The organism is Pseudomonas gingeri (genome assembly GCF_013385425.1).
GTDB lineage: Bacteria > Pseudomonadota > Gammaproteobacteria > Pseudomonadales > Pseudomonadaceae > Aquipseudomonas > Aquipseudomonas gingeri_D.
The window spans coordinates 228,934-286,604 of the sequence record NZ_JACAQA010000018.1; the positions used below are offsets into that span (position 1 = coordinate 228,934).

The window sequence follows — 57,671 nt, forward strand, 5'->3', positions numbered from 1 at the left end:
TACGCCTCGCGGCGCTGGAACCTAAATCCAGTGTGTCTACCAATTCCACCACATCCGCGCATGAAGCCTTTAAAGCAAAAACGCCAGACTGTTAATCTAGCGCTTTTCGAAATATGGGGTGGACGATGGGGATCGAACCCACGACAACAGGAGTCACAATCCTGTGCTCTACCAACTGAGCTACGCCCACCATATTGCGTTACTTGTGCCAAAGCTGCCTAATGGCGCACCCGGCAGGACTCGAACCTGCGACCATCCGCTTAGAAGGCGGATGCTCTATCCAGCTGAGCTACGGGCGCCTTATTAATCTGTACTCGGTGACGACTACAAACCAAGTGCTTCAATCTTGCTGAGCCAGACATCAACTCTGCTCGACCTTCTCAACCAGTGCTAGGCTATGCCCGACAAGCGCGACAAATGTTATAGACGAGCCGAAAGGTCGTCAACTCTTTTCTGAAAAAAATTCAGATATATAAAGGGCTTAGGGGAATATCCGGACCAAGCGCCTTTGCCCTCGCGCCACGACATGCGAGAATGCGCACTCTTTTTCAACCCCTCTCGATGGTTAATCACGCGTCATGACTGCACAACTAATCGACGGCAAAGCGATCGCCGCCCGTCTGCGCCAGCAGATCGCCCAACGTGTCGCCGAGCGTCGCCAGCAGGGCCTGCGTACGCCAGGCCTCGCGGTGATTCTGGTCGGCAGCGATCCTGCCTCTCAGGTTTATGTTTCGCACAAGCGTAAAGACTGCGAAGAGGTCGGCTTCATTTCACAAGCCTACGACTTGCCTAGCGACACCACCCAACAGGCGCTCACCGACCTGATCGATCGCCTCAATGACGATCCGCAGATCGACGGCGTGCTGCTGCAATTGCCGCTGCCCGAACATCTGGACGCCTCCAAGCTGCTGGAACGCATTCGCCCGGACAAGGACGTCGACGGCTTCCACCCTTATAATGTCGGTCGCCTGGCCCAGCGCATTCCGTTGCTGCGTCCGTGCACCCCGAAAGGCATCATGACCCTGCTGGAAAGCACCGGGGTCGATCTGTACGGGATGGATGCGGTGATTGTCGGCGCCTCCAATATCGTCGGTCGACCGATGGCCATGGAGCTGCTGCTGGCCGGCTGCACCGTGACCGTCACCCACCGCTTCACCCGGGACCTGGCCGGCCATGTCGGCCGCGCCGATCTGGTGGTGGTGGCCGCCGGCAAGCCGGGCCTGGTCAAGGGCGAGTGGATCAAGGAAGGCGCCATCGTCATCGACGTCGGCATCAACCGCCAGGAAGACGGCAAGCTGGTGGGTGACGTGGTCTACGAGACCGCCCTGCCCCGTGCCGGCTGGATCACTCCGGTTCCGGGTGGCGTCGGCCCGATGACCCGCGCCTGCCTGCTGGAAAACACCTTGTATGCCGCCGAAACGCTGCATGCCTGAGGCGATGGAGCCCTCAGCGTTGCCACAACGCTGAAGGCCTTCACCCAACAAAAAACCGCCAATCGGCGGTTTTCTGTTGCCAAAGGAACCCGACTCAGTCAGCCAGACGCCAGGTGGTCCCGCCCTTGCCGTCTTCCAGCACCACGCCCATGGCGGTGATCTGGTCGCGGATACGGTCGGATTCCGCCCAGTCCTTGTTGGCCCGTGCTGCCAGACGTGCCTGGATCAGCGCGTCGACTTCAGCCCCATCGACCCGCCCTTCGGCACCCGCCTGCAGGAACTCATCGGCCTCCAACTGCAGGACACCGAGCACGCTGGCCAGTTCTTTCAGACGCGCCGCCAGACCGGCCGCCGCCACCAGATCGCTCTCGCGCAGACGGTTGATCTCACGCACCATCTCGAACAGCACCGCACAGGCCTCCGGCGTGCCGAAGTCATCGTTCATCACCCGGGTGAAACGCTCGACGAACGCCTCGCCACCGGCTGCCGGCACATTCGGCAGGCCTTTGAGCGCATGGTAGAAACGCTCCAGGGCGCCCTTGGCATCCTTGAGGTTGTCTTCCGAGTAGTTGATGGCGCTGCGGTAGTGGCTCGACACCAGCAGGTAACGCACGACTTCCGGGTGGTACTTGTCCAGCACATCGCGAATGGTGAAGAAGTTGTTCAAGGACTTGGACATCTTCTCGCCATTGATGCGGATCATGCCGCAGTGCATCCAGGCATTGGCGTAGGTCTTGCCGGTGGCCGCCTCGCTCTGGGCGATTTCGTTTTCATGGTGCGGGAACTCGAGGTCGCTGCCGCCGCCATGAATATCGAAGGTCTCGCCCAGGCAGCAGGTGGACATCACCGAGCACTCGATATGCCAGCCCGGACGCCCGGCGCCCCATGGCGACTGCCAGCTCGGCTCGCCGGGCTTGGTGCCTTTCCACAGGACGAAGTCCAGCGGATCCTGCTTGGCTTCGTCGACTTCGATCCGCGCCCCGATGCGCAGATCTTCGATTTTCTTGCGCGACAACTTGCCGTAGCCCATGAACTTGGCGACGCGGTAATACACGTCGCCATTGCCCGGGGCGTAGGCGTACCCCTTGTCGATCAGGGTCTGGATCATGGTCAGCATGCCGGGGATATGATCCGTGGCGCGCGGCTCCATGTCCGGCTTGAGAATGTTGAGGCGCGCCTCGTCCTCGTGCATCGCGGTGATCATGCGCTCGGTCAGCGCGTCGAACGATTCGCCGTTTTCGTTGGCCCGATTGATGATCTTGTCGTCGATATCGGTGATGTTGCGCACATACGTCAGGTCATACCCGCTGAAACGCAACCAGCGAGTGACCAGATCGAAGGCCACCATGCTGCGGCCATGGCCCAGGTGGCAGTAGTCATACACGGTCATCCCGCAGACATACATGCGCACCTTGTTGCCATCCAGGGGCTTGAAGACTTCTTTGCTCTTGGTGAGCGTGTTGTAGATCGTTAGCACAACGGCGTCCTTAAAGAATCACTGGCCCCACGAATCACGCAAGGTCACGGTACGGTTGAATACCGGAGCACCGGGTTTCGAGTCCTTGATATCCGCGCAGAAGTAACCTTCGCGCTCGAACTGGAAACGGTCTTCCGGCTGTGCATTGCCCAGCGAGGGTTCAGCACGACAACCCGTGAGAACTTGCAGTGAGTCAGGGTTGATGTTGTCCAGGAAACTGGCGCTGTCTTCGGCTTTCTCGGGGTTGGCCGAACGGAACAGGCGATCGTACAGGCGCACTTCGCACTCGACGCTGGCCGCCGCCGGCACCCAGTGGATCACACCCTTGACCTTGCGCCCTTCGGGGTTCTTGCCCAGGGTTTCAGGATCGTAGGAGCAGCGCAGCTCGACGATATTGCCGTCGGCATCCTTGATGGCTTCGTCGGCACGGATCACGTAGCTGCCGCGCAGGCGCACTTCACCGGTCGGCTCCAGGCGCTTGTAGCCCTTGGGCGGCTCTTCCATGAAGTCGTCGCGATCAATGTAGATCTCACGGGCGAACGGCAATGCGCGCACGCCCATGTCTTCTTTCGGGTGGCGCGGCAGTTCGAGATTCTCGACCTGGCCTTCCGGGTAGTTGGTGATCACGACTTTCAGCGGACGCAGCACGCACATGGCCCGTGGCGCGCTGTGGTCGAGGTCGTCGCGGATGCTGAATTCCAGCATGCCGAAGTCCACCACGCCGTCGGAACGGTTGGTGCCGACCATTTCGCAGAAGTTGCGGATGGATTTAGGCGTGTAGCCACGGCGACGGAAGCCCGAGAGCGTCGACATGCGCGGGTCGTCCCAGCCGTTGACGTGCTTCTCGTCCACCAACTGCTTGAGCTTGCGCTTGCTGGTGATGGTGTAGTTCAGGTTCAGGCGGCTGAACTCATACTGCCGCGGGTGCGCCGGCACGGGCAGGTTTTCCAGAAACCACTCGTACAACGGACGGTGGCTTTCGAACTCCAGGGTGCAGATCGAGTGGGTAATGCCTTCGATGGCATCCGATTGACCGTGGGTGAAGTCGTAGTTCGGGTAGATGCACCACTTGTCGCCGGTCTGGTGGTGATGAGCGTGGCGGATGCGATACATGATCGGATCGCGCAGGTTCATGTTCGGCGAAGCCATGTCGATCTTGGCCCGCAGCACGCGGGCGCCGTCCGGGAATTCTCCGGCTCGCATGCGCGCGAACCAGTCGAGGTTCTCTTCCACCGAACGCTCGCGGAACGGGCTGTTCTTGCCCGGCTCGGTCAGGCTGCCACGGTATTCCTTGGCCTGCTCGGGGGTCAGGTCGTCGACGTAGGCCTTGCCGGCCTTGATCAGCTCCACCGCCCAGTCGTGCAACTGATCGAAATACTGCGAGGCATAGCGCACTTCACCGGACCATTCGAAGCCCAGCCACTTGACGTCGCTTTCGATGGCGTCGATGTATTCCTGGTCTTCCTTGGCCGGGTTGGTGTCGTCGAAACGCAGGTGCGTGACGCCGCCGAACTCCTGGGCCAGGCCGAAGTTCACGCAGATCGACTTGGCGTGGCCGATGTGCAGGTAGCCGTTGGGCTCAGGCGGGAAACGCGTCACGATCTGAGTGTGCTTGCCCGAGTCCAGGTCGGCCTGAATGATCGGGCGCAGGAAGTTGACCGGGACAGCCGGTCCGGTCTTGACGTTCGAGGTAGGGTCGACAGTGGGCTTGCTCATAGGATCCTTGGGCTTGCGGTTGCGCGGCCGGGGGCGGCCTGATCAATCAAAACGGCTATCATAGCCGATGCGATCAGGCAGCTGACAGTGGCGCGCCGAAAACGGCGGCTATTAATAGTGCAGGGATGAAAAAACCGCCTCGAAATTCCCGCGCCTCACGCTAAACTGCGCAACCTGGTCGTTTTATGCCAGATCGGTTCGGCCCCGCGAGCGGTACCCGCATGCCGAAACCCACGAATTCCTTCAAAGAGTAGCCAAGATGACCCAAGTCAAACTGACCACCAACCACGGCGAAATCGTCCTGGAACTGAACGCCGAGAAAGCCCCGATCACCGTGGCCAACTTCATCGAGTACGTTAACGCCGGCCACTACGAAAACACCGTTTTCCACCGTGTGATCGGCAACTTCATGATCCAGGGCGGCGGTTTCGAGCCTGGCATGAAAGAAAAGAAAGACAAGCGCCCAAGCATCCAGAACGAAGCCGACAACGGCCTGCCGAACGAGAAGTACAGCGTTGCCATGGCCCGTACCATGGAGCCGCATTCGGCCTCCGCGCAGTTCTTCATCAACGTCACCGACAACAGCTTCCTGAACCACAGCGCCAAGACCGTCCAGGGCTGGGGCTACGCGGTATTCGCCAAAGTGGTTTCCGGCACTGAAGTGGTCGACAAGATCAAAGGCGTGGCCACCACCATGAAGGCCGGCCACCAGGACGTTCCAGCAGAAGACGTGATCATCGAGAAAGCCGAGATCGTTGAGTGATACTGCTGATTTCAGATTTGCATCTGGAAGAGGAGCGCCCGGACATCACCCGGGCGTTTCTGGATTTCCTCGCCGGACGCGCCCGTTCGGCACAAGCGCTGTACATCCTGGGCGATTTTTTCGAAGTCTGGATCGGCGACGATGCCATGACCCCCTTTCAAGACTCGATCTGCGCAGCCTTGCGCGCATTGAGCGACAGTGGCACGCAGGTTTTCCTGATGCACGGCAATCGTGACTTCCTGCTGGGCAAGGCCTTTTGCAAAGCGGCCGGCGCGACCCTGCTCAAGGACCCGAGCGTGGTGCGGATGAATGACGAGCCGGTGCTGTTGATGCACGGCGACAGCCTGTGTACGCGGGACGAGGCCTATATGCGCCTGCGTCGTTATCTGCGCAACCCCATCACCTTGTTCATCCTCCGGCATCTGCCGCTGCGCACCCGCCACAAGCTGGCGCGCAAATTGCGCAGCGAGAGTCGTGCGCAGACGCGGATGAAAGCCAATGACATTGTTGATGTGACGCCGGATGAGGTGGTGCAGGTCATGCAGCAGCATGGTGTGCAGACCCTGATCCACGGCCACACCCATCGACCGGCCATTCACAAGCTGCAACTCGGCGCGCAGGCGGCAAAACGGATTGTGCTGGGGGATTGGGATCGCCAGGGCTGGGCCTTGCAGGTGGACGAGCAGGGTTTCCAACTGGCGGCGTTTGATTTCGTGCCGCCAGCCTGAGCACAGAATCCCTTGTGGCGAGGGGGGGGGCTGGTCCCAATGCCGCTCATTGAAAACGCCACGCCACTGTGGGAGCGGTGCTTGCCCGCGAAGAGGCCCTTGAGGCCGCTAAAAGCTTCGCGGGCAAGCTCCGCTCCCACAGGGATCGTGTTCGACCTTAACTGAAAGACATTGGGGCTTACTCCTCGCCAGATCAGTGCCCAGCCGTCAGTGTCCGGCCGCCGCCGGCCCGGCCTTCGCCGCGAACGGTGGCTTGGCCAGCCACACCAGCAACATCAAGCCCATGAAGCCCCAGCCCAGCAACGTAAAGTAATCCACGGTCGAGAGCATGTACGCCTGGCTGGTGAGCAGTTGATCCAACTGGGCATAAGCCCGGCTGCCCGCCCCACCGAGATTGCTCAGGGTGTCGCGCGTCGCCGGATCGAAGGGGGTGATGCTTTCACTGAGATAAGCATGGTGCTGGTCCGCCCGGCGAATCCAGATCCAGGTGGTCAGCGATGCGGCAAAGCTGCCCCCCAACGTACGCAGGAAAGTCGCCAGGCCGGCACCGTCGGCAATCTGGCTGGGCGGCAGGTCCGACATCAGGATGCTCAGGGTCGGCATGAAGAACAACGCCACACCGATCCCCATGAACAGTTGCACCATGGCGATATGCCCAAAGTCCACCTCGTTGGTAAAACCGGCGCGCATGAAGCAGCTCAGACCGATCGCCAGGAACGCCAGACCGGCGAGCAGGCGCAGGTCGACCTTGTTCGCATATTTACCGACGAAAGGCGACATCAGTACCGGCAGGATCCCGATCGGCGCCACCGCGAGGCCGGCCCAGGTCGCGGTGTAGCCCATCTGGGTCTGCAACCATTGCGGCAGGATCAGGTTGATGCCGAAGAACCCGGCGTAGCCGAGGATCAGCACAATGGTCCCGATGCGGAAGTTGCGATAGGCGAACAGCCGCAGATTGACCACCGGATGCTTGTCCGTCATCTCCCAGATCACGAACACCGACAGGGCAATCGCCGAGATGACCGCACCGATCACGATGAAGTTCGACTCGAACCAGTCCAGATCATTGCCCTTGTCGAGGATCACCTGCAAGGCCCCGACACCAATGATCAAGGTCAGCAAACCGACATAGTCCATCGGCTGGCGACTGATCTCCACCGGCCGGGCCTTGAGTTGCTGGCGGACCACCATCGCGGCGAATACGCCGATGGGCACGTTGATAAAGAAGATCCACGGCCAGCTGTAGCTGTCGGTAATCCAGCCGCCGAGAATCGGCCCGGCAATCGGCGCGACCACCGTGACCATTGCCAATAGCGCCAGAGCCATGCCGCGCCTGGCCGGCGGATAGACCGCAATCAGCAGCGTCTGGGTCATCGGGTACAGCGGCCCGGCGACCAGCCCTTGCAGTACGCGAAAGCCCACCAGTTCAGGCATCGAGGTGGAAATACCGCAGAGGAACGACGCCATGACAAAAAGGATCGTCGCCCAGATAAACAGTTTCACCTCGCCAAAGCGCCGGCTCAGCCAGCCGGTCAGCGGCAAGGCGATAGCGTTGCTCACGGCAAAGGAGGTGATGACCCAGGTGCCCTGCTCCGAACTCACCCCCAGGTTGCCGGAAATGGTCGGCAAGGCCACGTTGGCGATGGTGGTGTCGAGCACCTGCATGAAGGTCGCCAGCGACAGGCCGATGGTACTGAGCAACAGGCTGGGGGGAGTGAAAGATGCGTTCGAGCTCATCGCGAATCCTTGGAAACGAGGCAGGTGCCGCGACGCTCGGGTCGCGGCTGGATTGGCGACTCAGCGTTGCGCGGTTTTCGTCGCGGTGGCGCTGTTTTCATGGATCAGACGGGTAATTTCCGCATCGGCATCGGCCAGTTGCTGCCCATACACATCGGTGCTGAACGAAGCCTTCTGCGGCGGCTGCTGGGCCAGCACCGGGCCGCTCTGGTCATGCAGGTTGACCTCGACCTGGGTCGACAGGCCGACCCGCAGCGGGTGCTTGGCCAGCTCTTCGGCGTTGATGTGAATGCGCACCGGCACCCGCTGGACAATCTTGATCCAGTTACCGGTGGCGTTCTGCGCCGGCAGCAGGGCAAAGGCGCTACCGGTGCCGGCGCCGAGGCTGTCGATGGTGCCGCTGAACTTCACCGAACTGCCATACAGGTCGGCCTCGATGTCCACGGGCTGACCGATGCGCATATCACGCAGCTGGGTTTCCTTGAAGTTGGCGTCGATCCACAGCTGATCCAGGGGAATCACCGCCATCAGCGCGGTACCCGGCTGAACCCGCTGGCCCAATTGCACGGTGCGCTTGGCGACATAGCCGGTGACCGGGGCAATCAGGGTGGTCCGCGCATTGGCCAGATAAGCCTGGCGCAGTTGCGCGGCGGCGGCTTTGACATCCGGGTGATTGGATACCACGGTGTCATCCACCAGGGCGTTGCTGCTGTTGAGTTGATGTTGGACGTTGTTCAGCGCGCTCTGGGCGGAGGTCAGGTCGTCACGGGCGTGGGACAGCTCTTCCTGGGAAATCGCGCCACCGGCCGCCAGGTTCTTGCGACGGGTAAAGTTTTCCTGGGCCTTCTGCACCGCTGTCTTCTGCTCGGCGACCTGGGCGCGTATGCCGTCGACATTGCTGTACAAGCCGCGAACCTGGCGCACGGCCTTGGCCAGGTTGGCCTCGGCGCTTTGCAGACCGATCTTGGCGTCACTCGGATCGAAGTTCACCAGCACCTGCCCGGCATGCACCAGATCGCCGTCATCGGCACCGATGCTGACCACGGTGCCGGTCGCCAGCGGGGTGACTTCCACCACGTTGCCGTTGACATAAGCGTCGTCGGTGCTTTCGTTCCAGCGTCCGTAGACTTCATGCCAACCCCAGACACCGAGGCCGCCAAGGATCACCAGCAGGGTGAGACCGGTCAGCATGACCTTGCGCTTGCGGGAATTGCCAGCATCCTGGGTTGTTTCAGTAGTGTTCGTTGCAATGGCCATGGCAGGTACCTTGAATTAATAAGTCTGAGCCGAGGGGCGGGTGGCGTTCGAGGCGATGTTGTCAGCCTGGAAACCACCACCCAGGGCCTGCATCAGTTCAATGGAGAGGTCGATCTGCTGGGCATTCAGGTCCGCCAGCTGACGCTGGGCCTGCAACAGGGTCTGCTCGATGGTGAGTACGTCCAGGTAGTTGCCGATGCCCGCGCCATAGCGCTGCAACACCGTGTTATAGGAGTCCTGGGCGATATCCGCCGCATGTTGCTGGGCCACGATCTGCTGGCCAAGGGCGCGCAGTTGCTGGAGGGTGTCGCTGACATCACCCAGGGCCTGGACCAGGCTCTTGTTGTATTGCGCCACCGCCAGGTCGTAGTCGGCGTCCTTGGCGTCGAGGCCGGCGCGCAGGCGACCGCCATCGAAGATCGGCAACGAGACGGTCGGCGCGATGCTGAAGAAGCGACTGGGGGAACCGAACATCGCATCTCCCAGCAACGACTCGCCACCGGCGGCGGCACTCAGGTTGAGGTTGGGATAGAAGCGCGTCTTGCCGGCAGCGATATCCTTGCTCGCGGCCTCGACACGCCAGCGCGCGGCCACCAGGTCCGGACGCCGTCCCAGCAGTTCCGCCGGCAGCACCGAAGGCAAGGCCACGGCGCTCGGCTGGAGGATTTTCGGCCGGGCGATCTCATTGCCGCGATCCGGGCCCTTGCCCAGCAACACGGCCAGGGCGACCTTGGCGCTTTGCAGCTTTTTCCCGGCGTCGATCACCTGCTCTTCAGCCGTGGCGGCCAGGCTTTCGGTCTGCTGGTACTGGTAGTGGCTGTCGATGCCGGAACTCAGCCGACGCTTGCCCAGGTCCAGCAGCTTGTGGGTGCGCTGCAGGTCATCGTTGGCCAGGTCATAGACGATATGCGCCTGCCCCAGGTTGCTGTAGGCCCGTGCCACGTCGGCGGCCAGGGTCAGTTGCGCGGCCTGGCGGTCGACTTCGGCGGCACGTGCCTGACCCAACGCGGCTTCCCAGGCGTCACGCTGGCCGCCCCAGAGATCGAAGCTGTAGTTGAAGGTGACACCCGCCTTGCGCACGGTCTCGTAGAGGCCGCCGCGACCGGTGGGGTCCTGGTCCCGCGGCAGGCGCGAACGGGTGATACCGCCACTGGCATCGAGGGTCGGCGTCCGCGCCGCATCGGCGGCATCGGCCGCTGCGCTGGCCTGATGCGCACGCGCGCTGGCGACCTGCATATCGGGGCTGTCGCGCAGGGCTTCGCGGATCAGGCCATCGAGTTGCGGATCGCCGAGGCTTTTCCACCAGTCGCTTTTCGGCCAGGCCGCCGGCGACAGGGTCACGCCCTTGAGGGATTGAGCGGCCTTGAGGTCTTTCGCCTCGAGGCTGACGCCTTCGGTGTTCAGGCCGCTGTAGCTGGCGCAACCGGCCAGGACCATCGACACGAACACCAGGCTGAAGCCGGTACGCAGGGTTTTACTGCTCATTTTTTTCACCCACCCGCAGCAGGGTGATCGAGTCCCCGGCCGCCAGCAAAATTTTCTTCAGGATCTCTTCCAGGCTCCGCAGCTCTTGCGGGGTGACAGCCCCTGCCAGTTCGTTCATCGCATCGGCACCGATTTCCGGCAAACGGTCGGCAAGGACCTGCCCCTGCGCCGTCAGCACCAGTTGCACCTGGCGCCGATCGCCTTCGGAACGCCGACGGGCGAGCAGATCTTTCTGCTCCAGGCGATCAAGCATGCGGGTCATCGAACCGCTGTCCAGGGACAGGTGGCGGCACAGCTCGGCCGGAGTATCAACCCCGAACTGGGCCATGATGATCAACACCTTGAACTGCGCGGCGGTGATGCCGTACGGCACCATATGGGCGTCGATGATCCGGTCCTTGAGCAACGCGGCACGGCCCAGGAGCAGGCCGAGATGGCAGTTGTGAAAGTCGTCCGGGGTGAAATGTTTCATTAGGCCACCAAAAGCTGCTTAGGCAGAGAGTTGGTGAGATATTACTGCTTAGGCAGCTAATATCAAAGCATTAGTTAGCAAGCTTTTTATTTAGTCGATGAAAGGCGACCCGCCGGATAGATAACTCTAGACACACCTTTGAATTCGATGTTTGATAGCGATACGGCTAGGCTTCCCTGACATACCTGACAAGGAGTCACAGGTGAAAAGCAGGGATTTGATCGCCGAACTGGAGGCCGCTGGCTGGATACTGAAACGAATCAGGGGCAGTCATCATGTGTTTGTCCACCCCAGCAGCCCCCACTCGATCCCCGTGCCACATCCGAAGAAGGATCTGCCGCTCGGGACCATCAGAAGCATCAGAAAACGGGCGGGCTTGCTATGAACCCGTTCAGTCAGGAGACCATCATGCAATATCCCATCGCGATTGAATGGGGTGATGAACACACCGCCATCGGCATCCAGATTCCGGATATTCCGGGGGCCGTGACCGCCGGCGATACGTTCGAAGAGGCTTATAACGCCGCCCTGGAAATCGCCCACATCATGCTCGAGGAGATCGTTTCGAACGGCCAGCCCGTGCCGACACCCTCGCCCTCCTTCACCCATCGGAAAAATCCCGAGTTCGCGGACATGGGCTGGGGCATGCTGGAAATCGATATCTCGCCCTACCTGGGCAAGACCGAGAAGGTCAACGTGACCCTTCCCGGCTTTGTGATCCAGCGTATCGATCGTTACGTGCGCGACCACCGGATCAAGAGCCGCTCATCGTTCCTGGCGGACGCGGCGCTGGAAAAGCTGGTGCGCACTTAAACGCTGGCAACGGCCGGGACACCGCTGTGGAAGCGGAATTCGCTGTCGGGTGACTCGATCAGGTCCTGCTCGACCGCCCGCACCCGCTCGATGACTCGGCCGATGTCCTCGGCGTCGCCGTATTGGTAGGCCAGTTTCAGGTAACCCTGGAAATGCCGGGCCTCGCTCTTGAGCAGGCCGAAGTAGAATTTGCCCAGTTCTTCGTCCAGATGCGGCACCAGGGCCTCGAAGCGCTCGCAACTGCGGGCTTCGATAAAGGCGCCGACCACCAGGGTGTCCACCAGTTTGACCGGTTCGTGGCTACGGACCGCCTTGCGCAACCCCGAGGCATAACGACCGGCGGACAACTGCCGCAACTCGATCTTGCGCCGCTTCATCAGCCGCATGACCTGTTCGTGGTGCACCAACTCTTCCCGGGCCAGACGCGACATCAGGTTGATCAGATCGACATGGGAGTGGTACTTGGCGATCAGGCTCAAGGCGGTGCTGGCCGCCTTGAACTCACTATAATCAGCAATAACACCATGAAAACCAATTACATCAAATTGGCAACAAAAAAAATATCGATTCTGTTTAGATACACGAAAAGCCGTGGTATAAATTTTACATCCAAACGAGAATCTACTGCGCTCGACGTCCCCAAGCGCTTCGTATGAACTTGCCCAAAAATATTTTTACCTAGGACTTAGAGTATATATGCCCTATGCAGTCGGCTACGCGCGTTTCTCCAGCGCAAAACAAGGTTCAGGCACAAGCCTAGAACGGCAGCAAGAAATGATAGCCAAGTGGATTGGTGAAAACCCCGAGTATAAAATCTACCCAAAGACATTTGAAGATCTAGGACGCTCTGCATCTAAAGGTGATCATTTAAAGCATGGATTTGGAAAACTCCAAGAAGCTATTGAGCTTAAAGAGATTGGCGAAGGCGACGTTATTTTGGTTGAAGCAATTGACCGAATTGGGCGCCTACCAGAACTAAAGATGTTCTCACTAATAAATCAAATTATCGAGGCTGGCGTACGAATCATAACACTGCAAGATGAAACAGTTTATGGCCCAATCATTACTGCGGGTCAAATCTGGTTGCTTCTAGGAAAAGTACAACAAGCCTTCACATATAGCCAAGAACTTGGAGGTCGGATCAAAAAAAGCTATACAATCCGTGAACAAATGGCCAGAAAAGGACTAATCCCAAAAAGAAGAACACCCATTTGGCTAAACACCGATGGAACGTTAAAGGATGATATCGCAGCGGCAATGAAAACAGCTTTTGAAGATGCTCTGTCTGGCCTTGGGGAGCGTAGAATCCTCAAAAGATTGAAAGCAATGCATTCAGCGTTTGAAAAAAGCCATCCAGCCAGCGTCAGGAAATGGCTAACAAACAAAACCGCAATCGGCTTTTGGCGCGAACACTTAATCTATCCACCAATTGTCAGCCAAGAACTGTTTTATCAAGTCCAAAGGTGCTTTGAAGAAGCTTACGTACCAGCTTCATCACCAACCAAACACTTTCTGTCCGGGCTTGTGAAATGCGGAAACTGTGGTTCGTCTTTTCAAGTGAAGGTCAACAAGTCTAGCCCCAATAGCATGCACTGCTCGGCACGAGCAATACATGGTATTGATCGATGCGAAAACGGCACATCTTTTCCTGTACCGGTATTATTGCATATTTGCCATGACACTGCGACACTCGCAGTGGAAAACGCCTTACAGAACATCGAACTTTCAAAAACCAAGAAGCAAAGCATAATTCTCGAAGGCCGGTTAAATGACATTGCAAAAAAAATTACAAACCTGATGGATTCCCTAGAACAGTATGGACCTGTACCAGAGCTTGACATTCAAATAAAACTACTCCTTTCCGAGAGAACAAAACTGGAAAACGAAAAACTTTATTTGGCTGAAGACGATACAGTCAATACAAGCAACTATGAAAATGCGTGGGACTATCAACATGAATTGATTGAAGATGACCCAATGCGTCTAAACGCACTGCTTCAATCTGTGGGTTATCAAATCAAATGTTATGCCAATCGTAGCATACTAGCAAACACCATTGGTAACGAACTGAGCAAATCCACATACATAAACTACAATAGAAAAATTCAAGCGTACCGTCTTCTCGTAAACGGTAATATTTACAACATAGCAAACAGAGAAGGTACTTTTACCAAAGAACGACTCAGGACTTTCGAAGAAATGCTGCGAGCACAAAGGGAAGGAACTGCACTTTATAAAGAGGTGCAATTACCCCCAGAGCAACAGGAGATGTATGACTTTCTCGAATCACTTGAAGGCTAATCGACACCTCCGCCCCTCGTCTTCGCATATAACCACGTAAAGCTATCGTCCATCGTGGGAAACTATCTTTCCGTTGGGGTGGTCGCGCTCCCTGCAAATAATTGTATAGAAGTCAAAAGCACGATTTTTTTCGTACCCAGACTACGGTCAGGGAAGATTTGACTTGCAAACACCCCAATATCCCCCCAAACCCATGCACTGCTGGGTGCTGGTTATGTTTCGTGGGCGGGATCTTTATTTCTCTGTCCACTCTGGACATGGCATCTAGTGTGACAGAGTTAAATGCAGGGAGCGGCTTGGTGGTTACTAAAATTAAAGGTGCTCTTTCATGCATCCAACTAGGAAATAGGTCTGAATAAAAATCTACCATGTCAGAAAATAAAAAATATTACTCCCAGGCTCGTTTTATGGGAGTTCCAATCAAGTGCGGGGTTTTATACCCGTCGATCACCAAGATTCTAGAAGAATTGTATGTGATGATTTACGAGGGTACAAAAGCCTACCCTAGGCCACGCGGTTACCATGTCCGGCTTAGGTTTACGAAAAAAATGACTAGCCGCACATTCAGTGCCCGTCTTTCTACTTTTTTCCAAAGAAAGTCTGGTTACGTGCCACTACGTTTGACGGTTGTGGAATGCGATGAAGACGATGAAGGATTACATCATCACTTCGCTATAATATTGAATGATAGGTTAGATCGGAGATCAAGTTTACAACATTTTATGGCACGACTCTTGGCTGGAGGTTTTCTGGCCAACTATCAAGTAGTCTGCCCTGATATTGACGCTTATGGGCATCACCTTCGAACCATAGAAGAAAAAGATAGCTACTTTGAATGGATGAGCTATCTGGCGAAGGTCTATACAAAGCCTGAGCATGGCCAAATTTTGAGCCCCTGCCGCGCTGTCAGTCGTGCATTGAAGGAATGGAAACTCGCCGGCAAGCCTGACTTGCGAAAACAGCTACTCGATCAGGCTATGAAAGATAGCGTGACGACTGTTGATATTCTTGAATTTATGCAGCCGCTTGATATATCGCTAACAACTATCATGCCCCATGCAGCCCCTGTCGCGCTGCCTGAGGCGATTTAAGCGACTACCCTATGGACTGCATTGTTTTTATCTTTCAGCCTTCCAGTTGTGATTATAGGCGGCTCTGGAGGCCCTGTATTTCTTGATTCTGTACCATATTGATGTGGCCTACAGTAAAAACTGCCAACCGACTCAAGTGTAAATCTAATTCGATATTAGGTTCCTCACACCAACCCAAGGAAAACCAGAGTAATGCAACCAATCATACAAGTAATTAAGAATGAAATCACATACGAAGAAGGATTGCTAATACACCCGGATATTAGCGAAAGCCGCAAGTGCTCTTCACAGCCTAGACTGAAACGAAGAAACAAGGCACAACCGCCATCTAGTGACCGGCAATCGATTTCACTGGAGTCTTTTATGGAGGATTGACAAGGCGGATGTATTTGATTTTTCTATAAAGGGCAAGCGAATACGTGATGAACAACTGATTAGCCGTTGAAACGTTTTCTTTGACGTTAGAGGCGTTATGGCCTAATAACAAAAACCCGAACATTTTTCTGTGTCACATGGATGATGTCATACGATTAACCCAAGGGAACTGGTTTTCCTCATCGTTGTGTTTAAAGCCATAGCTAATGGGAAAACACCTGTTCTATGCAAGCCAGCAGTTACGCAATCATGCACCGGGGACAGACAAAACTCCCATCTATCAAGACGAAAACCGAATTCCATTGGTGAATGTTCATGATGCCGCCTCTTATGTAACTTTAATTTAGAGCGGTCCATTATTCGGAAGATTCAAGACTGGCCAATTAACAGTCTTGTCCATGCATTTGGATTTACCATTCTAAACTTTTAACCAGTAGGCACCAGCTTACATAAAAATTTTAATATATATCGAGCCATAATGACAAATAAACGAAATACAGACCGCACATTCTCAGTGCGAAGCTATAGTCCAATGATCACAAGATTTCAGAGGCTATTCCAATATAACAAAGTTCATTTCCTTTTGGCTGAAATGCTTAACCCTACAGAAATGAATTTCATTTATAACCTTCTTGCATCGGCTGAAGCGGAAAAAAACTTTATTCCCAGCAACGCGCAAGGCCGATGGGCTTCGGAAATCTTAATTAAGATAGATACGGCCAGAATAAAAAACTGTGCACGAAAGTAAAGTCGTGGCGCTCAAAGAATAGTATCTCAACTATTGAAGCTTTGGACATCAAGTAATTACATGATGTCTCAGCCATTAAGATAATGCCGCCTACGGACGTCTAGTTTGCGACGTGAGGCGTTTTGTATGGGTAGGCAGTGGGCTGTACTGGTTAGGCCTCCCGAATGCCGCCGTGGCGATTGTAGGTGGGTGCGGTTTGCGGGATTGGTTTGTAAGTAAGGGGGCGTCATCTGCATTGAAAAGCAATTGACGTTACCGCCTAGCCTAAATCCGATATTTACCTACCAGCAAGGATCAATGCAAGAGCTTTACCGTTTGAGAATTCGATTAGCATAAATGAGTGCATAGAGCCCTGTACAATCATCGGGCCATCACTGTAAGATGATGGCATCATCCCTCCAATACATAGGAAACGACATGTTGATTAAAACAATGTTTGCTGGATGCATCGTTGGTATGGCGATGATGACAAATGCATTTGCTGAAATTACCAATAAATCTGGTGACTTTGATGCAGGCCCATTTCGGGATATGGTAAATGCCGGCCTTATGTGCAAGAGTGCAGATACTCTGTTTGAGTTTTATGAAAAAGTCCCACCCGAGGAACAAGGACGTGAAAAATTCGTCGATTCGTTTTTAAAGCAGCATTTAAGTAAAGGAGATTGTTGGGAGGTCCGACCATCCAGCGCATTTCTCACTGGTTTTCGCTACGCCGATGTAAAACGAGCGGATAAAAAACTCCCATCGGTGGTGATAATCCCCCGCATCGTTGTTAGTGGTCGGGTTGGTTTTATCTTGCCGATTACACTGCGCATGAATCTCCCTGATGTTGCACAAGCGATAAAACAAAAAAATGAAGAACGTGGCTGGCCTGCAATTCAAATAGGTGACGATCCTACACCGGATTCAAATTCCGATGAGACAGCCGATAACTTTTTTGATCTAATCAGGGCGCGAGCTTCTGAAGGTTGGGCTCGCCCACCGTCATCACGCAATGGTATGACCGTTGTGCTACAGATCGAGATGTTGCAGGATGGCACGGTGAAGTCAGTCAGTGTCGCCAAGTCCAGTGGTGATGCCCCATACGATGCCTCGGCGGTGGCTGCGATCAAAAACATTGGCCGCCTGACAGAAATGCAGAATCTGAAGCCGAGTGATTTCCAACCCTACCGCTCATTCAAGATGACCTTCACACCTGAGGATCTAGCGCTTTGATATAATGGGCTCTTGTGATCAACTGCACTCGAAATACGTGCGGGAACATCGAGGGTTGGTCGTCCACACGTTTTCTTTGATGTTAGAAATCCCTATAATCAAATAACCAGAGCCCCAGCATCTTTCCATTGGGGCTTTGACTATCAGTCCCTTCTGCTTCTACCTAAACATAGAAAGAATAAGAACCGACGCCGCCGTCACAATCGCCGATGCAGCGGACCATTTGACCGACCGAAGGAATGTGGATTTGCTTGCGATGCCGAACCTAAACCCAAGCACCCAAAGTCGCCAAACGTTACAGGTGTAAAGCACTGTTGGAAGCACGATAGCAGCAAGTATCCAAAACAAAATGTCTGGATCCTGATGGGCCTTAGTTCCGGCGAATGCAAACGGCACATACCCAACGACAACAAGCAATATTGCAAATGCTTTTTTCATAATCAATTCTCACAAATAAAAGGGTCGAAAACAAAACATGGTATAAAAACTGTCAGATTGATCCGCAAGACACCGTAACATCAGTGGATCTGTCATCGGGTTGCCAAACTACTTTGCCCGTCAAATCGACGGGAATTCTGTAGATAAGCTTGGTGCGATAGCTAATCAATGGATTCAACGCTTCAGATAGAACGCCAAATCCGTCTCCAGCGACCATTTCAAACTTATCAAACTTATAAGTCTTCCCACCTTTATGAATCATTACACTGCCAGGCGACATATACCTGGCAGTAGTCGAAATGTTTTTGAAACTTGCGCTGAGAACCAGGAATTTTGAACCCGCCCAGGATTTCGGCTCTAAGAACTGATTCTGCATTACGATCTTCCGACGTGCTACACAACCATTCGCAGCCACCCGAAGTCCGCCTACACTCACGGAATTGCTTTTAGGATTTAAAAGCTGCTTTTGATAGGCCGCATCATCATGAACCGTTTTGTCAAAATTCTCTTTGTCGACATCGGCCCATGCATTGATCACAACAAAGGCCAGTCCGCAGAACGCCAATTGGCTGGTCACCTTTTTCCTGACACCCGTCAGATGGGCCAGCGGCATGCTGAGAATTGCGGTGTAGAGCTTCATTAAGCACCTCAGTAGCTGTGATTTTAACGTCAGAATTCACAGTATACTGTGAGGACGTATCGACAGCCATCCCCGACAGTGACCCGTCTTTGAGATGGGGCTGCGAATGTGGATATCGGCTTAGCTTTCGGAAAGGTATTGCGCCAAAAACGTAAGGAAGCGGGACTGACTCAAGAGCAGCTTGCACATGACGCTGATGTACAGCGTAACTATGTCAGCCTGATAGAACGCGGCATTCACTACCCTACGATTGCGGTACTGTTCAAGCTCGCGAACGCCTTGAAATGCCCACCGTCCGAATTGATATCCGATTTGGAAAGGATGCTGGATCAGCAACCGTGACCCTCTTTGCTGATCCGATGACTTCGCTTGCCCTTCAACCGCTCACCCTGTGCAGACAGTCCGCTGCTTTCGCTGGGTGTCAGTATCCCGTATTGATGAAGATCCTTTCGTCCAAGATCAGCTATCAAAGAACTCTACGCCACTAGAGCACCAATCGTCGCAAGCCTATATTCAATTGGGTACACCCCTGAGACTACAGACCAGTGAATACAGAATCCCCCATTAAATCGTGTTCAATAGGATTGATTTTGTTAATGAACACGATCACACTCATAACATCTAGAAGCTAATGAATACAAAAGGTACAGAAAATGGCAAATGTAGGTTACGTCAGGGTTTCATCGGTTGATCAAAACACCGCTCGCCAGTTGGACGGCGTGACTCTGGACCGGGTGTTTGAAGATAGGGTGTCGGGTGCGACGACAGATCGCCCTCACCTACAAGAGATGCTGAAATTCATCCGTGAGGGCGACACCGTCCACATCCACTCTATCGACAGGCTGGCCCGGTCACTGGAAGACTTGCTGAAGCTGGTGAAGGATTTGAATACCAGGAAGATCAGCGTCCACTTTCACAAGGAGCAATTGCTGTTCACAGGTGAAGCCAACCCCATGCAGGAGTTGATGCTATCGCTGTTGGGTAGCGTTGCCCAGTTTGAACGAGCAATGATCAAGGAACGTCAGCGGGAGGGCATCGCCAAGGCGAAGGAAGCGGGCGTGTACAAAGGTCGTGCAAAGTCAGTTGATGACGCTGCGATCAGGGTTGCAATGCAAGCTGAGGGTGCATCGTTCCGCAAGGTGGCAAAGGCTTTGGATGTAAGTTTGAGCAGCGTGCAAAGGGCAATGAAAGCCTGATTGTACTGTGTCTCAATGGCCCGCTACGGCGGGCTTTGTGCTGTCTGGCGTCAAGGTATTGCCCTGCGTCTGTAGAGTTTCAGAAGCAAGATCAGCGGCACCCCATGCTATGAGGTCATTTTGAATTCAAGACCAAATAGTCCAGATGCCATCTGGCCGCGCTCAACACCACCTTAAAATTGAGCGTTAATGCACAGATGCTTTTTCCGTACTCAGAAAGGAAGCACGGACTTCGATGAGCATTTGCAGTCCTGCTCGTAGCCTGGCCAGGTGTTCTTTCCGTTCAGGGTGAGCCCATCAGCAACATTAAACTTCTGCCCGTTAGCAAGGCGATGGGCTTCATCTCGGCTTTTGGACGTTTCGTCACTCGGGTTAGACATGCACGGCGCCCCAGAATAGACCCAGATGGCTTCCGTAAGCCCAAGCTTGATTCGCTGGTCGCGAGTTATCAGTGACTTGGCTCTGCTCGGCAACCACCTACAAAGGTCTGTCGCCCGCTGCGTCTGTATCCCCAAACTCTTCAGCGCCTCAGCCATTTCATAAAGGTTGCCACTCACTGCGGTGCGCAGGGCAACTTCATAGACGAATTCTGCCGATACGGCTGGAATGTCCTCGGTCTGGACGATGGCTTGCCATAAGTCAGCCTTGACTGCCTCTGTAACCCGAGAGAAATCCCCATTCACCACCGGGATGCCGGACTTAGGCGCTTGCGGTGGCTGCTCTGACGTAGCTCCCGACTCCGACTTGCCCTTTAAAAAGCGTCTAAACAATGACATAGCCTAATCCTTTTTTCCGTTGTTCGTGGATCTGGTGATGAATAGGGTGACTTGTCGCGCTGAGAGATACCAATCCGGTGCGCGTGGTCGACGTCTAGGGAGGCGCTCGCTCAAGCCCCTAAGATAGACTAGCATCGGGCTAGGAACACAGCACATTGGGGGATCGAGATGAGTGTTGAAGGAGTACGGCTCGAAGAGTTTCAGCTAATCGAGGCGGGGATAGCTGGCGCAGGACATAAGCGCTACATCGGAGAACGATTCACCTGCCGCTTCTGCGGCCGTGGCCGTGAATCTGTGACTTTCAAGAAGAAGGCTCATGCCATTCCTGAATTTCTCGGCAATCACCAACTTATACTCAATTCGGAATGTGACAGTTGTAACGAGCACTTCGGTAATACGATCGAACCGCACTTGGAAAAGTACACGCATCCCTTCAGGGCCCTGAATGGAATCACGAACAAGACTAGGAAAACCCCAAAGCACAGTGACGAAAAAATTGGGGCGTTTCAGATGAACCGCCACACCAATCATATTGCTATCACTCTGAATGAAGACGACGCGCTCGGGCATCACGAAGATCGTAATCACGTTTCTTGGGTGATGCAGAGGAAACCGTTCGTACCCTACATGGCTTACAAGGCGCTCTGCAAAATAGCCGCCTCAGTCGCCAATGAAAGGTGCCTCCCCCTCTTTGAGCCCACTCTCGAATGGCTAAATCCGCTCACTATTCGTGAAATGAGTATCAACCCGGCCATCGTAATCGAAACACTGACACCGGGGACAAGATACACCTCGTGCGTCTACAGGCTTTATCTTCGGAACACCAATACGATCCCGCACTGCCTATTCTGGATTGCCTTCGGTAGCTTTGCGTTAATGACGTTCGTTCCGACTAGGCTGGATCTCAAAGCTGGCGTAGTCCTTCAATCCGAATTGCCTTACATCCCCGATACCCGACCGGAAGAAGAAATTGCTCTGTTCGGACAGCAACTGCACATTGAACGTGATTTCTCATCTAGAGAGCTCACCAGCTTCCCGCACGAAGTTCACATGCAATTCGAGTCAGTTGAAGAAACCAAGGTTGACGGATGATAGCTGCTAGATGGTTTTATCGGCCTGTGCTCCATGGTGAGGTTCTTACGGAGAAAGCAGGGACTAGACGGGGGGGATCCACTACATGCTGCCACAGCAGGCCTAAAGGGGCGATGGGTCCCTTTTTATGGGCATAGTCTGATTTGAAAAATAGGCCGACAAAAATTTCTCTTCTCCAAATTTTTTGGTACGTTTTTCGACCAAAAAAAATGCCCAGTAGGAGAAATCTACAGGGCATCTATCGCTGTGACTGGGGGATAACCGTAGGAACACACGTTATGCCCGTGTCGGAACACCACTATGAAATCTGAATTCACTGTCCAGGCTGTCAATCAAGCCAGCCTCAACCACCCTCACCTTCTCGATCACTCGATCCACATCCGCCGCATCTCCATATTGGTAGGCCAGCTTCAGATACCCCTGAAAGTGCCGTGCTTCGCTTTTCAGTAACCCGTGATAGAACCGCCCCAGTTCCTCGTCCAAATGCGGCACAAGGGCTTCGAAGCGTTCACAGCTACGAGCCTCGATAATGGCCCCCACCACCAACGTATCAACGAGCTTCACTGGCTCGTGACTGCGTACAACCGATCGTAGCCCAGACGCATACCGGCTAGCTGACAAAGGCCGCCATTCGATTTTGCGCTTCTTCATCAACCGCAAAACCTGCTCATGATGCACAAGCTCTTCACGGGCCAGCCGGGACATCATGATCACCAGATCAGAATACGCACCGTACTTGGCAATCATGCTCAGAGCAGTGCTAGCGGCCTTGAATTCACAATTCTTGTGGTCAATCAGCATCACGTTTTGCTGGTTCAGAGCCGCTTCAACCCAAGCATCGGGGGTACGGCACCCTAGAAAATCATGGACTTCAGGCAGCATGGGTTTTTCTCACAATTCGTAGTTGCATTGCCGACTTCTTCTCGCAGTTCTTGTGATCGATCAGCAGCGTTTCCTGATCCGCCAGCGCCGCCTGCACCCAGCCTTGCGGGGTCGGGCAACCGAGGAATTCATGGATTTCCGGCAGATTCACAGGAAAACTCCCGTCACAGGAGAGGCTTGGCAAGGGCGCAACGCGGGAATAGTCGACATGGGGCTCACAAAAACCGGGGGGATCAGGCAGAACAAGGTCGCTGATTATACGGCGGCCGGAGCAGATCGCCAGTCGCCCTGCTTGATATGCATCAAGGTCGCAGTCGGCAGACTGCAACTATAGTTGTACCAAGTCGCCTTCAGACTTTCTCGGAGCACCCCGACCATGCAAGCCATCCGCAGCATTCTGGTGATACTCGACCCCGACCACGCCCACAGCCTGGCCCTCAACCGCGCCAAGCTGATCGCTGGCGTCACGGATGCGCACCTGCACCTGCTGATGTGTGATCCCAAGCACGACCACAGCGCCCTGCTCAGCCTGCTCAAGAGCCAGTTGCATGACGACGGCTACAGCGCCACGGCCGAACAAGCCTGGGACAAGACCATGCACGAGACCATCATCGGCGTGCAACAGGCGGAAGGCTGTGGCCTGGTGATCAAGCAGCACCGCCCCGACAGCCCGCTGAAGAAGGCCCTGCTGACCCCTTCCGACTGGAAGCTGCTGCGCTACTGCCCCTGCGCCGTATTGATGGTCAAGACCGAGACGCCCTGGTCAGGAGGCGTCGTTCTGGCGGCCGTGGACGTGGGCAATGCCGATGATGAACACCGGCACCTGCACGCCAGCATCATTGATCACGGCTATGACATCGCCAGCCTGGCCAAGGGCAGCTTGCACGTGATCAGCGCCCACCCCTCGCCCATGCTGTCGGCCGCCGACCCGGTAAACCAGCTCAGGGAAACCATCGAAGGCCGTTATCGCGACCAATGCCGGGATTTCCAGGGCCAATTCGATGTGGATGACGAACACCTGCATATCAAGGAAGGCCCCGCCGATGTGCTGATTCCCCATATGGCCCGCACGCTCGGGGCCGCGGTGACGGTGATCGGCACGGTGGCGCGCACCGGGATTTCCGGGGCACTGATCGGCAATACCGCGGAAGTGGTGCTCGATGCCCTGGAAAGCGATGTGCTGGTGCTCAAGCCCCAGGAAATCATCGATCACCTGGTGGAGACGGCGCCACGCCCCTGATCAGCCGCCCATGGCCTCCTTGAGGAAACCCGGGGCGATATAGCGCTGGTAATGCGCCTCGGACAGCAGGAAAAATTCCCGATCGATGGCGTCGCGCAGCGACGGCAGGTCCCAGTCGCGAAACTCCGGCAGCAACACCATGCCATAGGCCTCCAACTGGCTGATCACCCGGGCGCCACGGGCAATCAACTGGTACGCCCAGCAATATTCCGACTGATGGGGCACGAAGCGGATCTTGCGGGCCTCCAGTTGCTGGCGCAGCCTGGACGGATCGAATACCTCGATCTTGGCCACCATGACCTGGACCAGCAATTGTTCCAGGCGCAACCAGACCGCACGCTTTTCTTCCTCGTTGTAGCCGTTCCAATGGATGACTTCATGGTGGAAGCGCTTGCAGCCGCGGCACACCAGATCACCGTAAACAGTGGAGCAGAGGCCGACGCAGGGGGTCTTGATGGTCTGATTGGACATGGGCAGGGGTCACGCGGAAAAGCAGAACAGGTCCGCATGTTAGCCCTTTGTCTAACAAGGGTCACCCCCGAACCTGTAGGGCCTAACTTACCTTTCTTTGGAATATGCCGTAGAATCGGCCTGCCTTTTTAGGCGCCAATGTCCGTTGGAAGCTGTTTTCAAAGCGTCACGAGCACAGTTCACCCTAGAGAACGGCGTTGGCGCAGGAATTCCCCCCGGAAGCCCCTGCGCCGACCCTCATCAGCCCCGTTCCGCAGGCGTAAAACTTTGAAAACAGCTTCTGTTGGAAATCGTGGAAACTCTGGCTAAGCGGCTCAAAAAGCCCCGCAGCGCATGAGTGCCGTGCATTTCTGGATGAGCGTCCCGGACACCCATTTGGGACCACTGATGAGGGTAATAACTGTGCTTGAAGCCTACCGCAAACATATCGAAGAGCGTGCAGCCCTGGGTATCGTGCCCCAGCCGCTTAACGCCGAACAAACCGCAGGCCTGGTCGAGCTGCTGAAAAATCCCCCGGCTGGCGAAGAAGCTTTCCTCGTTGACTTGATCACCAACCGCGTTCCGCCTGGCGTGGACGAAGCGGCCTACGTCAAGGCCGGTTTCCTTTCCGCCCTGGCCAAGGGCGAAGTCAAGTCCCCCCTGATCGACAAGAAACGTGCGGTAGAACTGCTCGGCACCATGCAGGGCGGCTACAACATCGTGACCCTGGTCGATCTGCTGGACGACGCCGAGCTGGCAGCCGTTGCCGCCGCGCAACTCAAGCACACCCTGCTGATGTTCGACGCCTTCCACGACGTCGCGGAAAAAGCCAAGAAGGGTAACGCCCACGCCAAGGAAGTGATCCAGTCCTGGGCTGACGGCGAGTGGTTCAAGAACCGCCCGGTGCTGGCCGACAAGATCAGCCTGCGCGTATTCAAGGTCACCGGCGAAACCAACACCGACGACCTGTCGCCGGCTCCGGACGCCTGGTCGCGCCCTGACATCCCGCTGCACGCCCTGGCCATGCTGAAAATGGCCCGTGACGGCATCGTGCCTGACCAGCAAGGCGCCATCGGCCCGATGAAACAGATCGAGCAGATGCGCAACGACGGCTTCCCGATCGCCTACGTCGGTGACGTGGTCGGTACCGGTTCGTCGCGTAAATCGGCCACCAACTCGGTGCTGTGGTTCTTCGGCGACGACGTCCCTTACGTGCCGAACAAGCGCGCAGGTGGCTTCTGCTTCGGCAGCAAGATCGCCCCGATCTTCTACAACACCATGGAAGATGCCGGCGCACTGCCGATCGAGTTCGACGTTACCAACATGAACATGGGCGACGTGATCGACCTGTACCCCCATGCTGGCAAGGTCACCAAGCACAACAGCGATGAAGTCCTGACCACCTTCGAAATGAAGACCCCGGTCCTGCTCGATGAAGTCCGTGCCGGCGGTCGTATTCCGCTGATCATCGGCCGCGGCCTGACCGAGAAGGCGCGCGCTGAACTGGGCCTGCCACCTTCGACCCTGTTCAAGCTGCCGGAAGCTCCCGCTGAAAGCACCAAGGGCTACACCCTGGCGCAGAAAATGGTCGGCAAGGCCTGTGGCGTGACGGGCGTTCGTCCTGGCACCTACTGCGAGCCGAAGATGACCACCGTCGGTTCCCAGGACACCACTGGTCCGATGACCCGCGACGAGCTGAAAGACCTGGCCTGCCTGGGCTTCTCCACCGACCTGGTCATGCAGTCGTTCTGCCACACCGCGGCCTATCCGAAGCCGATCGACGTCACCACGCACCACACCCTGCCGGACTTCATCATGACCCGCGGCGGTGTTTCCCTGCGTCCGGGCGACGGCATCATCCACAGCTGGCTGAACCGCATGCTGCTGCCGGACACCGTCGGCACCGGTGGTGACTCCCACACCCGTTTCCCGATCGGCATCTCGTTCCCGGCCGGCTCCGGCCTGGTGGCTTTCGCCGCCGCCACTGGCGTGATGCCATTGGACATGCCGGAATCGATCCTGGTGCGTTTCAAGGGCAAGCTGCAACCCGGCGTCACCCTGCGTGACCTGGTTCATGCCATCCCTTACTACGCCATCCAGAAAGGCCTGCTGACCGTCGAGAAGAAAGGCAAGAAAAACGCCTTCTCCGGCCGCATCCTGGAAATCGAAGGCCTGGAAACCCTGACCGTCGAACAGGCTTTCGAGCTGTCCGACGCCTCGGCCGAACGCTCCGCCGCCGGTTGCACCATCAAGCTGTCGAAAGAGTCGATCGCCGAGTACCTGAAGTCGAACATCACCCTGCTGCGCTGGATGATCGGCGAAGGCTACGGCGATGCCCGCACCCTGGAGCGTCGTGCTCAGGCGATGGAAGCCTGGGTTGCCAACCCGGAGCTGCTGGAAGCCGACAAGGACGCCGAGTACGCGGAAATCATCGAAATCGACCTGGCCGACGTCAAGGAGCCTGTGCTCTGCGCGCCGAACGACCCGGACGACGCCCGTCTGCTCTCCAGCGTTGCTGGCGAGAAGATCGATGAAGTGTTCATCGGTTCCTGCATGACCAACATCGGCCACTTCCGCGCTGCGGGCAAGTTGCTGGACCAGGTCAAAGGCCAGTTGCCAACCCGTCTGTGGCTGTCGCCGCCGACCAAGATGGACGCTCACCAGCTGACCGAAGAAGGCTACTACGGCATCTACGGCAAAGCTGGCGCACGCATGGAAATGCCGGGCTGCTCGCTGTGCATGGGTAACCAGGCACGGGTAGAACCGAACTCCACCGTGGTCTCGACTTCGACCCGTAACTTCCCGAACCGTCTGGGCGACGGCGCGAACGTCTACCTGGCTTCGGCTGAGCTGGCGTCCGTGGCTTCGATCCTGGGTCGCCTGCCGACCGTCGAGGAATACATGGAGTACGCCGGTAAGATCGACAGCATGGCTGCCGACGTTTACCGCTACCTCAGCTTCGACCAGATCGCCGAGTTCCGTGAAGCCGCGGCGAACGCCAAGATTCCGGTCGTTCAAGCCTAAGCTGTACGCGCAATAGAAAAAGCCCCGACTAGTCGGGGCTTTTTTATGCCTGTCGGTTTTATACCTGCCGTTACTGACGCACCAGGCGCTGGTTCGGGAACACAGCCGCTTCGGTACTGCGATACGGATTGATATCCAACCCGCCCCGTCGCACGTAGCGCGCGTACACCGTCATTTTTTCCGGTTTCAACAGGCGTTGCAGGTCGAGGAAGATCCGCTCCACACACTGCTCGTGGAAGTCCGAGTGCTGGCGGAAACTCACCAGATACGCCAGCAGGCTCGCGTGATCCAGCGCCGCACCGCGATACTCCACCACCACACTGCCCCAGTCCGGCTGGCTGGTCACCGGGCAATTGGACTTGAGCAAATGGCTGTGCACGCTCTCCTCGACAATCCGCGACTCATCGCAACGCAACAGCTCCGGACGCGGATGGGCGTAGTCACTGACACTGATCTCCAGGTCGTCGATGCACACACCCGGCAAAGCGACCACACCCTCGGCCTGCACCTCGCTCAAATGGCGGACCCGCACCCCCACCGGCTTGCCGGCAGCGGCCGACAGATCGGCACGCAGTACCGCTTCCAGACTGGCGGTATCAACGAACGGCGTCTGGTTCAGGGAGTTGAGGTACAGCTTGAAGGACTTGGATTCGATGATATTCGGCGAATCCGCCGGGATGCTGAACTCACCGATCGCCACCACCGGCTTGCCGGACGGCAACAACCAGGACAACTCGAAGCAGTTCCAGAAGTCCACGCCGACATACGGCAGGGTCTCGGCGCTCAGGCCCAGCTCGGCCCATTTGGCCGCCCGTGGAATCGGAAACAGCAAAGACGGGGTGTAGGTGGCGATGTACTCACTGGACTTGCCCAGTGGCGAGTGTTCGGCGGCGGGATGCATGGCAAAAACCTGACTGAATAAACCCCGCCAGTCTATCGCAATTCACCCGCATGCACGAAAACCCCGGGCCTGGCCGGGCCACTTCAAGGCGCAACCTTCACCGTCCCGACCATCCCCGCCTGGTAATGCCCGGGAATATTGCAGGCAAACTGCAGGTTCTTGGCCTGGCTGAAGGTCCAGGTCAGTTCGGAGGTCTTGCCCGGCTCCACCAGCACACTGTTGGGGTCGTCATGTTTCATCCCGTGCCCCATGGCCCCGTGATCCATGCCCGTCATATTCATGCCGGTGGCGGTCAACTGGCCGCCCTGCTGCATCTTGAGCATCTCCTGTTGATGCTCGGCATGGGCCGCCGCATGGCCCAGGTTGAATTCATGCAGCAGATGACCTTTATTGATCAGCACGAAACGCACGGTTTCACCCGCCTTCACATCCAGTTCCTTGGCACTGAAGGCAATGTCGGTCATGGTCAATTCAACCGTACGGGTGGCCTTGCTCGGCGGCGCCGGCTGGCCGAAGTCGTAGCTCTCCGCGGGCGAGGCCAGGGCAGGCAGACTCAGGGCCAGCAAACCGGCCAGCAGCAAGCTGTTACGCAAAAACATAATCACACTCCAAGGGGATGGGCTCCAGGCTGTGTGAAACTGTAAGGCCCGCTCGCTGGCATTGAGCTGACCTTCAGATTACAACTTTGTCAGCTTGCCCCCCGGCCAGCGAGTGCGCGGTATAACGTTCCTGTGTCATTAGCCATGAGTCATCCATGAAACTGCTGATCGTCGAAGACCAACCGAAAACCGGCCATTACCTGCGCCAGGGCCTGAGCGAGGCCGGCTTCAACACCGAACTGGTGGCCGACGGTACCACCGGCCAGCATCTGGCGCTGACCGGCGACTACGCGCTGCTGATACTCGATGTCATGCTGCCCGGTCGCGATGGCTGGCAAATCCTCCAGGCCGTGCGCAGCGCCGGCCTGGATATTCCGGTGCTGTTCCTGACCGCCCGCGATGCCGTCGAGGACCGTGTCCACGGCCTGGAGCTGGGTGCCGACGACTACCTGGTCAAGCCGTTCGCCTTTTCCGAACTGCTGGCCCGGGTCCGCAGCCTGCTACGCCGGGGCAGCGCGGCCACCCAGGAAACCCACCTGCAACTGGCCGACCTGCGCCTGGACCTGATTCGTCGTCGGGTCGAACGGGCCGGACAGCGCATCGACCTGACCGCCAAGGAGTTCGCCCTGCTGGAACTGCTGCTGCGGCGCCAGGGCGAGGTCCTGCCCAAATCCCTGATCGCGTCCCAGGTCTGGGACATGAATTTCGACAGCGACACCAATGTCATTGAAGTGGCGATCCGCCGTCTGCGCTTGAAGGTCGACGACGCCCATCCGCACAAGCTGATCCATACCGTGCGCGGCATGGGTTATGTCCTTGAAGAGCGCAACGCCTGATGCGCCGCCTGTCCCTGGGCAGTCGCCTGGCCCTGTTGTTCGCCGCTTGCACCGCCGTGGTTTCGCTGAGCGCGGGCGTACTGTTCAACCGTGCCAGCGAGTCGCACTTCATCGAACTCGACCAGCAACTGCTCGACGCGCGCCTGGCGGCCTTGCGTGGCAGCCTGGCGGGCGTCGGGAACCGCGACGACTTTCAGCAGCGCCGCGAACGGCTGCCGGCCGAACTCAACCTGAGTCCGGACCTGGCCTTGCGGGTCAGCGGCGCCGATGGCCAGCGCTGGTTCAATGCAGCGAATGCCCTGCCCGGCGACCTGCCGACGCAAGCCGGGCTCACCAACCTGCGAATCGAGGGCACCGCCTATCGGGTCTTCAATGCCCCGCTGGACCCGAGCAAGGCCGACTCACCGCAACTGACCCTGATCCTCGATATCACCCATCACCAGCATTTCCTGCAACGCATGCAGCACCTGATCTGGCTGACGGTCAGCCTTTCGGCCCTGGCCACTGCCCTGCTCGGCGCCTGGGCCGCGCGCAGCGGCTTGCGCCCCTTGCGGCGCATGAGCGAAGTGGCCGCCGGGGTTTCGGCGAGTTCGCTGACCCAGCGCCTGCCCGAGGAACAGATGCCGCCGGAATTGGCGGAACTGGCGCAGTCGTTCAACGCCATGCTCGCGCGCCTGGATGACTCGTTCCAGCGACTCTCGGCGTTCTCAGCCGATATCGCCCACGAACTGCGCACGCCACTGTCGAACCTGTTGACCCACACCCAGGTCACCCTGACCCGGCCCCGGCCGCTGGAAGACTATCGCGAAGCCCTGCACAGCAACCTCGAGGAGCTGCAATGGATGGCGCAGTTGGTCAACGACATGCTCTACCTGGCCAAGGCCGACCATGGGCTGCTGACGCCCAAGCGTGAGGCGCTTGAGCTGGCCGATGAGGTGGATGCCCTGCTGGAGTTCTTTACCCCACTGGCGGAAGAGAATCGAGTGCGACTCAAGCGTGAAGGCCAGGCGAGTCTGGCGGGTGATCGCGGCATGCTGCGTCGGGCGTTGTCCAATCTGCTGGACAATGCCTTGCGCTTCACACCTGAGGGCGGCGAGATCGCGGTGAGGCTGGAGAGTGTGCCGCAGGGCTTGCGGGTCAGCGTCGAGAATACGGGGGAAGGTATTGCCCCGGGATTGTTGCCGCAGCTGTTCGACCGTTTTTATCGGGCCGACCCGGCACGCCGTGAAGGCAGCAGTGAGCATGCGGGGTTGGGACTGGCGATTACCCAGTCGATCGTTAGGGCCCATGGTGGGCAGATTCGTTGTGAATCGGAGAGGGGCTGGACGCGGTTTGTGATCGAGTTGCCGTGCCAGGCTTGAGGGCCTCTTCGCGGGCAAGCCCTGCTCCTACAGTTTTCCGTCGTTCACAGAACTTGTGTACGCCACCGTACTGTAGGAGCAGGGCTTGCCCGCGAAAAGGCCATCCCGGGCTACGAATATCTCAGGGCGTGAGCAGGCTCGATCTTCGCCGCCCGATACGCCGGGTACAGCGTCGCCAGGAAACTGAGGATAAACCCGGCCGAACAGATCAACACCACATCCCCCGCCTGCAACTGCGACGGCAGGTTACTGACGAAATACACGTCGGAACTGAAGATATGCTGCCCACTGACCCGCTCGATCCAACCCACCATTTCACTGACATTCAGTGCTGCAATCACCCCCAGCACACCGCCGATCAAGGTCCCGACAATCCCGATCACCGTGCCCTGGACCATGAAGATCGCCATGATCTGCCGTGGCGTGGCGCCGATGGTGCGCAGGATCGCGATATCCGCGCCCTTGTCGTTCACCACCATGATCAGGGTCGCGATGATATTGAATGCCGCCACCGCGACGATCATCAGCAACAACAGGCCGATCATGGTCTTTTCCATCTTCATGGCACTGAACAGGCTGCCCTGGGTATGGGTCCAGTCATCGGCCTTGAAATCGCTGCCCAGGCCCGTGGCGATGTCCGTGGACACCTGCGGCGCCGCATACAGGTCCTTCACCGCCAGCCGCACGCTCTGCACCTGGTTCGGCTGCCAGTGCTGGATATCCGCCGCGTCGCTCATATGGATCAGCGCCATGGAGCCATCCAGCTCCGCACCGACCTTGAACACCCCGACCACGTTCAGCCGTTGCAGGCGCGGGGTAATACCGCCGGGCTCGGTGCTGGGTTCCGGGACAATCAGGGTCAGCTTGTCGCCGACATTGACCCGGAAGCGCCGCGCGGTGATCTCACCGATCACCACCCCGAACTCACCCGGTTTCAGATCTTCCAGGCGCCCCTGGACAATATGCTGGGCCACAATCGACACCTTGCCTTCCTGGGCCGGGTCGACACCACTGATCTGGATCGGCTGCATCGAACCCTTGTAGGAAAGCATGCCGTCCATTTCGGTAAAGGGCACCGCCGCCGTCACTTCAGGATTCTTCAGCGCCGCCGCAGCCACCGGCTGCCAATCGTCGATGGGTTTGACACCGACGATGGTGGCGTGGGGCACCATACCGAGAATCCGCGAGCTCATTTCCTTCTGGAAACCGTTCATCACCGACAGCACCACGATCATCGCCAGCACGCCCAGGGCGAGGCCGATCATCGAGGTCATCGAGATAAACGAGACAAAACGGTTGCGGCGCTTGGCGCGGGTATAGCGCGTGCCGATGAAAATCGATAACGGTCTGAACATTCGCTGGCCACCGTAGAAAAATAATCGACCCGACACCCGCGCAATTCAACGGGTGCAGGTCCTGGCGAATCAGATAGCGACGAGTTTGCCGTCTTCCAGGTGCAACACGCGATCCATCTGCCGGGCCAGGTTCATGTCGTGGGTCACCACCAGGAACGCCGTGCGCATCGAGGTGCTGAGTTCCAGCATCAAGTCCTGGATGCCCTGGGCGGTATGGTGGTCGAGGTTACCGGTGGGCTCGTCGAGCATCACCAACCCCGGTTTGTTCACCAGGGCCCGGGCAATCGCCACGCGCTGGCGCTCGCCACCGGACAACTCCGACGGCTTGTGCTCCAGGCGATGACCGAGGCCGACCCGCTCCAGCAACGCCGTGGCGCGCTGACGGGCCTCGGGAATCGCGGTGCGCCCGATCAGCAGCGGCATGCAGACGTTCTCCAGCGCGGTGAACTCGGGCAACAGGTGGTGGAACTGGTAGACGAACCCCAGCGAGCGGTTGCGCAGCAGGCCGCGGGCTTTCTCGCCCAAGGCGGAAAGCTCCTCGCCAGCCAGCCAGACGCTGCCCTGGGACGGTGTATCAAGACCGCCAAGCAGGTTGAGCAAGGTACTTTTGCCCGAACCCGAGCTGCCGACGATCGCCACCCGCTCACCGGCGTGCAGCTCCAGCTGCAGGCCCGACAGGACCACCACCGACTCCGGGCCTTCCTCGTAGGACTTGCCCAGGTCGCGGCAACTCAGCACTGCTTTTTCACTCATGCCCAACTCACTCATAACGTAGCGCCTCCGCAGGCTGGGTGCGCGCCGCACGCCAGGCTGGATACAGGGTGGCGAGAAAACTCAGGACCAGTGCCGCGCCGCAGACCATCAACACATCCTCAGCCATCAACTGGGACGGCAGGTAGTCGATGAAGTACACGTCGGCATTGAGAAACTTGTGCCCGATCAGGCGCTCCAGGGCGGCAATCGCGGCGCTGACGTTCAGCGCGGCGAGGATCCCGACCACCGCGCCGATCAGCGTACCGATCACCCCGATCACGGTGCCCTGGACCATGAAGATCGCCATGATCTGTCCCGGCGTGGAGCCCAGGGTGCGCAGGATGGCGATATCGCCCTTCTTGTCGTTCACCACCATCACCAGGGTCGAGATGATGTTGAACGCCGCCACCGCCACGATCAGCAGCAACAGCAGGCCGATCATGGCCTTTTCCATCTTGATCGCCTGGTACAGGTTGCCGTGGGTACGGGTCCAGTCACGGGCGTAGTAATGACCATCGCCCAACTGCTGGGCGATCTCCCAGGCCGTGCGCGGGGCCTGGAACAGGTCGTCGAACTTCAGCCGCAGGCCCTGGACCTGGTCCGGCTTCCAGCGATGCAGGCGCGCCAGGTCCTCGAGGTTGGTCACGCCCAGGTAACCGTCCAGCTCACCGGCACCGACATGGAAGATGCCGACCACGGTGAAGCGTTTCATCCGTGGAAACATCCCCGCCGGGGTCACCGTGACTTCCGGGGCGACGAAGGTCAGCTTGTCGCCGAGTCCGACGCCCAGCTTGGTCGCGGCCTTGTCGCCGATGACGATGCCGAAGCTGCCGGGGGTCAGCGCATCGAGTTGGCCCTGCTGCATGAACTGGTCAATGATCGAGACCTTGCGCTCCTGCGCCGGATCGATGGCATTGAGGATCACCTTCTGCACCTGGCCGTTGTTGGTCAACAAGCCCTGCATCTGGGTAAACGGCGCGACGGCCTCTACCTTCGGGTTCTTGAGGATCTTGTCGGCCAGCGCCGGCCAGTTGCTGATCGGCTCATCGGACTCGATGGTCGCGTGGGGCACCATGCCCAGCACGCGGGTGCGCATCTCATGATCGAAGCCGTTCATCACCGAGAGCACCACGATCATCACGACCACGCCAAGCGCGAGTCCGATCATCGAAGTCAGGGAGATGAAAGACACAAAATGATTGCGACGCTTTGCACGGGTATAACGCGTGCCGATAAATACGAAGAGTGGTCTGAACATGTCGGGGCTTGTTCGGAGGAAAAGAAGACGTCCTTGTGGCGAGGTAGGGTCAGCAGCTTTACACTCAGACCATCACCTCTGCCCTGGGTTCGCCATGTCGACATTAGATGAAGAAGATCGCCGCGAATACTACCGTATCGAGGACACGATCGCACTGGAAATCAGCCCCTTGTCCGCCCCCGAAGCGGCGAACAAGGAAGTGTTACAAGATGCTTCTCCGCTCTTCAACCTGCTGAGCGAACTGCACCTGAGCGAATTCGAGTCCCAGCACCTGCTGCGCCAGGTCAGCGAGCGTGACCGAAGCCTGACGGCCTTCCTCAAGGCCCAGAACAAGCGCATCGACCTGCTGAGCCAGGTAATGGCCTATTCGGTGCTAGGCGAGTTCGGCGAACCGCAACGGGTGACTCTTTCCGAAGGCGGCCTGGAGTTCGAACACCATATCGCCTATCCCGCCGGCAGCCACCTGGCGATCAAGATGGTGCTGATGCCCCAGGCGCTCGGACTGTTGCTGCGGGCCAAGGTAACCCATTGCGCGCCCCGCCACTTCGGCACCTTCGACATCGGCACCGAGTTCGAAGCCTTGACCGATGCCCAGCGCCAGTTGCTGGCGCGGCATATCCTGCAGAAACAGGCGCAGGAGCGACGCCTGGCCCGGGAGCAGAGCGACCCCGAGGCCACCTGATCCCTGCGGCTGCAACCAGCCTGCCGTCTTAACCTAGTAACCGTATTTTTTCTCCCTGAAGGAGCAGTCGTGACTCTGATTTATGGCCATCGTGGCGCCAAAGGTGAAGCACCGGAAAACACCCTGACCAGTTTCCAGGAATGCCTCAAGCACGGCGTACGCCGTTGCGAGCTGGACCTGCACCTGTCCATGGACGGTGAACTGATGGTCATCCATGACCCGACCCTCAAGCGCACCACCGACCGCCGCGGCAAGGTGGTCGAACACTCCGCCGCCGAGCTGGTGACCTATGACGCGCGCCAGGGCGGTCCGGGCTGGATCAAGCCCTGCCCGATTCCACGCCTGGAAGAACTGTTCGAACAGTGCGATTTCGAGCACTGGCAACTGGAAGTCAAGAGCGCCTCGCGCACCCGGGCGGCGACCACCGTGCTGGCGATCCGCGAAATGGCCCAGCGTTTCGGCCTGCTGGACAAGGTCACCGTCACTTCCAGCTCCAGGGAAGTGCTCAAGGCCGCCCTGGAACTGACCCCGGACCTGTCACGCGGACTGGTAGCCGAATATGCCTGGCTCGACCCGTTGAAGGTCGCCCAGAGTTATGGCTGCGAGATTCTGGCGTTGAACTGGACACTCTGCACCCCGGAACGCCTGATCAAGGCCCAGCGTCAGGGTCTGCATGTGTCGGTGTGGACGGTCAACGAACCCGCGCTGATGCGCAGGCTCGCTGACTTCGGCGTCGATAGCCTGATTACAGACTTTCCCGGTTTGGCCACGGCCACACTTGGCAAAGGCTGAAATCGGTCTCCCCGGCCGGCTCAGGCCACCGGCCGGAGCCGCTCAAAAAAGCCGGTTGAGACCATCGTACGCCGCTACCCGATAGGCCTCGGCCATGGTCGGGTAGTTGAACGTGGTGTTGACGAAGTACTTCAGGGTGTTGTTCTCGCCCGGCTGGTTCATGATCGCCTGACCGATGTGCACGATCTCCGACGCCTGGTAACCGAAACAGTGCACCCCCAGGACTTCCAGGGTTTCACGGTGGAACAGGATCTTCAGCATGCCTTGCGGCTCGCCGGCGATCTGCGCCCGGGCCATGCTCTTGAAGAACGCCTTGCCGACTTCGTAAGGCACCTTGGCCTTGGTCAGTTCATGCTCGTTCTTGCCGATCGAGCTGATCTCCGGGATCGTATAGATCCCGGTCGGCACGTCGTTGACATAACGCCAGCTGCCGTTGTCGACAATGCTGCCCGCCGCCGAACGCCCCTGGTCGTGGGCGGCACTGGCCAGGCTCGGCCAGCCGATCACATCACCGGCGCCATAGATGTTCGGCACGCAGGTGCGATAGTTCTCGTCGACCTCGATCTGGCCACGGCTGTTGACCTTGACCCCGATGTTTTCCATGCCCAACTTGTCGGTGTTGCCGGTCCGGCCGTTGCACCAGAGCAAGGCGTCGGCCTTGATCTTCTTGCCCGACTTCAGGTGCAGGATCACCCCGTTGTCCAGGCCTTCGACCCGGTCGTACTCTTCGTTGTGACGCACGGTGATGTTGTTGTTGCTGAAGTGGTAGCTCAGGGCCTGGGAAATTTCCGAATCCAGGAAGCTGAGCAACTGGTCGCGGTTGTCCACCAGTTCCACCAGCACGCCGAGACCACTGAAGATCGAGGCGTATTCACAACCGATCACCCCGGCACCATAGATGATCAGCTTGCGCGGCGTATGGCCGAGGCTGAGGATGGTGTCGCTATCGTAGATACGCGGGTGGTGGAAATCGATATCGGCCGGGCGATATGGACGCGAACCGGTGGCGATGATGATGTGCTTGGCCACCAGTTTCTCGACCACCCCGTTGGAGCAGACCACTTCGATGGTCTGCTCGTCGGCGAAGCTGCCGGTGCCGAAGAACAGGTCAACCCGGTTGCGGGCGTAGAAGCCGGTGCGCGAAGCGACCTGCTTGGAAATGACCTTCTCCGCGCTTTTCAGCACGTCAGGGAAGGAAAACCAGCGCGGCTCACCAATGGCCCGGAACATCGGGTTGGTGTTGAACTGCATGATCTGCCGGACCGAGTGACGCAAGGCCTTGGACGGGATGGTCCCCAGGTGGGTGCAGTTACCGCCGACCTGGCGACGGCTGTCGACCATCGCCACCTTGCGCCCCGCTTTCGCGGCGTTCATTGCCGCGCCTTCACCAGCAGGGCCGGAACCCAGTACCACTACGTCGTAGTTGTAGACAGCCATGCGTACTCCTCAGAACAGGCCGAGGCACCCCTCTGGCACCTGCGGCTAAATCATGTCGCGGCCAGCGACATGAAGGATCAAATCTCGGTGTGCAGTCTATAGAAGCTTCAACGCCGCGCACATTAACCCTTGGTCGCGTCGTAGGCCAGCTTTGCCTGCACTACATGTTATGCCCGTCACCCTTGGCCAGGCGCTCGAACGCCTGATTTGTCCGTGTGACGAAACCTGTATCGGCACGCATCACAAAAAATGCGGCAATCATGTGTTTTTCCGCGTAATCCCAGCCACGCTCGGGCCCCAGTATCAGCAACAGCGTCGAAAAACCGTCGGCCATCAACGTCGACGGGTGAATCACCGTGACCGATGCCAGGTTGTGGGTAATCGGCGCGCCGGTCAGGGCATCGAAGGTGTGGGAATAACGCTTGCCGTCCTGTTCGAAATAATTACGGTAATCGCCCGACGTGGAAACGCCATAACCGTCGAGGGCGATGATCCGCTGCGCCACCTGCTCGTCATCCCGTGGCACCTCCAGGGCGATCCGCCAGGGACTGCCATCGGGCTTTTTGCCGACGGCCTTCAACTCGCCAGTGGCTTCGGCGAGAAAACTGTCCAAACCAAGTGCCTGCAAGCGCGCGACGATACGATCCACCGTATAGCCCGCCGCGATGCTGTTGAAGTCCACCTCCACGGCGGCGTCCTTGCACAGCTGGTCGCCGTCGATCCGCAGGTACCGGTGGCCGACACGCTGACGCACCTCGGCCAACCGTGCCGCGTCCGGCACCTTTTCCTCGCGCCCCTGCGGACCGAAGCCCCAGAGGTTCATCAAAGGCTCGACCGTCAGGTCGTAGGCACCGTCGCTGTCCAGCGACAACTGTTCACCGACGCGGACCAGTTCCAGAATAGAAGAGGGCATGACCTGGCAACTGTGGGCCGGTAGCTCGTTGAAGCGCTCGATATCCGAGTCGCCACGATAGGTCGACATCTGCCGGTCGACCTCGGCCAGGATCGCCTCGACCGCGGGCTTGACCTCGGCGACCGCCGGGCCGCCGGCATGCCGGACGTACTGGATCGAATAGGTGCTGCCCATGGTCGGGCCACCAAACTGCTCCAGCGAATCTGCGTTACCGCAACCGCCGAGCAGGACAAAAACACCGCTCAGCACCAGGGCGGGTAACAAAGGCATGGCAGGCTGTGGATTTGACATAGTCTGTAGAAAGGCCCTTTTCGAGGTTGACCATTATGCGTCAGATAGCCGCCTGCCTATTACTGATCTTCAGCTCGCTGACCTGGGCCGGTCCCGCCGAACGCCTGAAGGAAGCGCATTTCCCCAGCCAATGGCACAACGGCAGCGAAACCCTCGAACTCAAGGGGCAAAGCGTCCTCACCTACCTCTGGGCCGACGTCTATGCCGCCGCGCTGTATAGCCCCCCCGGCATCAGCGCCCGCCAGGCCGTCACCGAACTGCGCGACCTGCGCCTGGAGCTCTATTACTTTCGCGACATCGACCGAAGCGATGTCATCAAGGCCGCCACCGCCACCCTGCAACGCCAGCAAACAGTCGCTACCCTGGTCCGCCTGCAAGGCGAACTGGACAGCCTGCACCAGAGTTTCAAGGACATTCAGCGCGGTGATCGCTATGCACTCGACTACCGAGTCGGACAAGGGCTGAACCTGGAGCGCAACGGCCAGGTGATCTTCAGCAGTCGCGATCCGGAACTGGCCAGGGCGTACTTCGGTATCTGGCTGGCCCCGCAAGGCCTGTCGGATCCGTTACGGGAAACACTGTTGGCACAAAACCACGGCTGAAGCCGTCTAGATCAAGGGTTGTGCCACTTAGCCAGTAGCCTAGGTTTTTTGTTGCCTGATGACTCTAATACACATATCGTTACATAACTGTACTGCCAGCGTGCGTATGCCTGAAAGGTTCAGTAAGGACGAGCAAAGACGATGGATTGCTTATAAGACAGACAAAGAGAGTAAATAACATGGCCTCGAATACGGGCAAGGGCAAGGCGATTTTTCGCGTTGTCAGCGGCAATTTCCTTGAGATGTTCGACTTCATGGTTTACGGCTTTTATGCCACGGCCATCGCTAAAACCTTCTTTCCTGCCGACAGCGCATTTGCATCCCTGATGCTCTCGCTCGCCACCTTTGGTGCCGGCTTCCTGATGCGCCCGCTGGGTGCAATTTTCCTCGGCGCCTACATTGACCGCCATGGCCGTCGCCAAGGCCTGATCATCACCCTGGCGCTGATGGCGGCGGGCACGGTGCTGATTGCCTGCGTACCCGGCTATGCGACCCTGGGCGTTGCGGCACCGCTGCTGGTCCTGCTCGGTCGCTTGCTGCAGGGCTTCTCCGCCGGCGTGGAACTGGGCGGCGTCTCGGTCTACCTGGCCGAGATCTCGACCCCGGGCCGCAAGGGCTTTTTCGTCAGTTGGCAGTCCGCCAGCCAACAGGCCGCGGTGGTTTTCGCCGGCTTGCTGGGTGTGGGCCTCAACCACTGGCTGAGCCCAGAACAAATGGGTGACTGGGGCTGGCGCGTGCCGTTCCTGGTGGGCTGCATGATCGTTCCGGCAATCTTCCTCATCCGTCGCTCGCTGGAAGAAACACCTGAGTTCCAGGCACGCAAACATCGTCCGAGCCTGTCGGAAGTGATGCGTTCAATCGGTCAGAATTTCGGCCTGGTGCTGGCGGGCACGGCACTGGTGATCATGACCACCGTGTCCTTCTACCTGATCACCGCCTACACCCCGACTTTCGGCAAGTCAGAGCTGCACCTGTCGGACTTCGATGCCCTGCTGGTGACCGTCTGCGTCGGCCTGTCGAATTTTTTCTGGCTGCCGGTGATGGGTGCGCTGTCCGACAAGATCGGGCGCAAACCGTTGCTGCTGGCGGCGACCATCCTGGCGATCCTCACCGCGTATCCAGTGCTGTCCTGGCTGGTGTCGGCACCAAGCTTCAGTCACCTGCTGATCGCCTTGCTGTGGCTGTCGTTCCTCTACGGCTCCTACAACGGTGCCATGGTGGTGGCCCTGACCGAGATCATGCCGGTCGAAGTGCGGACCACCGGTTTCTCCCTGGCCTACAGCCTGGCGACGGCGACCTTCGGCGGCTTTACCCCGGCGGTCTGTACCTATCTGATCCACGTGCTGGACAACAAGGCGGCACCGGGCATCTGGCTCAGTGCCGCGGCAATACTGGGGTTGATTGCGACCCTGGTACTGTTCCGTGGCAACAAGCATGAACTGCGCACGGCGCAGATGGCTGTGTCCAGCCGCGGCTGAGCAGACGCCTTCACCCGCCAGCAAACGCCCGCAATGCCGGCGCTTGCTGGTCACCTCGCGCGCAGCACGGACGTTGCGCGGCGGTTTGCCAAGGGCTCCCCGCCCATCACGGCCCCGGCCTTGACCGTTCGGCCACACGCGACTCACCGGCAACCTTCAACGACTGGCTCCACCCCCCTCCCAGGGCCTTGTACAGGTTCACCTGATTGATCTCCCGGGCCAGCTCCAGCTGCGACCATTTCTGCTGCGCCTCGAACAGCGAGCGATGGGCATCCATCGTCGAGAAGTAGCTGTCCATCCCCGCCTCGAAACGCAATCGCGACTGTCGATAGGCCTCCTGGTAGTCCTCCACCAGGCGCTTCTGTGCCGCCACCTGGGTGAGCATCTCCTGGCGGGCATTGAGCGCATCGGCCGCTTCGCGAAAGGCATTCTGCACCGTCGCCTCATAGGCCGCGGCCCGGCCATCGAATCGTGCATGCGCGCCATCCACCTGAGCCCGTCGGGCACCGCCATCGATCAGGGTCAGGGAGCCGCTCAGGGCGGTCGACCAGAACTGCGCCGGGGCGCTGAGCAAGCGGGAAAAGTCGCCGCTCAGGCTACCCAGCGCCGACGTCAGGGAAAAGGTCGGGAAGTAAGCGCTACGCGCCGCGCCGATATCCGCATTGGCCGCGCGCAGCAAGGCTTCGGCCGCCATGATGTCGGGGCGTCGGGTCATCAGCGAAGAAGGCAGCCCGGCCGGCACATCGGCGGTGGCCAGGGACTCGCCCAACACCCCACTGGGCAAGAGGGCCGGTGGCACCGGCTGACCGACCAGTACCCGCAGTGCATTCATGTTCTGCGCCACCTGCATGCGATAGGTGTTGATCTGCACCGCCGCGGTATTGGTTTGCGCATCGGCCTGATGCACATCGATCTGCGCACTGGAGCCCAGGTTGTAGCTCTTGCGCAGCAACTGCCCGTAGTGGTTCTGGGTCTCGTAGGTGGTCTGGGCGAGATCCAGCAGGTTCTGGCTGGCCTTGAGGCTCAACCAGGTACTGGCGACCTCGCCGATCAGCGCCAGCCGAGCCGTCTGATAGTCCGCTTCGGAAGCTTCGAAGCGAGCGCCGGCGGCGCTTCTCTGGCTACGTATGCGCCCGAACAGATCCAGTTCGTAGGAGGTGAAACCGGCTGTCGCCTGAAAGGTATTGGCGATACTGCCCGCACTGTCCCCACCGCCCGGCGTGCGCACCAGCGGCGGCAACTTGCTGCGCCCGGCATAGGTATCGATGCCGATCGTGGGGAACAACGCCGACTCTGCACCGGCATAACCGGCCCGGGCTTCTTCCACGCTGGCGGCGAACTGGCGCAGGCCGCGATTGTTCTCCAGCGCCAGCTCGATCAGGGTCCGCAGCCGCGGATCGACGATAAACCCATGCCAATCGTGATCGAACGCCTCCCTGGCCGTACAACAGGCGCCTGCCGAACTGGCCGGCCACTGCTGGTCGATCGGCGCATCGGGCTTTTCATAGGGTGGGTCCAGCGAACAGGCGCTGAGCAGGAACAGGGACATCAGGCAAGTCGAAGGTACACAACGGTTCATGATCCACCTCTATCAACGCAGGCCCAACCAGGCTCGCAAGGGTGAAACCAGGGCATCCCACAGGCCGCCACGGGCCCCGGCCACCCGCGACAGGGGCTGTTTGCGCAATCGCGGCGCAGCCGGTCGATAATTCGGTAGCGCGTCATGGGACGGCTCCCGGGATGGCCGGGAGAACGACGGCAACGCACGACGCTCCCCCAGCAACGAACGGCGCAGCAGGGTGCCAAAGGCCATGGCCGGCTCGGCCTTGCTCGCCACATTGACGCTGGCATCACTGAACAACCGGGCGATAAGGCGCTGGCGCAGCCCCTCCTCGAGGTCGACAAAACGCAACCCCAGACGATCGTTGCCCTGGTTGCGCATGACCTCCACGACGAGCCAACCGAGCGAGGGGATCCATAAGTGCCCGCGCACACCGGGCTTGATCAAGTCGGCAACGGCACACGACAAGCACACCCCGCTGACCGAAATATCCACCAGACGCCCCGCAAAGGTTTTCGTCCCCAGTCTCAAGCCAGTGGCTTCATCAATGGGAAAGCGCTCTTCGCCATGCAGCCGCGGCCGGTCAACGCAGGCCACCAGCGTCGCCAGGTTGTAGATCAGCGCGACCACGGTCCAGCACAGGTTGAACAGCATGTTGCCGTCAAAGGCCGCGGCCGTGGCAATGGCGGTGAACGCGCCCACCTGGGAGAACAGGATCAATGCCAGAAAGAACCCGAACAGCTTCCAGTGGATCAGGGTACGGGTGCGGTCGAGCCCCTTGGCGGTCACCTTGAAGGGGCGGCCGAACGGCCGAATCATTGCACTGGCAATCGTTGCGGTGACCGCCAGGGCCGCGACGATCTGCGTGACCTCGGTGAACACCGGCAGGGTTCGGCGTGCCGTGACCCAGGTGCCATAGCCCCAGAAAGCGATCAGTGCCGGCATGCCGAAAGCCAGGAAATCCAAGGGCTTGGCATAGAACCCGGCAATGCCGAAGTACCAGTAGAGCACCGGTGAGACCAGCAGCATCAGGATGAAGGGTTTGGAGAACCAGTGCATCAGGCCATGCAGGTAGTGCACTCGATCATTGAAACTGTAGCCACGGCCACGCAGCGGCCCCTCCTTCAACAGCGCGACCTGAAGGGTTCCCAGGCACCAGCGCGCACGCTGGTTGATGTACTCGGTCAATCCCTCGGCCGACAAACCGATGGACAGTCGCTCGTTGAGCCAGCGGGTCACATAGCCTTGTTGCAGCAGGCGGCAGGTGGTGTAGATGTCCTCGCAGACCGAGCCGGTGGGAAAACCGCCGATGCGGGTAATCAGGTCACGCCGCACCACAAAGGAGGTGCCCACGCAGAACGCCGCGTCCCAGCCATCCTTGGCCGGCTGGAAAACATCGAAGAAGACTCGCTGCTCGTCCACCCAGCAATCGGACGAGCCGAGATTGTGCTGGATCGGATCCGGGTTGTAGTAGAACTGCGGTGTCTGCACCAGGCCTACCCGTGGGTCCTCGAACAACCCCAGGATCCGCATCAGGATCGGTCGCTGGGCGGCGAAGTCGGCGTCCAGCACCAGGATATACGGCGCATTGCTGCTGGCGGCCGACTGGCGCAGCCCGTTGTTCAGATTGCCGGCCTTGGCGTGGGTATTGTCCCCACGCCGGGCATATTGCACCCCGGCCTCGGCGCAATAGTCACGCAACCAGTCACGCCGGGTATCGTCCAGCACCCAGACAGTGAAGTTGGGGTAATCGATGGCCTGGGCGGCAAGAATGGTTTTCTCCAGGATCTCCAGGCCTTCGTTGTAGGTGGCGATAAACACATCCACCGCCGGCACGTCGCGCCCGGCCGCCCGCAAGCGACGCTCGCCGGCATCGGCACTGGCCCGGTGATCGCTGCGACCGAGCAGGACGATAATGGAAAACAGCGTGTAACCGATGGCCATCAGCTCGAAAAACAGAAAGGCATAGGCCCATACCGTGGCAAATCCGCCATGCCCGTCGGGCAAGGTGTCGCGGATACGCCAGGCGGCGTAGTTGACCAGCAGCACCGCGGTGATCGCCCCAAAGCCGGCCCGCGCGCCCCATTGCTCGCGCCGGGTCAGGCAACTGAAGATAATCACCACCGCCAGGGTCCAGAAATTGATTTGCACAATCTGCAATGAGTCCAGTGCCTGCATATCAGTTCGCCTCCTGAGCGCCGGTAAAGGGGTTGACGCCGGTGGCCGCAATAGCGGCCCATGCCGTGGCGCCCAGATGAGGCAGGTGGTAGTAGAAGAAATCGTTGCGCGGCGAGTCCGGACCGATGGCCAGCCCGGTGCTGATTTGCGCCTGCGGCGTCGCGAAGAGCCAACCATGGCCGGCCTGCAACGCCAGCAATACCGACCACAAGGGCTGGGCCCGGTCGGGCAGACCACTCAGACGTGCCACCGCCGCGGCCTGGGCGGTGCCCTCGGTCCAGACGCCATCGGGGTTGCGGTTGAACCCGTAACCGTCGGCGAAACGGTGGCTTTGATCGACAAAGGCAAACACCCGCCGCCAGTCCCGCGGCGGATCGGGAACCGCCAGCAGCGGCCAGAGCTGCGCGTCCAGCCCTGAGCGCAGGCGATCCGACGTTCGCCCATCCTCGCCGGTACCAATCAGAAAGCGCCCCTCACGGTCATCCCACTGGCTTTGCACGAAACCCAGGGCAACCTGCGCCTGGAGCCGCGCATCCGGGTCCGCCGTCAGGCGGTCGAGCGCGATCCAGGCGGCAACCAGGTCGATATTGTGCTCGGTGGACTTCCAGCCTTGCCGGACCTGCTGGTTGAGGTAGCCATAGACGCCGCCGCTGAAGCCCGGGGGTACCTGGGTGTCGTAGGTGTTCTGCTGGACCCAGCGTAGCACCCGCTGGGCCGCGGCAAGATAAGACGGTTCGGCGGTCTGGCGGAAAGCCTCGAGCAGCGCAAGCGCCCCCCAGGCCTGATTGCCGGTGGCACTGCTGACCTGGTAGGCATCCTGGCTCCAGGCATTGCGCTCAGTACTCCAATACCCCGCCAACGCTATGGCCTGGCCCTTGATCGGACCGGCCGCATAGGCATTACGCAAGCGCCCGTCGGCGTACTCGGGGTCATGTTCCACGGCGAACGCCAGGGCATCGGCCAGCCGGCGAGCGGACTGCGCCTTGCCACAGGCGAACAGGGCGATGCTGGCCAGGGCGTTGTCATAGGTGAAGGCCACCCCGCGCAGCGCCAGTATTGCCGGAGGCTGTCCATCCAGGGCCGGATAGCTGGTCAGCAGCACCGGACCGGTACCGGGATAGGCCTGTGTCGCCTGATCCAATGCGCCACAGGTGTCCGCCGCCAGTTGCCCCCGGGCTGGCAGCGCCCAGGCCAGTTGCCCGAGACCCAGCAACCACGCGCCGACCAGCCAGGCCACGCCGCGCCAGCGGCTCATTTCCCCACGACCTCGGCGGAAGCCCAGAGTCCGGGCTTGCACACCATGCTTCGTTGCCTGTCACTGAGATTCGCGGCAAAGGTGGCGACCACATACACGGAGTTCTGCTCGGCGTAGGGGAAAGGCACGCTGTAGGTTCCCGGCTGCAGGTCGGATGAGTGGGACAGCAGTTGCTCGACCTTGGCCGTCAGCGGCTCCTCCAGCCCGCGAATGCTCACCTTCAGCACCGTGTCACGATCGATTTTGCTCGCCACCCGCTCGGGAAAGACCGCGATGACGTAGCTCTCCCCACAATTGGTCGCGCGCACCAGGGTCGAGCCGGCGCGCACCAGCGTACCTTGGGGCGCCACCACCTCCTGGACCGTCCCGGCGGAATAGGCCACCACGTCATAGCCGGACATCAGTTTGATCCGGCTGTTTTCCGCCTCGATCAAGCCGTCGAGCTTTTGCAGCTCCTGCTCCACCGTGGAGCGGTTGCGCTCCTGGTTGTCCAGGCTCAGCTTCAAGGTGACCAGATGCGAGCTGAGGTCGAACATGCGCAACTGGTCAGGGTCCAGGTAGACCTGCTGGTTGGCCGCGCTCAGATCGCCATTGCTGATACCCAACTGTGACCTGACGGTCTCCGCGGCGCCCTGCAACGAGGCCAACTGGGCTTTCGACGAGTCGACCAAGGCATTACTGACCGCTCCCTGGCGGAACAACTCGAGATTGCGCTCCACCGTATCCTGAGCTTCTTTCAAGCGCGCGCTGGCGGCGTAATTTTCGGCCCGCAGGGCTTTCTGGCCGAACAACTGGCGGGTATGGAAAGCCGCCTGGTATTGCTGGCTGATTTTCTCCAGCGCCTGGTAGTACTGCTGGTCATGTTCGAACTGGCTGAGGGAAGACGACAACTCCTGCTCCAGGCTCAAGCGCCGGGTTTGCAAGGTCAGCAAGGTGTCTTGATTGGCCCGGGGGTTTTCCACCACGGCCAGTTGCTGTCCCTCGACAAAGGAGGTGCCCGACTTGATGTTGAGGGAACTCACCACGCCATCGATGGGTGTGGTCAGCAAAATCACCGGGGCATTGAGGATGGCCCGCGTGGCCGACGTCGATAACAACGGCATGAACAAGGTCGACAACAACAGCCACAGGATAAAGACCAGGATGCCCACACCCACCAGTCGGGGTAGCAGGGACAATGGAAAGTGCCTTGTGCGCTCTTCGGTCATGTCAGGTTCTCCCGATAGGACATGAAGACATTCATTCTCAACAAGCAGCCAGTAGCCGCACGTTATCGTGAAAGGCATAAAGCAGGTGTTACCAGCAAAGATGTCCCATCATCAGACCACTACTTGATCTGCCTGACTTAGTTGGTTTCTTAGTGTTGTGAGCAGGAATGATATTCCTGTCTTTTTGGAAGTTGGCATCCGCTCATAGTGACCACTTATCCACTACTTATGTTGCCTGTTTATGACCGAAAGGGACCTGGCGACTTCCACCCTTGCCTGATGGCTAAACGCAGGCATTTTGATAGCTATCCCTTGGAATAGTTTGGGCGTTGTCAGTGGCGACACTAAGTTCAGTTTTTCCCAGTGTCAAGCGCCCGAACATCGGAAACTTGATGACGCCAATTATGTAGCACCCCGTAAATGGGATCCATTAAATGGACGCCCCCCACCCAATGATCAGCAACCAATTATTTTCTCTAGTATTTTAATTGCCTGGAAAAACAAAATGAAAAACACCTCTATATTGATATGATTTCAGCAAAACAACCTACCAGATGAAAGCGATATAACAACAGCGCCCCGCTCAAAGCATCGAAACAACACCTGTTATAAATCCGTCACTCAGGCCCCAATGAAAACGCCCCGACAAGTCGGGGCGTTTTGATGTGCGGCTATTGCTTAGCGCGGGAACGCAGGCGGGTTGACCCCGGCCATGTCTTCCATCACGCGAACCACCTGGCAGCTGTAACCGAATTCGTTGTCGTACCAGACGTACAGGACAACACGGTTATCGTTGCAGATGGTCGCTTCAGCGTCGACCACACCGGCGTGGCGCGAACCGACGAAGTCGGTGGAGACCACTTCCTGGGAATTGACGAAATCGATCTGCTTGTGCAGATCCGAGTGCAGCGCCATGTAGCGCAGGTACTCGTTCATCTCTTCGCGAGTGGTGGCTTTCTCAAGGTTCAGGTTGAGAATGGCCATCGACACGTTTGGCGTCGGCACACGGATCGCGTTACCGGTCAATTTGCCGGCCAGTTCAGGCAAGGCCTTGGCGGCAGCGGTGGCGGCACCGGTCTCGGTGATCACCATGTTCAGCGCGGCGCTACGGCCACGGCGATCGCCCTTGTGGAAGTTGTCGATCAGGTTCTGGTCGTTGGTGTACGAGTGAACCGTTTCAACGTGACCGTTGACGATGCCGAACTTGTCGTTGACGGCCTTGAGCACCGGCACGATGGCGTTGGTGGTGCAGGACGCCGCGGAAACGATCTTGTCGTCGGCGGTGATTTCGCCATGGTTGATGCCATGCACGATGTTCTTCAGCTTGCCCTTGCCCGGTGCGGTCAGGACAACGCGGTCGATCCCCGGGCAGGCCAGGTGCTGGCCCAGGCCCTCGGCGTCACGCCATACACCGGTGTTGTCCACCAGCAGGGCGTTCTTGATGCCGTACTGGGTGTAGTCCACCTCGGTCGGGTTCTTCGCGTAGATGACCTGGATCAGGTTACCGTTGGCGGTGATGGTGTTGTTTTCTTCGTCAATGGTGATGGTGCCGTTGAAGGAACCGTGCACCGAATCGCGACGCAACAGGCTGGCGCGCTTGGTCAGGTCGTTCTCGGCGCCCTTGCGCACCACGATGGCACGCAGACGCAGGCCGTCGCCGCCACCGGTTTTCTCGATCAGGATACGGGCCAGCAGGCGACCGATACGACCGAAACCGTACAGCACCACATCAGTGCCCTTGCGACCGCCAGCGCTTTGCTGGCCAACCACATCGGCCAGTTCTTCGCGAACGAACTGTTCGGCGCTACGGCCATTGCCTTGCGTCTTGAATTTCACGGCCAGCTTGCCCAGGTCCACCGAAGCGGCACCCAGCTTGAGCTCGCTCATCGCCTTGAGCAGCGGGAAAGTCTCGTGGACGGACAGTTCGACATCATCACTCTGACGATGGCGAGCAAAGCGGTGAGCCTTGAGAATCGCGATGACAGACTGGTTGATCAGGCTGCGGCCATAGATCGAACTCACCACATTGTTATTGCGGTAGAGCTGACCGATAAGCGGGATCATCGCTTCTGCAAGCGCTTCACGATCAATCCACTCACCAAGACACTGGTCGGGCTTCTGAGTCACGGGAACCTTCCACATGTAGGGGCTGAAAAAAGGGGCTACATTATGCCGCCGAGTGGCCCTGCGAGCAATGCGCGCCTGTCGTGCATCCAGCAACAAAAACCCTTTTGAAAAAAACGCACCCCGCGCCAGCCCAGTAAATACGCGGCTTGCAGCAGGGCACAAAATGAGTGCTCATGGGCGACTTGTCCGTAACCCTCCAAAACATACGCCCGATACGGCACTACATAATGGGTCGAAAAGCGCTATTTCTTGTCTTAGCCACTACATTTCCCTCAATGCGTAATAGAAACAGTCTGCAACTGACAGGCGGCACCCGGGACCGTTACAATTACCGACTTTGTCGCAACGCTTGGAGCTCAACCTTCCGTGCCCGTTCTGCGTCTACCGCTTCTCCCTGCCGCGGCAGGTAAACAGCACTGGGGCAATCTCCCCGGTGCCGCCCTGAGCCTGGCCATTGCCGAGGCTGCCAGCGCTGCCAAGCGCTTCACCCTGCTGCTGACCGCCGACAGCCAAAGTGCCGAACGGCTCGAACAGGAGCTGAGTTTCTTCGCCCCGGACTTGCCGGTGCTGCATTTCCCGGACTGGGAAACCCTGCCCTACGATCTGTTTTCGCCGCACCAGGACATCATCTCCCAGCGCATTGCCAGCCTTTATCGGCTGCCGGAGCTGGTCCATGGCGTACTGGTGGTGCCGATCACCACCGCCCTGCACCGCCTGGCGCCGACCAAGTTCCTGCTGGGCAGCAGCCTGGTGCTGGATATCGGCCAGAAGCTCGATGTGGAGCAGATGCGTACGCGGCTGGAGGCCACCGGCTACCGTTGCGTCGACACGGTCTACGAGCATGGCGAGTTCGCCGTGCGTGGCGCCCTGATCGACCTGTTCCCGATGGGCAGCAAACTGCCGTACCGCATCGACCTGTTCGACGACGAGATCGAGACGCTGCGCACCTTCGACCCGGAAAACCAGCGCTCCATCGACAAGGTCGATTCGGTGCGCCTGCTGCCGGCCAAGGAGTTTCCGCTGCAGAAAGAAGCGGTCACCCGCTTCAAGGCGCGCTTTCGCGAACGCTTCGATGTCGACTTCCGCCGTTGCCCCATCTTCCAGGACCTGAACAGCGGGATCACCCCCGCCGGTATCGAGTACTACCTGCCGCTGTTCTTCGAGGAAACCTCGACCCTGTTCGACTACCTGCCCCAGGACACCCAGGTGTTCTCCCTGCCGGGCATCGAGCAGGCGGCGGAAAACTTCTGGAACGATGTGCGCAACCGCTACGAGGAGCGTCGCGTCGACCCGACCCGGCCACTGCTGCCACCGGCCGAGCTGTTCCTCCCGGTGGAAGACTGCTTCGCCCGCCTGAAAAGCTGGCCGCGGGTGGTCACCAGCCAGCAGGACGTGGAAACCGGCATCGGCCGTGAACGCTTCGCCGCCCGTGAACTGCCGAACCTGGCGATCGAGGCCAAGGCCAACCAGCCGCTGGCGGCCCTCTCCGCGTTCCTCGACGAGTTCCCTGGTCGCGTGCTGTTCACCGCCGAATCCGCCGGGCGCCGGGAAGTCCTGTTGGAACTGCTCGAACGCCTGAAACTGCGGCCGAAGACCGTCGACAGTTGGCCGGACTTCGCCGCCGGCAAGGATCGCCTGGCAATCACCATCGCGCCGCTGGACGAAGGCCTGGTGCTGGACGATCCGGCCCTGGCGCTGATTGCCGAAAGCCCGTTGTTCGGCCAGCGCGTGATGCAGCGCCGGCGTCGGGAAAAACGCGCCGACGCCAACAACGACGCAGTGATCAAGAACCTCACCGAGCTGCGCGAAGGCGCACCGGTGGTGCATATCGACCACGGTGTCGGCCGCTACCTGGGCCTGGCGACCCTGGAGATCGACAACCAGGTCGCCGAGTTCCTCACCCTGGCCTACGCCGAGGGCGCCAAGCTCTATGTGCCGGTGGCCAACCTGCACCTGATCGCCCGCTACACCGGCAGCGACGACGCCCTCGCCCCGCTGCACCGGCTGGGCTCGGAAACCTGGCAGAAAGCCAAGCGCAAGGCCGCCGAACAGGTCCGTGACGTCGCCGCCGAACTGCTCGACATCTATGCCCGCCGCGCCGCCCGCGAAGGTTATGCGTTCGCCGACCCGAAAGCCGACTACGCCACCTTCAGCGCCGGCTTCCCGTTCGAGGAAACCCTGGACCAGCAGACCACCATCGACGCCGTGCGCGCCGATATGCTCGCGCCCAAGCCGATGGACCGCCTGGTCTGCGGCGACGTCGGCTTCGGCAAGACCGAAGTGGCCATGCGCGCGGCGTTTATCGCCGTGCACGGCGGCAAGCAGGTGGCGATCCTGGTGCCCACCACCCTGCTCGCCCAGCAGCACTACAACAGCTTCCGCGATCGCTTCGCCGACTGGCCGGTGAGCGTGGAAGTGATGAGCCGCTTCAAGTCCGCCAAGGAAGTGAACGCTGCGGTGGCCGACCTCGCCGAAGGCAAGATCGATATCGTCATCGGCACCCACAAGCTGCTGCAGGACGATGTGAAGATCAAGAACCTGGGCCTGGTGATCATCGACGAAGAACACCGTTTCGGCGTGCGCCAGAAAGAACAGCTCAAGGCCCTGCGCAGCGAAGTCGACATCCTCACCCTGACCGCCACGCCGATCCCGCGCACGCTGAACATGGCGGTATCGGGCATGCGCGACCTGTCGATCATCGCCACCCCGCCGGCGCGCCGGTTGTCGGTGCGCACCTTCGTCATGGAGCAGAACAAGAGCACGGTCAAGGAAGCCCTGCTGCGCGAATTGCTGCGCGGCGGCCAGGTCTACTACCTGCACAACGATGTGAAGACCATCGAGAAATGCGCCGCCGACCTCGCCGAACTGGTGCCGGAAGCACGCATCGGCATCGGCCACGGGCAGATGCGCGAACGCGATCTCGAACAGGTGATGAGCGACTTCTACCACAAGCGCTTCAACGTGCTGATCGCCTCGACCATCATCGAGACCGGCATCGACGTGCCGAGCGCCAACACCATTATCATCGAGCGTGCCGACAAGTTCGGCCTGGCCCAGTTGCACCAGCTGCGCGGCCGGGTCGGACGCAGCCACCACCAGGCCTATGCCTACCTGCTGACCCCGGGTCGCCAGCAGATCACTTCCGACGCGGAAAAACGCCTGGAGGCCATCGCCAATACCCAGGACCTCGGGGCCGGCTTCGTGCTCGCCACCAATGACCTGGAAATCCGTGGCGCCGGCGAACTGCTGGGCGACGGTCAGAGCGGGCAGATCCAGGCGGTAGGCTTCACCCTGTACATGGAAATGCTCGAACGTGCGGTCAAGGCCATTCGCAAGGGCGAACAACCCAACCTCGACCAGCCCCTGGGCGGTGGTCCGGAAATCAACCTGCGCCTGCCGGCACTGATCCCCGAAGACTACCTGCCGGACGTGCATGCACGACTGATCCTCTACAAACGTATCGCCTCGGCGACCGACGAAGAGGGTCTCAAGGACCTGCAGGTGGAGATGATCGACCGTTTCGGCCTGTTGCCGGAACCGACCAAGAACCTGGTGCGCCTGACCCTGCTCAAACTGCAGGCCGAGCAGTTGGGTATCAAGAAGGTCGATGGCGGTCCGCAAGGTGGTCGCATCGAGTTCGCCGCGGACACCCCGGTCGATCCGCTGTCGCTGATCAAGTTGATCCAGGGCCAGCCCAACCGCTACAAGTTCGAAGGTGCCACCCTGTTCAAGTTCATGGTACCGATGGAACGTGCTGAAGAACGCTTTAATACACTGGAGGCGCTGTTCGAACGCCTCACCCCGAAAACTGCCTGAAGGACGCCGTATGCGCCTGATACCCTCGCTGGCCTTGTTGTTGGTCCTGATCGCCCCGGCGGCGTTGGCCGACGAGTTGTATCAGATCGAAATGATCCTGATCCGGCAGAACCTGGAGCAACCCTTCCAGAGCCAACCGGCGCCCGAGGATTGGGCCAAGGGGGCCAAACCGGTCACCGCCGACCAGGAGCGCACCCCCAGCCTCAATGAGATGACCGCCAAGCTCGGCGCCAGCGGCAACTACGAGGTGCTGCTGCACAAGGCCTGGCAGCAACCCCTGAGCGACCAGCCGAGCCTGGTCTCGATCACCGAAGGCCAGGAACAGTTCGGCCAGTTCCCGGTAGAAGGTACGCTGAGCCTGACCCTCAAGCGCTTCACCGACGTGCAGGCACAGTTCTGGGTCAACCAGTTCGACAGCAACGGCGTGGTCAGTGCCAGCGAACGCCTGAACCAGACCAGCCAGACCAAGAACGGTCAACTCAACTTCCTCGATGCCGGCCACCTCGCCCTGCTGCTCAAGGTGACCTCACTCGCCGCATCGAAACGCGAAGCGCCGTCACAGAATCTCGACCAGTGAACGTCCGATGCCCTCGTCCCTGACGCCCGCCCTGACCAAACCGCTCGCCGCGTCCTGGGTCAGTCGCTTCAAGGAACAGAGCCTCGAACGGGGCCGGCGCTACGCCCTGGAAAACCGCGTGAGGATCGTCCAGGCCGGCGACAGCACCATTACCGCCAGTTGCGAAGGCTCGGGCGGCAATACCTATCGCCAGACCATTCACCTGCGTGAGTCCGCCAAAGGCACGCTGCTGGTGGTCGACGCCACCTGTACCTGCCCGGTGCGCAGCTGCTGCAAGCACACCGCCGCGGTGTTGCTGCAGGTCCAGGAAACCCTGGCCTACCCGGCGGCGGAAAAAGACGCCCAATTGCTGGAAAAACTCCAGGCGGTACTGGATGCGCGCACGCCGTCACCCTTGCCACAACAGCAGATCGACGACCTGATCCCGGTGCCACGCCTGTGGCTGGCGAGCATCGAGTTCAGTGCCTTCGAGCCGCGCAACGGGCGGATGCAGCGCTATATCCAGCACCGTGCGGCCCTCTCCTTCGACTACCTGGGCGAGTACGTCAGCGGGCAGAAAAACGCCGATATCATCCTGCGCCAGGAACACCAGAGCCTGCGTATCAAGCGTCAGCTTGAAGCGGAAAAGGCCTGTCGCGAGCAATTGCGCCTGCTGGGGTTCAAGATCGCCACGCGCCAGAGCAAGGCATTGCCGGAAAGTGCCGGCGAGCTGTTCGAAATGGTCAATGACAGCGCCTGGCTGAATTTCACCCTCAACGAACTGCCGGGCCTGCGCGCCCAGGGCTGGGAATTGCAGATCGAGGAGGACTTCGGTTTCGACCTCAGCCCCGTGGAGGACTGGTACGCCACGGTCGACGAAGCCCCCGAACGCGACTGGTTCGACCTGGAGCTGGGGATCATCGTCAATGGCGAGCGCCTGAGCCTGCTGCCGATCCTGCTGAACCTGGTGCGCTCGCATACCGAACTGCTCAATCCCGAGCGCCTGGCCCGGCGCCGCGACGACGAACTGATCCTGGTGAATATCCCGGCCTCCCCCGCCGGCAACCACGGGCCGCTGCAAGTCGCCTTGCCCTATGGGCGCCTGCGGCCGGTGCTGAACACCCTGGGCGAGTTCTACCTGCAGGAGCCCGGTACCACCCGCCTGCGCCTGAGCCATGCCGATGCGACCCGGCTCAACCCGCTGGACGAGCTGTCGCTGCTCTGGGAAGGCGGCGAACAGATTCGTGGCTTCGCCCAGCGGTTGCGGGATATCCGCGACTACAGCGCGGCGATCCCCGAAGGCCTCAACGCGACGCTGCGCCCTTACCAGCACGAAGGCCTGAGCTGGATGCAGTCGCTACGGCAACTGGAAGTCGGCGGCATTCTGGCCGATGACATGGGCCTGGGAAAAACCTTGCAGACCCTGGCCCACATTCTCAGCGAAAAGCAGGCCGGGCGCCTGGACCGTCCCTGCATGGTGGTGATGCCCACCAGCCTGATTCCCAACTGGCTGGACGAGGCGGCGCATTTCACCCCGCAGCTCAAGGTGCTGGCGCTGTACGGTGCCGGACGCAAGAAGCATTTCGAGCAATTGCAGGATTACGACCTGCTGCTCACCACCTATGCCCTGCTGCCCAAGGATATCGAGCTGCTCAAGGCCCAGCCGCTGCACGTGCTGGTACTCGACGAGGCGCAGTACATCAAGAACCCCGGCAGCAAGGCCGCCCAGGCCGCCCGCGAACTGGATGCGCGGCAACGCCTGTGCCTGAGCGGAACGCCGCTGGAAAACCACCTGGGCGAGCTCTGGTCGTTGTTTCACTTTTTGTTGCCGGGCTGGCTGGGGGACGTGAAAAGCTTCAATCGCGACTATCGAACTCCGATCGAAAAACACGCCAGTGAAGTCCGCCTGCAACACCTCAACGGCCGGATCAAGCCCTTCCTGCTGCGCCGCACCAAGGAACAGGTGGCCACCGAACTGCCCCCCAAGACCGAGATCATCCACTGGGTCGAACTCAACGAGGCCCAGCGCGATGTCTACGAGACCATGCGCCTGGCCATGGACAAGAAGGTCCGCGCCGAGATCACCCGCAAGGGCGTGGCCCGCAGCCAGATCATCATCCTCGAGGCGCTGCTCAAGCTGCGCCAGGTCTGCTGCGACCTGCGCCTGGTCAACGACGCGCCCCTGCCCGCGCGCGGCAGCGCCTCCGGCAAGCTCGACAGCCTGATGGAGATGCTCGAAGAGTTGTTCGATGAAGGGCGGCGGATCCTGTTGTTCTCGCAGTTCACCTCGATGCTGTCACTGATCGAGGTGGAGTTGCGTAAACGCGGGGTGGCCTATGCGCTGCTGACCGGGCAGACCCGTGACCGGCGCACGCCGGTCAAGGACTTCCAGAGCGGCAAGTTGCAGATTTTCCTGATCAGCCTCAAGGCCGGCGGCGTGGGGCTGAACCTCACCGAAGCCGACACGGTGATCCACTACGATCCGTGGTGGAACCCGGCCGCCGAACACCAGGCCACCGACCGCGCCTATCGGATTGGCCAGGAGAAGCCGGTGTTCGTCTACAAGATGATTGCCCGCGGTACGGTGGAGGAAAAGATCCAGCACCTGCAACGGGAAAAATCGGACCTGGCCGCCGGTGTGCTCGACGGCCGTCAGGCCGGCGACTGGCAGTTGCAGAACGACGATATCGAAGCCCTGTTCGCGCCGCTGCCGGACAAGAAAGCCGGTCGTTAACGGCCCGCCGCGAGCACCCGCGCCAGGGTCGACTTCACCTGGCCCATGCCGTCATGCAAGGCTTGCTCGATCTCGGCCATGGTGATCACCGCCGTCGACTTGCCCGCCGCCGGGTTCACCACCAATGCCAGGCAGGCATAGTCCAGTTCCAGCTCGCGGGCCAGTGCGGCTTCCGGCATGCCGGTCATGCCGACGATATCGCAGCCGTCGCGTTCCAGCCGGGCGATCTCGGCCACTGTCTCCAGGCGCGGCCCCTGGGTGCAGGCATAGACGCCATGACTACTATAGGCGCACCCCTCGGCCGCCAGCGCCGCAATCAGCTGTGCCCGCAGGCCTTCGCTGTAGGGATAGCTGAAATCGATATGGGTCACCTGCTCCAGATCATCGGCAAAATAGGTGTGCTGGCGACCGCTGGTGTAGTCGATCAACTGATGCGGCACACAGAAATGCCCGGTACCCATTGCCGCATGAATCCCGCCCACGGCGTTGACCGCCAGGATCGCCTCGGCTCCCGCCTGTTTCAGCGCCCAGAGGTTGGCCCGGTAGTTCACCTGATGCGGCGGAAAACGGTGCGGGTGCCCATGACGCGCCAGGAACAGCACCTCACGCCCGGCGTATTCACCGATCTGGATATCCGCCGAAGGGGCGCCGTAGGGCGTATCCAGCGTCAACGACTGACGAATGCTCAAGCCTTCGAGCTGGGTCAGGCCCGTGCCGCCGATAATCGCGTAAACCGTCATGCGGGATTCCTCAGTCAATCAGTTGAGCATCTTTAAGCGCCATCAACGCCGACAACCAGCGTGGATCCTGGCGATAATCGGTGCGGGCGAACCCCTGGCCGCGCATCCGCGCAATGCGCGGCGACGGCTGGACCTTCAGGCGCTGGGCGGCACTCAAGGCCAACTCGGCGGCCGCTCGGTCGTTGCACACCAGGCCCATGTCACAGCCGGCGGACAACGCCGCTTCGATCCGGCTCGCGGCGTCGCCAACCACATGGGCACCGGCCATCGACAGGTCATCACTGAAGATAACCCCGTCAAATTGCAATTCGCCACGCAGGATCTCCTGCAGCCAACGGCGCGAGAAACCGGCGGGTTGCGCATCGACCTGTGGATAGATGACATGGGCCGGCATCACCGCCGCAAGCTGTTTGCTCAAGCGGGCGAAAGGCAGCAGGTCATTGGCGCGGATCTCATCCAGGCTCCGCTCATCGGTGGGAATCGCCACATGGGAGTCGGCTTCGGCCCAGCCATGGCCGGGGAAGTGCTTGCCGGTGGCGGCCATGCCGGCGCTGTTCATACCGCGGATAAAGGCTCCGGCGAGCAACGCCGCACGCTCGGGATCACCCTCGAAGGCGCGGCTGCCGACCACCGCGCTGCGCTGGTAGTCGAGGTCCAGGACCGGCGCAAAGCTGAGGTCCAGGCCCACGGCCAGCACCTCGGTCGCCATCAGCCAGCCGCACTGCTCGGCCAGGTATTCGGCGTTCGGATTGTCGGCAAGCGCGCGCATCGCCGGCAAGCGTACGAAGCCCTGGCGCAAGCGCTGCACCCGTCCGCCTTCCTGGTCGACCGCCAGCAGCAGGTCCGGGCGCACGGCGCGAATCGCCGCGCTCAGTTCGCGAACCTGGCG

At 59.4% G+C, this 57,671-nt stretch carries 46 protein-coding genes, 3 tRNA genes and 2 pseudogenes (2 of these 51 only partly in view); 22 read left to right on the forward strand and 29 right to left on the reverse strand.

Annotated elements, in window-relative coordinates:
- The 3 genes from HX830_RS21315 to HX830_RS21325 form a co-directional block, all read right to left on the reverse strand.
- Positions 1-58 (reverse strand) — tRNA-Leu (locus tag HX830_RS21315); it reaches 27 nt to the left of the window's first position.
- A 56-nt stretch (positions 59-114) separates the two neighbouring features.
- A tRNA-His gene (locus HX830_RS21320) sits at positions 115-190 on the reverse strand.
- Positions 191-222: 32 nt separating this feature from the next.
- Positions 223-299, reverse strand: a tRNA-Arg gene (locus HX830_RS21325).
- 279 nt (positions 300-578) lie between these two features.
- Between HX830_RS21325 and folD the strand changes: the two genes are divergently transcribed.
- Positions 579-1,433, forward strand: a complete 855-nt coding sequence (gene folD / locus HX830_RS21330; protein WP_103499462.1) for a bifunctional methylenetetrahydrofolate dehydrogenase/methenyltetrahydrofolate cyclohydrolase FolD — start codon at positions 579-581, stop codon at positions 1,431-1,433.
- A 94-nt stretch (positions 1,434-1,527) separates the two neighbouring features.
- On the opposite strand, the gene cysS is transcribed toward folD, so the two are convergent.
- Positions 1,528-2,910 carry a cysteine--tRNA ligase gene (cysS, locus tag HX830_RS21335; protein WP_177102433.1) on the reverse strand — a complete coding sequence of 461 codons (1,383 nt, stop codon included), beginning with the start codon at positions 2,908-2,910 and terminating at the stop codon, positions 1,528-1,530.
- 18 nt (positions 2,911-2,928) lie between these two features.
- The gene (locus tag HX830_RS21340) at positions 2,929-4,626 is read right to left on the reverse strand and encodes a glutamine--tRNA ligase/YqeY domain fusion protein (RefSeq protein ID WP_103499464.1); all 1,698 of its coding nucleotides are present in this window, start codon (positions 4,624-4,626) and stop codon (positions 2,929-2,931) included.
- 259 nt (positions 4,627-4,885) lie between these two features.
- On the opposite strand from HX830_RS21340, the gene HX830_RS21345 reads away from it, so the two are divergent.
- Together HX830_RS21345 and HX830_RS21350 are read left to right on the forward strand one after the other, a co-directional pair.
- Complete coding sequence (locus tag HX830_RS21345; RefSeq protein ID WP_103499465.1) at positions 4,886-5,389, forward strand: peptidylprolyl isomerase; 504 nt, start codon at positions 4,886-4,888, stop codon at positions 5,387-5,389.
- On the forward strand, positions 5,386-6,117 hold the full coding sequence (locus HX830_RS21350) for a UDP-2,3-diacylglucosamine diphosphatase (RefSeq protein ID WP_177102435.1): 732 nt from the start codon (positions 5,386-5,388) through the stop codon (positions 6,115-6,117). Before HX830_RS21345 ends, HX830_RS21350 begins: the two co-directional genes overlap by 4 nt.
- A gap of 207 nt (positions 6,118-6,324) precedes the next feature.
- Here HX830_RS21350 and HX830_RS21355 read toward each other — a convergent pair whose 3' ends face one another.
- Genes HX830_RS21355 through HX830_RS21370 form a run of 4 tightly spaced genes read right to left on the reverse strand, consistent with a single transcriptional unit; the run spans position 6,325 to position 11,068 of the window.
- Positions 6,325-7,854, reverse strand: a complete 1,530-nt coding sequence (locus HX830_RS21355; RefSeq protein WP_152737335.1) for a DHA2 family efflux MFS transporter permease subunit — start codon at positions 7,852-7,854, stop codon at positions 6,325-6,327.
- 60 nt (positions 7,855-7,914) lie between these two features.
- Complete coding sequence (locus tag HX830_RS21360) at positions 7,915-9,111, reverse strand: efflux RND transporter periplasmic adaptor subunit (RefSeq protein WP_103499468.1); 1,197 nt, start codon at positions 9,109-9,111, stop codon at positions 7,915-7,917.
- Positions 9,112-9,126: 15 nt separating this feature from the next.
- A complete protein-coding gene (locus tag HX830_RS21365) occupies positions 9,127-10,596 on the reverse strand; it encodes an efflux transporter outer membrane subunit (RefSeq protein ID WP_103499469.1) in 1,470 nt (489 codons plus the stop codon).
- Positions 10,586-11,068, reverse strand: coding sequence for a MarR family winged helix-turn-helix transcriptional regulator (locus HX830_RS21370; RefSeq protein WP_103499470.1), 483 nt, complete (start codon positions 11,066-11,068; stop codon positions 10,586-10,588). Before HX830_RS21370 ends, HX830_RS21365 begins: the two co-directional genes overlap by 11 nt.
- 202 nt (positions 11,069-11,270) lie before the next feature.
- On the opposite strand from HX830_RS21370, the gene HX830_RS21375 reads away from it, so the two are divergent.
- Together HX830_RS21375 and HX830_RS21380 are read left to right on the forward strand one after the other, a co-directional pair.
- On the forward strand, positions 11,271-11,453 hold the full coding sequence (locus HX830_RS21375) for a type II toxin-antitoxin system HicA family toxin (RefSeq protein ID WP_103499471.1): 183 nt from the start codon (positions 11,271-11,273) through the stop codon (positions 11,451-11,453).
- A gap of 23 nt (positions 11,454-11,476) precedes the next feature.
- Positions 11,477-11,881: a type II toxin-antitoxin system HicB family antitoxin gene (locus HX830_RS21380; RefSeq protein ID WP_103499481.1), complete on the forward strand. Its 405-nt coding sequence runs from the start codon at positions 11,477-11,479 to the stop codon at positions 11,879-11,881.
- Here HX830_RS21380 and HX830_RS21385 read toward each other — a convergent pair.
- Positions 11,878-12,384: pseudogene (locus HX830_RS21385) on the reverse strand (tRNA-(ms[2]io[6]A)-hydroxylase); the annotation flags it as partial. The gene HX830_RS21380 and the pseudogene HX830_RS21385 overlap by 4 nt on opposite strands.
- A 193-nt stretch (positions 12,385-12,577) precedes the next feature.
- Here HX830_RS21385 and HX830_RS21390 point away from each other — a divergent pair.
- The 3 genes and pseudogenes from HX830_RS21390 to HX830_RS21400 all read left to right on the forward strand — a co-directional run.
- Positions 12,578-14,182 carry a recombinase family protein gene (locus HX830_RS21390; RefSeq protein WP_177102437.1) on the forward strand — a complete coding sequence of 535 codons (1,605 nt, stop codon included), beginning with the start codon at positions 12,578-12,580 and terminating at the stop codon, positions 14,180-14,182.
- Between the two features lie 368 nt (positions 14,183-14,550).
- Positions 14,551-15,273 carry a hypothetical protein gene (locus HX830_RS21395; protein WP_177102439.1) on the forward strand — a complete coding sequence of 241 codons (723 nt, stop codon included), beginning with the start codon at positions 14,551-14,553 and terminating at the stop codon, positions 15,271-15,273.
- A gap of 2,026 nt (positions 15,274-17,299) precedes the next feature.
- Positions 17,300-17,611 (forward strand): annotated as a pseudogene (locus tag HX830_RS21400) (cell envelope integrity protein TolA); the annotation flags it as partial.
- 490 nt (positions 17,612-18,101) lie between these two features.
- Here HX830_RS21400 and HX830_RS21405 read toward each other — a convergent pair.
- Entirely contained in the window at positions 18,102-18,689 is a 588-nt protein-coding gene (locus HX830_RS21405) for a hypothetical protein (RefSeq protein WP_177102441.1), read from the reverse strand.
- 108 nt (positions 18,690-18,797) lie between these two features.
- Here HX830_RS21405 and HX830_RS21410 point away from each other — a divergent pair, with 108 nt between their 5' ends.
- A complete protein-coding gene (locus tag HX830_RS21410) occupies positions 18,798-19,031 on the forward strand; it encodes a helix-turn-helix domain-containing protein (RefSeq protein WP_177102444.1) in 234 nt (77 codons plus the stop codon).
- 311 nt (positions 19,032-19,342) lie between these two features.
- Entirely contained in the window at positions 19,343-19,885 is a 543-nt protein-coding gene (locus tag HX830_RS21415) for a recombinase family protein (protein WP_177102446.1), read from the forward strand.
- 212 nt (positions 19,886-20,097) lie between these two features.
- On the opposite strand, the gene HX830_RS21420 is transcribed toward HX830_RS21415, so the two are convergent.
- On the reverse strand, positions 20,098-20,661 hold the full coding sequence (locus tag HX830_RS21420) for a hypothetical protein (RefSeq protein WP_177102448.1): 564 nt from the start codon (positions 20,659-20,661) through the stop codon (positions 20,098-20,100).
- A gap of 168 nt (positions 20,662-20,829) precedes the next feature.
- Here HX830_RS21420 and HX830_RS21425 point away from each other — a divergent pair, with 168 nt between their 5' ends.
- A complete protein-coding gene (locus tag HX830_RS21425) occupies positions 20,830-21,753 on the forward strand; it encodes an HNH endonuclease (protein WP_177102450.1) in 924 nt (307 codons plus the stop codon).
- Between the two features lie 276 nt (positions 21,754-22,029).
- On the opposite strand, the gene HX830_RS21430 is transcribed toward HX830_RS21425, so the two are convergent.
- Both HX830_RS21430 and miaE read right to left on the reverse strand, forming a co-directional pair.
- A complete protein-coding gene (locus HX830_RS21430) occupies positions 22,030-22,635 on the reverse strand; it encodes a tRNA-(ms[2]io[6]A)-hydroxylase (RefSeq protein WP_177102452.1) in 606 nt (201 codons plus the stop codon).
- On the reverse strand, positions 22,625-22,786 hold the full coding sequence (gene miaE / locus HX830_RS21435; RefSeq protein WP_218171353.1) for a tRNA isopentenyl-2-thiomethyl-A-37 hydroxylase MiaE: 162 nt from the start codon (positions 22,784-22,786) through the stop codon (positions 22,625-22,627). The genes HX830_RS21430 and miaE overlap by 11 nt, the downstream gene beginning before the upstream one ends.
- 225 nt (positions 22,787-23,011) lie before the next feature.
- Between miaE and HX830_RS21440 the strand changes: the two genes are divergently transcribed.
- On the forward strand, positions 23,012-23,875 hold the full coding sequence (locus HX830_RS21440) for a universal stress protein (RefSeq protein WP_177102461.1): 864 nt from the start codon (positions 23,012-23,014) through the stop codon (positions 23,873-23,875).
- Here the strand turns inward: HX830_RS21440 and HX830_RS21445 are convergent, their stop codons facing one another.
- Positions 23,876-24,346 carry a DUF1289 domain-containing protein gene (locus HX830_RS21445; RefSeq protein WP_152737331.1) on the reverse strand — a complete coding sequence of 157 codons (471 nt, stop codon included), beginning with the start codon at positions 24,344-24,346 and terminating at the stop codon, positions 23,876-23,878.
- 402 nt (positions 24,347-24,748) lie between these two features.
- On the opposite strand from HX830_RS21445, the gene acnB reads away from it, so the two are divergent.
- Positions 24,749-27,349, forward strand: a complete 2,601-nt coding sequence (gene acnB, locus HX830_RS21450) for a bifunctional aconitate hydratase 2/2-methylisocitrate dehydratase (protein ID WP_177102612.1) — start codon at positions 24,749-24,751, stop codon at positions 27,347-27,349.
- Positions 27,350-27,419: 70 nt separating this feature from the next.
- On the opposite strand, the gene queF is transcribed toward acnB, so the two are convergent.
- Both queF and copI read right to left on the reverse strand, forming a co-directional pair.
- Complete coding sequence (gene queF, locus HX830_RS21455) at positions 27,420-28,250, reverse strand: NADPH-dependent 7-cyano-7-deazaguanine reductase QueF (protein WP_177102471.1); 831 nt, start codon at positions 28,248-28,250, stop codon at positions 27,420-27,422.
- An 83-nt stretch (positions 28,251-28,333) separates the two neighbouring features.
- Entirely contained in the window at positions 28,334-28,849 is a 516-nt protein-coding gene (copI, locus tag HX830_RS21460) for a copper-resistant cuproprotein CopI (protein ID WP_177102473.1), read from the reverse strand.
- Between the two features lie 155 nt (positions 28,850-29,004).
- On the opposite strand from copI, the gene HX830_RS21465 reads away from it, so the two are divergent.
- Both HX830_RS21465 and HX830_RS21470 read left to right on the forward strand, forming a co-directional pair.
- Positions 29,005-29,685: a heavy metal response regulator transcription factor gene (locus HX830_RS21465; protein WP_177102475.1), complete on the forward strand. Its 681-nt coding sequence runs from the start codon at positions 29,005-29,007 to the stop codon at positions 29,683-29,685.
- Positions 29,685-31,046: a heavy metal sensor histidine kinase gene (locus HX830_RS21470; protein ID WP_177102477.1), complete on the forward strand. Its 1,362-nt coding sequence runs from the start codon at positions 29,685-29,687 to the stop codon at positions 31,044-31,046. The genes HX830_RS21465 and HX830_RS21470 overlap by 1 nt, the downstream gene beginning before the upstream one ends.
- A gap of 110 nt (positions 31,047-31,156) precedes the next feature.
- Here the strand turns inward: HX830_RS21470 and HX830_RS21475 are convergent, their stop codons facing one another.
- The 3 genes from HX830_RS21475 to HX830_RS21485 all read right to left on the reverse strand — a co-directional run bounded on the left by HX830_RS21475 (position 31,157) and on the right by HX830_RS21485 (position 34,412).
- On the reverse strand, positions 31,157-32,401 hold the full coding sequence (locus HX830_RS21475) for a lipoprotein-releasing ABC transporter permease subunit (protein ID WP_152737327.1): 1,245 nt from the start codon (positions 32,399-32,401) through the stop codon (positions 31,157-31,159).
- Between the two features lie 69 nt (positions 32,402-32,470).
- Complete coding sequence (gene lolD, locus HX830_RS21480; RefSeq protein ID WP_177102479.1) at positions 32,471-33,154, reverse strand: lipoprotein-releasing ABC transporter ATP-binding protein LolD; 684 nt, start codon at positions 33,152-33,154, stop codon at positions 32,471-32,473.
- A 7-nt stretch (positions 33,155-33,161) separates the two neighbouring features.
- A complete protein-coding gene (locus HX830_RS21485) occupies positions 33,162-34,412 on the reverse strand; it encodes a lipoprotein-releasing ABC transporter permease subunit (RefSeq protein ID WP_103498397.1) in 1,251 nt (416 codons plus the stop codon).
- A 94-nt stretch (positions 34,413-34,506) separates the two neighbouring features.
- Between HX830_RS21485 and HX830_RS21490 the strand changes: the two genes are divergently transcribed.
- Together HX830_RS21490 and HX830_RS21495 are read left to right on the forward strand one after the other, a co-directional pair.
- Complete coding sequence (locus tag HX830_RS21490) at positions 34,507-35,094, forward strand: PilZ domain-containing protein (RefSeq protein WP_152737326.1); 588 nt, start codon at positions 34,507-34,509, stop codon at positions 35,092-35,094.
- A 69-nt stretch (positions 35,095-35,163) separates the two neighbouring features.
- The gene (locus tag HX830_RS21495; RefSeq protein ID WP_100939189.1) at positions 35,164-35,886 is read left to right on the forward strand and encodes a glycerophosphodiester phosphodiesterase; all 723 of its coding nucleotides are present in this window, start codon (positions 35,164-35,166) and stop codon (positions 35,884-35,886) included.
- A 42-nt stretch (positions 35,887-35,928) separates the two neighbouring features.
- Here HX830_RS21495 and sthA read toward each other — a convergent pair whose 3' ends face one another.
- Together sthA and HX830_RS21505 are read right to left on the reverse strand one after the other, a co-directional pair.
- On the reverse strand, positions 35,929-37,323 hold the full coding sequence (sthA, locus tag HX830_RS21500; RefSeq protein WP_103498395.1) for a Si-specific NAD(P)(+) transhydrogenase: 1,395 nt from the start codon (positions 37,321-37,323) through the stop codon (positions 35,929-35,931).
- 160 nt (positions 37,324-37,483) lie between these two features.
- The gene (locus HX830_RS21505) at positions 37,484-38,506 is read right to left on the reverse strand and encodes an FAD:protein FMN transferase (protein WP_247263000.1); all 1,023 of its coding nucleotides are present in this window, start codon (positions 38,504-38,506) and stop codon (positions 37,484-37,486) included.
- Between the two features lie 56 nt (positions 38,507-38,562).
- Between HX830_RS21505 and HX830_RS21510 the strand changes: the two genes are divergently transcribed.
- The gene (locus HX830_RS21510) at positions 38,563-39,129 is read left to right on the forward strand and encodes a chalcone isomerase family protein (protein ID WP_177102481.1); all 567 of its coding nucleotides are present in this window, start codon (positions 38,563-38,565) and stop codon (positions 39,127-39,129) included.
- Positions 39,130-39,308: 179 nt separating this feature from the next.
- Positions 39,309-40,607, forward strand: coding sequence for an MFS transporter (locus HX830_RS21515; protein WP_152737324.1), 1,299 nt, complete (start codon positions 39,309-39,311; stop codon positions 40,605-40,607).
- A gap of 106 nt (positions 40,608-40,713) precedes the next feature.
- Here the strand turns inward: HX830_RS21515 and HX830_RS21520 are convergent, their stop codons facing one another.
- From HX830_RS21520 to HX830_RS21540, 5 genes are all read right to left on the reverse strand, one after another.
- The gene (locus HX830_RS21520) at positions 40,714-42,186 is read right to left on the reverse strand and encodes an efflux transporter outer membrane subunit (RefSeq protein ID WP_103496739.1); all 1,473 of its coding nucleotides are present in this window, start codon (positions 42,184-42,186) and stop codon (positions 40,714-40,716) included.
- A 12-nt stretch (positions 42,187-42,198) separates the two neighbouring features.
- Entirely contained in the window at positions 42,199-44,346 is a 2,148-nt protein-coding gene (locus HX830_RS21525; protein WP_177102483.1) for a glycosyltransferase family 2 protein, read from the reverse strand.
- A gap of 1 nt (position 44,347) precedes the next feature.
- Complete coding sequence (locus HX830_RS21530) at positions 44,348-45,601, reverse strand: hypothetical protein (protein WP_177102485.1); 1,254 nt, start codon at positions 45,599-45,601, stop codon at positions 44,348-44,350.
- A complete protein-coding gene (locus HX830_RS21535) occupies positions 45,598-46,809 on the reverse strand; it encodes an HlyD family secretion protein (protein WP_152737320.1) in 1,212 nt (403 codons plus the stop codon). Before HX830_RS21535 ends, HX830_RS21530 begins: the two co-directional genes overlap by 4 nt.
- 678 nt (positions 46,810-47,487) lie before the next feature.
- Positions 47,488-48,951 carry a glyceraldehyde-3-phosphate dehydrogenase gene (locus tag HX830_RS21540; RefSeq protein WP_103496736.1) on the reverse strand — a complete coding sequence of 488 codons (1,464 nt, stop codon included), beginning with the start codon at positions 48,949-48,951 and terminating at the stop codon, positions 47,488-47,490.
- 351 nt (positions 48,952-49,302) lie between these two features.
- Between HX830_RS21540 and mfd the strand changes: the two genes are divergently transcribed.
- The 3 genes from mfd to HX830_RS21555 are packed head-to-tail and all read left to right on the forward strand — an operon-like array spanning position 49,303 to position 56,042.
- Entirely contained in the window at positions 49,303-52,752 is a 3,450-nt protein-coding gene (gene mfd, locus HX830_RS21545; protein WP_177102487.1) for a transcription-repair coupling factor, read from the forward strand.
- A gap of 10 nt (positions 52,753-52,762) precedes the next feature.
- Positions 52,763-53,329, forward strand: coding sequence for a CsiV family protein (locus HX830_RS21550; protein WP_152737319.1), 567 nt, complete (start codon positions 52,763-52,765; stop codon positions 53,327-53,329).
- Between the two features lie 19 nt (positions 53,330-53,348).
- Positions 53,349-56,042, forward strand: coding sequence for a DEAD/DEAH box helicase (locus HX830_RS21555; RefSeq protein ID WP_177102614.1), 2,694 nt, complete (start codon positions 53,349-53,351; stop codon positions 56,040-56,042).
- Here the strand turns inward: HX830_RS21555 and HX830_RS21560 are convergent.
- Both HX830_RS21560 and nagZ read right to left on the reverse strand, forming a co-directional pair.
- Complete coding sequence (locus HX830_RS21560) at positions 56,039-56,782, reverse strand: S-methyl-5'-thioinosine phosphorylase (RefSeq protein WP_177102489.1); 744 nt, start codon at positions 56,780-56,782, stop codon at positions 56,039-56,041. The two genes, HX830_RS21555 and HX830_RS21560, sit on opposite strands and share 4 nt — an antisense overlap.
- Before the next feature lie 10 nt (positions 56,783-56,792).
- Positions 56,793-57,671, reverse strand: the 3' portion of a protein-coding gene (nagZ, locus tag HX830_RS21565) for a beta-N-acetylhexosaminidase (protein ID WP_177102616.1). The gene runs 120 nt beyond the window's last position; 879 of the gene's 999 nt are visible here — the last part of the coding sequence; its start codon lies beyond the right edge, outside the window; it ends in the stop codon at positions 56,793-56,795.

Bases quoted from the DNA above. Each gene is read 5' to 3' on its own strand.
- HX830_RS21430 (WP_177102452.1), bottom strand. From the start codon at position 22,635: ATGCTGCCTGAAGTCCATGATTTTCTAGGGTGCCGTACCCCCGATGCT.
- HX830_RS21520 (WP_103496739.1), bottom strand. From the start codon at position 42,186: ATGAACCGTTGTGTACCTTCGACTTGCCTGATGTCCCTGTTCCTGCTC.
- HX830_RS21340 (WP_103499464.1), bottom strand. From the start codon at position 4,626: ATGAGCAAGCCCACTGTCGACCCTACCTCGAACGTCAAGACCGGACCG.
- HX830_RS21390 (WP_177102437.1), top strand. From the start codon at position 12,578: ATGCCCTATGCAGTCGGCTACGCGCGTTTCTCCAGCGCAAAACAAGGT.
- HX830_RS21405 (WP_177102441.1), bottom strand. From the start codon at position 18,689: ATGAAGCTCTACACCGCAATTCTCAGCATGCCGCTGGCCCATCTGACG.
- sthA (WP_103498395.1), bottom strand. From the start codon at position 37,323: ATGGCTGTCTACAACTACGACGTAGTGGTACTGGGTTCCGGCCCTGCT.
- HX830_RS21470 (WP_177102477.1), top strand. From the start codon at position 29,685: ATGCGCCGCCTGTCCCTGGGCAGTCGCCTGGCCCTGTTGTTCGCCGCT.
- queF (WP_177102471.1), bottom strand. From the start codon at position 28,250: ATGCATCCCGCCGCCGAACACTCGCCACTGGGCAAGTCCAGTGAGTAC.
- HX830_RS21485 (WP_103498397.1), bottom strand. From the start codon at position 34,412: ATGTTCAGACCACTCTTCGTATTTATCGGCACGCGTTATACCCGTGCA.
- HX830_RS21440 (WP_177102461.1), top strand. From the start codon at position 23,012: ATGCAAGCCATCCGCAGCATTCTGGTGATACTCGACCCCGACCACGCC.
- HX830_RS21505 (WP_247263000.1), bottom strand. From the start codon at position 38,506: ATGCCTTTGTTACCCGCCCTGGTGCTGAGCGGTGTTTTTGTCCTGCTC.
- HX830_RS21425 (WP_177102450.1), top strand. From the start codon at position 20,830: ATGAGTGTTGAAGGAGTACGGCTCGAAGAGTTTCAGCTAATCGAGGCG.
- HX830_RS21535 (WP_152737320.1), bottom strand. From the start codon at position 46,809: ATGACCGAAGAGCGCACAAGGCACTTTCCATTGTCCCTGCTACCCCGA.
- HX830_RS21530 (WP_177102485.1), bottom strand. From the start codon at position 45,601: ATGAGCCGCTGGCGCGGCGTGGCCTGGCTGGTCGGCGCGTGGTTGCTG.
- copI (WP_177102473.1), bottom strand. From the start codon at position 28,849: ATGTTTTTGCGTAACAGCTTGCTGCTGGCCGGTTTGCTGGCCCTGAGT.
- HX830_RS21370 (WP_103499470.1), bottom strand. From the start codon at position 11,068: ATGAAACATTTCACCCCGGACGACTTTCACAACTGCCATCTCGGCCTG.
- HX830_RS21515 (WP_152737324.1), top strand. From the start codon at position 39,309: ATGGCCTCGAATACGGGCAAGGGCAAGGCGATTTTTCGCGTTGTCAGC.
- HX830_RS21365 (WP_103499469.1), bottom strand. From the start codon at position 10,596: ATGAGCAGTAAAACCCTGCGTACCGGCTTCAGCCTGGTGTTCGTGTCG.
- HX830_RS21540 (WP_103496736.1), bottom strand. From the start codon at position 48,951: ATGTGGAAGGTTCCCGTGACTCAGAAGCCCGACCAGTGTCTTGGTGAG.
- HX830_RS21560 (WP_177102489.1), bottom strand. From the start codon at position 56,782: ATGACGGTTTACGCGATTATCGGCGGCACGGGCCTGACCCAGCTCGAA.
- folD (WP_103499462.1), top strand. From the start codon at position 579: ATGACTGCACAACTAATCGACGGCAAAGCGATCGCCGCCCGTCTGCGC.
- HX830_RS21465 (WP_177102475.1), top strand. From the start codon at position 29,005: ATGAAACTGCTGATCGTCGAAGACCAACCGAAAACCGGCCATTACCTG.
- HX830_RS21345 (WP_103499465.1), top strand. From the start codon at position 4,886: ATGACCCAAGTCAAACTGACCACCAACCACGGCGAAATCGTCCTGGAA.
- HX830_RS21490 (WP_152737326.1), top strand. From the start codon at position 34,507: ATGTCGACATTAGATGAAGAAGATCGCCGCGAATACTACCGTATCGAG.
- HX830_RS21395 (WP_177102439.1), top strand. From the start codon at position 14,551: ATGTCAGAAAATAAAAAATATTACTCCCAGGCTCGTTTTATGGGAGTT.
- HX830_RS21420 (WP_177102448.1), bottom strand. From the start codon at position 20,661: ATGTCATTGTTTAGACGCTTTTTAAAGGGCAAGTCGGAGTCGGGAGCT.
- lolD (WP_177102479.1), bottom strand. From the start codon at position 33,154: ATGAGTGAAAAAGCAGTGCTGAGTTGCCGCGACCTGGGCAAGTCCTAC.
- HX830_RS21415 (WP_177102446.1), top strand. From the start codon at position 19,343: ATGGCAAATGTAGGTTACGTCAGGGTTTCATCGGTTGATCAAAACACC.
- HX830_RS21525 (WP_177102483.1), bottom strand. From the start codon at position 44,346: ATGCAGGCACTGGACTCATTGCAGATTGTGCAAATCAATTTCTGGACC.
- HX830_RS21510 (WP_177102481.1), top strand. From the start codon at position 38,563: ATGCGTCAGATAGCCGCCTGCCTATTACTGATCTTCAGCTCGCTGACC.
- HX830_RS21445 (WP_152737331.1), bottom strand. From the start codon at position 24,346: ATGTCCAATCAGACCATCAAGACCCCCTGCGTCGGCCTCTGCTCCACT.
- HX830_RS21355 (WP_152737335.1), bottom strand. From the start codon at position 7,854: ATGAGCTCGAACGCATCTTTCACTCCCCCCAGCCTGTTGCTCAGTACC.
- HX830_RS21360 (WP_103499468.1), bottom strand. From the start codon at position 9,111: ATGGCCATTGCAACGAACACTACTGAAACAACCCAGGATGCTGGCAAT.
- HX830_RS21380 (WP_103499481.1), top strand. From the start codon at position 11,477: ATGCAATATCCCATCGCGATTGAATGGGGTGATGAACACACCGCCATC.
- HX830_RS21550 (WP_152737319.1), top strand. From the start codon at position 52,763: ATGCGCCTGATACCCTCGCTGGCCTTGTTGTTGGTCCTGATCGCCCCG.
- HX830_RS21475 (WP_152737327.1), bottom strand. From the start codon at position 32,401: ATGTTCAGACCGTTATCGATTTTCATCGGCACGCGCTATACCCGCGCC.